This window comes from Rhodobium gokarnense, from assembly GCF_025961475.1.
GTDB lineage: Bacteria > Pseudomonadota > Alphaproteobacteria > Rhizobiales > Rhodobiaceae > Rhodobium > Rhodobium gokarnense.
The window spans coordinates 281,674-337,685 of record NZ_JAOQNS010000001.1 but is presented as its reverse complement, the minus strand read 5'-3'; the positions used below and the strand labels follow the sequence as shown (position 1 = coordinate 337,685).

General features: G+C 66.4%; 54 protein-coding genes and 1 riboswitch (2 of these 55 only partly in view). Of the genes, 32 read left to right on the top strand and 22 right to left on the bottom strand.

Annotated elements, in window-relative coordinates:
• Positions 1 to 410, bottom strand: partial view of a dipeptidase gene (locus M2319_RS01585; protein ID WP_264599676.1) — the 5' end (the start) only. 580 nt of this gene lie to the left of the window's left edge; the window shows 410 of its 990 coding nt (coding positions 1-410); its start codon is at positions 408 to 410; the stop codon falls past the left edge of the window.
• Between the two features lie 4 nt (positions 411 to 414).
• Positions 415 to 1,866 (bottom strand): aldehyde dehydrogenase family protein, encoded by a 1,452-nt coding sequence (locus M2319_RS01580; RefSeq protein ID WP_264599675.1) that lies wholly within the window; start codon positions 1,864 to 1,866, stop codon positions 415 to 417.
• Between the two features lie 99 nt (positions 1,867 to 1,965).
• Between M2319_RS01580 and M2319_RS01575 the strand changes: the two genes are divergently transcribed.
• Both M2319_RS01575 and M2319_RS01570 read left to right on the top strand, forming a co-directional pair.
• On the top strand, positions 1,966 to 2,955 hold the full coding sequence (locus M2319_RS01575) for a LysR family transcriptional regulator (protein WP_264599674.1): 990 nt from the start codon (positions 1,966 to 1,968) through the stop codon (positions 2,953 to 2,955).
• Positions 2,956 to 3,072: 117 nt separating this feature from the next.
• Positions 3,073 to 3,564: a protoglobin domain-containing protein gene (locus M2319_RS01570; RefSeq protein ID WP_264599673.1), complete on the top strand. Its 492-nt coding sequence runs from the start codon at positions 3,073 to 3,075 to the stop codon at positions 3,562 to 3,564.
• Positions 3,565 to 3,580: 16 nt separating this feature from the next.
• Here the strand turns inward: M2319_RS01570 and M2319_RS01565 are convergent, their stop codons facing one another.
• On the bottom strand, positions 3,581 to 4,540 hold the full coding sequence (locus M2319_RS01565) for a LysR family transcriptional regulator (protein WP_264599672.1): 960 nt from the start codon (positions 4,538 to 4,540) through the stop codon (positions 3,581 to 3,583).
• 118 nt (positions 4,541 to 4,658) lie between these two features.
• Between M2319_RS01565 and M2319_RS01560 the strand changes: the two genes are divergently transcribed.
• The 10 genes from M2319_RS01560 (at position 4,659) to M2319_RS01515 (ending at position 14,024) form a co-directional block, all read left to right on the top strand.
• Positions 4,659 to 5,528, top strand: a complete 870-nt coding sequence (locus M2319_RS01560; RefSeq protein ID WP_264599671.1) for an ABC transporter permease — start codon at positions 4,659 to 4,661, stop codon at positions 5,526 to 5,528.
• An 18-nt stretch (positions 5,529 to 5,546) separates the two neighbouring features.
• Positions 5,547 to 6,329, top strand: a complete 783-nt coding sequence (locus M2319_RS01555) for an ABC transporter permease (RefSeq protein ID WP_264599670.1) — start codon at positions 5,547 to 5,549, stop codon at positions 6,327 to 6,329.
• 59 nt (positions 6,330 to 6,388) lie between these two features.
• A complete protein-coding gene (locus tag M2319_RS01550) occupies positions 6,389 to 7,552 on the top strand; it encodes an ABC transporter substrate-binding protein (protein WP_264599669.1) in 1,164 nt (387 codons plus the stop codon).
• Between the two features lie 109 nt (positions 7,553 to 7,661).
• Positions 7,662 to 8,753 carry an ABC transporter ATP-binding protein gene (locus M2319_RS01545; protein WP_264599668.1) on the top strand — a complete coding sequence of 364 codons (1,092 nt, stop codon included), beginning with the start codon at positions 7,662 to 7,664 and terminating at the stop codon, positions 8,751 to 8,753.
• Positions 8,750 to 10,099, top strand: a complete 1,350-nt coding sequence (locus tag M2319_RS01540; protein WP_264599667.1) for an aminotransferase family protein — start codon at positions 8,750 to 8,752, stop codon at positions 10,097 to 10,099. Before M2319_RS01545 ends, M2319_RS01540 begins: the two co-directional genes overlap by 4 nt.
• Complete coding sequence (locus tag M2319_RS01535; protein ID WP_264599666.1) at positions 10,096 to 11,022, top strand: BKACE family enzyme; 927 nt, start codon at positions 10,096 to 10,098, stop codon at positions 11,020 to 11,022. The genes M2319_RS01540 and M2319_RS01535 overlap by 4 nt, the downstream gene beginning before the upstream one ends.
• A gap of 14 nt (positions 11,023 to 11,036) precedes the next feature.
• Positions 11,037 to 11,525: a GNAT family N-acetyltransferase gene (locus tag M2319_RS01530; protein WP_264599665.1), complete on the top strand. Its 489-nt coding sequence runs from the start codon at positions 11,037 to 11,039 to the stop codon at positions 11,523 to 11,525.
• A complete protein-coding gene (locus M2319_RS01525) occupies positions 11,522 to 12,553 on the top strand; it encodes a histone deacetylase family protein (RefSeq protein ID WP_264599664.1) in 1,032 nt (343 codons plus the stop codon). The genes M2319_RS01530 and M2319_RS01525 overlap by 4 nt, the downstream gene beginning before the upstream one ends.
• Positions 12,550 to 13,677 (top strand): NAD(P)/FAD-dependent oxidoreductase, encoded by a 1,128-nt coding sequence (locus tag M2319_RS01520; protein ID WP_264599663.1) that lies wholly within the window; start codon positions 12,550 to 12,552, stop codon positions 13,675 to 13,677. The genes M2319_RS01525 and M2319_RS01520 overlap by 4 nt, the downstream gene beginning before the upstream one ends.
• A complete protein-coding gene (locus tag M2319_RS01515) occupies positions 13,674 to 14,024 on the top strand; it encodes a RidA family protein (RefSeq protein WP_264599662.1) in 351 nt (116 codons plus the stop codon). The genes M2319_RS01520 and M2319_RS01515 overlap by 4 nt, the downstream gene beginning before the upstream one ends.
• 683 nt (positions 14,025 to 14,707) lie before the next feature.
• Here M2319_RS01515 and M2319_RS01510 read toward each other — a convergent pair.
• From M2319_RS01510 to M2319_RS01470, 9 genes are all read right to left on the bottom strand, one after another.
• Positions 14,708 to 15,208 (bottom strand): gluconokinase, encoded by a 501-nt coding sequence (locus M2319_RS01510; protein WP_264599661.1) that lies wholly within the window; start codon positions 15,206 to 15,208, stop codon positions 14,708 to 14,710.
• Between the two features lie 23 nt (positions 15,209 to 15,231).
• Positions 15,232 to 16,641: an NADP-dependent phosphogluconate dehydrogenase gene (gene gndA / locus M2319_RS01505; RefSeq protein WP_264599660.1), complete on the bottom strand. Its 1,410-nt coding sequence runs from the start codon at positions 16,639 to 16,641 to the stop codon at positions 15,232 to 15,234.
• Complete coding sequence (locus tag M2319_RS01500; RefSeq protein ID WP_264599659.1) at positions 16,638 to 17,570, bottom strand: 2-dehydro-3-deoxygalactonokinase; 933 nt, start codon at positions 17,568 to 17,570, stop codon at positions 16,638 to 16,640. The genes gndA and M2319_RS01500 overlap by 4 nt, the downstream gene beginning before the upstream one ends.
• On the bottom strand, positions 17,567 to 18,214 hold the full coding sequence (locus tag M2319_RS01495; RefSeq protein ID WP_264599658.1) for a 2-dehydro-3-deoxy-6-phosphogalactonate aldolase: 648 nt from the start codon (positions 18,212 to 18,214) through the stop codon (positions 17,567 to 17,569). Before M2319_RS01495 ends, M2319_RS01500 begins: the two co-directional genes overlap by 4 nt.
• Positions 18,208 to 19,356: a galactonate dehydratase gene (gene dgoD / locus M2319_RS01490; RefSeq protein WP_264599657.1), complete on the bottom strand. Its 1,149-nt coding sequence runs from the start codon at positions 19,354 to 19,356 to the stop codon at positions 18,208 to 18,210. Before dgoD ends, M2319_RS01495 begins: the two co-directional genes overlap by 7 nt.
• Before the next feature lie 31 nt (positions 19,357 to 19,387).
• Positions 19,388 to 20,713: a TRAP transporter large permease gene (locus M2319_RS01485; protein WP_264599656.1), complete on the bottom strand. Its 1,326-nt coding sequence runs from the start codon at positions 20,711 to 20,713 to the stop codon at positions 19,388 to 19,390.
• Position 20,714: 1 nt separating this feature from the next.
• Positions 20,715 to 21,323, bottom strand: a complete 609-nt coding sequence (locus tag M2319_RS01480) for a TRAP transporter small permease subunit (RefSeq protein WP_264599655.1) — start codon at positions 21,321 to 21,323, stop codon at positions 20,715 to 20,717.
• A 125-nt stretch (positions 21,324 to 21,448) separates the two neighbouring features.
• Positions 21,449 to 22,480 carry a TRAP transporter substrate-binding protein gene (locus tag M2319_RS01475; protein WP_264599654.1) on the bottom strand — a complete coding sequence of 344 codons (1,032 nt, stop codon included), beginning with the start codon at positions 22,478 to 22,480 and terminating at the stop codon, positions 21,449 to 21,451.
• Positions 22,481 to 22,498: 18 nt separating this feature from the next.
• On the bottom strand, positions 22,499 to 23,356 hold the full coding sequence (locus M2319_RS01470) for a FadR/GntR family transcriptional regulator (RefSeq protein WP_264599653.1): 858 nt from the start codon (positions 23,354 to 23,356) through the stop codon (positions 22,499 to 22,501).
• A gap of 472 nt (positions 23,357 to 23,828) precedes the next feature.
• Here M2319_RS01470 and M2319_RS01465 point away from each other — a divergent pair, with 472 nt between their 5' ends.
• The 9 genes from M2319_RS01465 to M2319_RS01425 all read left to right on the top strand — a co-directional run bounded on the left by M2319_RS01465 (position 23,829) and on the right by M2319_RS01425 (position 34,385).
• Positions 23,829 to 24,740 (top strand): metal ABC transporter substrate-binding protein, encoded by a 912-nt coding sequence (locus M2319_RS01465; RefSeq protein WP_406682057.1) that lies wholly within the window; start codon positions 23,829 to 23,831, stop codon positions 24,738 to 24,740.
• Positions 24,741 to 24,802: 62 nt separating this feature from the next.
• Positions 24,803 to 25,750 carry a manganese/iron ABC transporter ATP-binding protein gene (locus M2319_RS01460; RefSeq protein ID WP_264599652.1) on the top strand — a complete coding sequence of 316 codons (948 nt, stop codon included), beginning with the start codon at positions 24,803 to 24,805 and terminating at the stop codon, positions 25,748 to 25,750.
• Positions 25,747 to 26,631, top strand: a complete 885-nt coding sequence (locus tag M2319_RS01455; protein WP_264599651.1) for a metal ABC transporter permease — start codon at positions 25,747 to 25,749, stop codon at positions 26,629 to 26,631. Before M2319_RS01460 ends, M2319_RS01455 begins: the two co-directional genes overlap by 4 nt.
• Entirely contained in the window at positions 26,631 to 27,476 is an 846-nt protein-coding gene (locus M2319_RS01450; protein ID WP_264599650.1) for a metal ABC transporter permease, read from the top strand. The genes M2319_RS01455 and M2319_RS01450 overlap by 1 nt, the downstream gene beginning before the upstream one ends.
• A gap of 284 nt (positions 27,477 to 27,760) precedes the next feature.
• Positions 27,761 to 29,761, top strand: a complete 2,001-nt coding sequence (locus M2319_RS01445) for a hypothetical protein (RefSeq protein WP_264599649.1) — start codon at positions 27,761 to 27,763, stop codon at positions 29,759 to 29,761.
• A 2-nt stretch (positions 29,762 to 29,763) separates the two neighbouring features.
• A complete protein-coding gene (locus M2319_RS01440; protein ID WP_264599648.1) occupies positions 29,764 to 30,483 on the top strand; it encodes a sulfotransferase in 720 nt (239 codons plus the stop codon).
• Between the two features lie 103 nt (positions 30,484 to 30,586).
• Positions 30,587 to 31,201 carry a cob(I)yrinic acid a,c-diamide adenosyltransferase gene (gene cobO / locus M2319_RS01435; protein ID WP_264599647.1) on the top strand — a complete coding sequence of 205 codons (615 nt, stop codon included), beginning with the start codon at positions 30,587 to 30,589 and terminating at the stop codon, positions 31,199 to 31,201.
• Positions 31,202 to 31,404: 203 nt separating this feature from the next.
• On the top strand, positions 31,405 to 32,919 hold the full coding sequence (locus M2319_RS01430; protein WP_264599929.1) for a cobyric acid synthase: 1,515 nt from the start codon (positions 31,405 to 31,407) through the stop codon (positions 32,917 to 32,919).
• Positions 32,916 to 34,385, top strand: a complete 1,470-nt coding sequence (locus M2319_RS01425) for a cobyric acid synthase (protein WP_264599646.1) — start codon at positions 32,916 to 32,918, stop codon at positions 34,383 to 34,385. Before M2319_RS01430 ends, M2319_RS01425 begins: the two co-directional genes overlap by 4 nt.
• Before the next feature lie 444 nt (positions 34,386 to 34,829).
• On the opposite strand, the gene M2319_RS01420 is transcribed toward M2319_RS01425, so the two are convergent.
• Together M2319_RS01420 and cobU are read right to left on the bottom strand one after the other, a co-directional pair.
• Positions 34,830 to 35,183 carry a cysteine-rich small domain-containing protein gene (locus tag M2319_RS01420; RefSeq protein WP_264599645.1) on the bottom strand — a complete coding sequence of 118 codons (354 nt, stop codon included), beginning with the start codon at positions 35,181 to 35,183 and terminating at the stop codon, positions 34,830 to 34,832.
• A gap of 114 nt (positions 35,184 to 35,297) precedes the next feature.
• Positions 35,298 to 35,481, bottom strand: a riboswitch (cobalamin riboswitch).
• Between the two features lie 37 nt (positions 35,482 to 35,518).
• Positions 35,519 to 36,025, bottom strand: coding sequence for a bifunctional adenosylcobinamide kinase/adenosylcobinamide-phosphate guanylyltransferase (gene cobU / locus M2319_RS01415; RefSeq protein WP_264599644.1), 507 nt, complete (start codon positions 36,023 to 36,025; stop codon positions 35,519 to 35,521).
• 148 nt (positions 36,026 to 36,173) lie between these two features.
• Here cobU and cobS point away from each other — a divergent pair, with 148 nt between their 5' ends.
• The 4 genes from cobS to cobF are packed head-to-tail and all read left to right on the top strand — an operon-like array spanning position 36,174 to position 39,649.
• Positions 36,174 to 36,986 carry an adenosylcobinamide-GDP ribazoletransferase gene (cobS, locus tag M2319_RS01410; protein ID WP_264599643.1) on the top strand — a complete coding sequence of 271 codons (813 nt, stop codon included), beginning with the start codon at positions 36,174 to 36,176 and terminating at the stop codon, positions 36,984 to 36,986.
• The gene (cobC, locus tag M2319_RS01405) at positions 36,977 to 37,510 is read left to right on the top strand and encodes an alpha-ribazole phosphatase family protein (protein ID WP_264599642.1); all 534 of its coding nucleotides are present in this window, start codon (positions 36,977 to 36,979) and stop codon (positions 37,508 to 37,510) included. The genes cobS and cobC overlap by 10 nt, the downstream gene beginning before the upstream one ends.
• 49 nt (positions 37,511 to 37,559) lie before the next feature.
• A complete protein-coding gene (locus M2319_RS01400; protein WP_406682056.1) occupies positions 37,560 to 38,885 on the top strand; it encodes a cobyrinate a,c-diamide synthase in 1,326 nt (441 codons plus the stop codon).
• The gene (cobF, locus tag M2319_RS01395) at positions 38,882 to 39,649 is read left to right on the top strand and encodes a precorrin-6A synthase (deacetylating) (protein WP_264599641.1); all 768 of its coding nucleotides are present in this window, start codon (positions 38,882 to 38,884) and stop codon (positions 39,647 to 39,649) included. The genes M2319_RS01400 and cobF overlap by 4 nt, the downstream gene beginning before the upstream one ends.
• A 457-nt stretch (positions 39,650 to 40,106) precedes the next feature.
• Here cobF and M2319_RS01390 read toward each other — a convergent pair whose 3' ends face one another.
• From M2319_RS01390 to M2319_RS01365, 6 genes are all read right to left on the bottom strand, one after another.
• On the bottom strand, positions 40,107 to 42,431 hold the full coding sequence (locus M2319_RS01390) for a DUF3604 domain-containing protein (RefSeq protein WP_264599640.1): 2,325 nt from the start codon (positions 42,429 to 42,431) through the stop codon (positions 40,107 to 40,109).
• Between the two features lie 63 nt (positions 42,432 to 42,494).
• The gene (locus M2319_RS01385) at positions 42,495 to 43,766 is read right to left on the bottom strand and encodes a TRAP transporter large permease (protein WP_264599639.1); all 1,272 of its coding nucleotides are present in this window, start codon (positions 43,764 to 43,766) and stop codon (positions 42,495 to 42,497) included.
• A gap of 310 nt (positions 43,767 to 44,076) precedes the next feature.
• Entirely contained in the window at positions 44,077 to 44,577 is a 501-nt protein-coding gene (locus M2319_RS01380) for a TRAP transporter small permease (protein WP_264599638.1), read from the bottom strand.
• A 45-nt stretch (positions 44,578 to 44,622) separates the two neighbouring features.
• Positions 44,623 to 45,651, bottom strand: coding sequence for a TRAP transporter substrate-binding protein (locus M2319_RS01375; protein WP_264599637.1), 1,029 nt, complete (start codon positions 45,649 to 45,651; stop codon positions 44,623 to 44,625).
• A 130-nt stretch (positions 45,652 to 45,781) separates the two neighbouring features.
• Complete coding sequence (locus M2319_RS01370) at positions 45,782 to 46,591, bottom strand: GntR family transcriptional regulator (protein WP_264599636.1); 810 nt, start codon at positions 46,589 to 46,591, stop codon at positions 45,782 to 45,784.
• A gap of 209 nt (positions 46,592 to 46,800) precedes the next feature.
• On the bottom strand, positions 46,801 to 47,727 hold the full coding sequence (locus M2319_RS01365) for a LysR family transcriptional regulator (protein WP_264599635.1): 927 nt from the start codon (positions 47,725 to 47,727) through the stop codon (positions 46,801 to 46,803).
• A gap of 157 nt (positions 47,728 to 47,884) precedes the next feature.
• Here M2319_RS01365 and M2319_RS01360 point away from each other — a divergent pair, with 157 nt between their 5' ends.
• From M2319_RS01360 to M2319_RS01330, 7 genes are all read left to right on the top strand, one after another.
• Complete coding sequence (locus M2319_RS01360; RefSeq protein ID WP_264599634.1) at positions 47,885 to 48,358, top strand: DUF3830 family protein; 474 nt, start codon at positions 47,885 to 47,887, stop codon at positions 48,356 to 48,358.
• A 52-nt stretch (positions 48,359 to 48,410) separates the two neighbouring features.
• Positions 48,411 to 49,451 carry an ABC transporter substrate-binding protein gene (locus tag M2319_RS01355; RefSeq protein ID WP_264599633.1) on the top strand — a complete coding sequence of 347 codons (1,041 nt, stop codon included), beginning with the start codon at positions 48,411 to 48,413 and terminating at the stop codon, positions 49,449 to 49,451.
• Between the two features lie 122 nt (positions 49,452 to 49,573).
• Positions 49,574 to 50,428, top strand: coding sequence for an ABC transporter permease (locus tag M2319_RS01350; protein WP_264599632.1), 855 nt, complete (start codon positions 49,574 to 49,576; stop codon positions 50,426 to 50,428).
• Positions 50,425 to 51,222 (top strand): ABC transporter permease, encoded by a 798-nt coding sequence (locus M2319_RS01345; RefSeq protein WP_264599631.1) that lies wholly within the window; start codon positions 50,425 to 50,427, stop codon positions 51,220 to 51,222. The genes M2319_RS01350 and M2319_RS01345 overlap by 4 nt, the downstream gene beginning before the upstream one ends.
• 17 nt (positions 51,223 to 51,239) lie before the next feature.
• Entirely contained in the window at positions 51,240 to 52,307 is a 1,068-nt protein-coding gene (locus M2319_RS01340) for an ABC transporter ATP-binding protein (RefSeq protein ID WP_264599630.1), read from the top strand.
• Between the two features lie 191 nt (positions 52,308 to 52,498).
• Positions 52,499 to 53,455, top strand: coding sequence for a TAXI family TRAP transporter solute-binding subunit (locus M2319_RS01335; RefSeq protein WP_264599629.1), 957 nt, complete (start codon positions 52,499 to 52,501; stop codon positions 53,453 to 53,455).
• A gap of 41 nt (positions 53,456 to 53,496) precedes the next feature.
• Entirely contained in the window at positions 53,497 to 55,266 is a 1,770-nt protein-coding gene (locus M2319_RS01330) for a TRAP transporter permease (RefSeq protein WP_264599628.1), read from the top strand.
• A 27-nt stretch (positions 55,267 to 55,293) separates the two neighbouring features.
• On the opposite strand, the gene M2319_RS01325 is transcribed toward M2319_RS01330, so the two are convergent.
• Together M2319_RS01325 and M2319_RS01320 are read right to left on the bottom strand one after the other, a co-directional pair.
• Entirely contained in the window at positions 55,294 to 55,488 is a 195-nt protein-coding gene (locus M2319_RS01325) for a hypothetical protein (protein WP_264599627.1), read from the bottom strand.
• 144 nt (positions 55,489 to 55,632) lie between these two features.
• Positions 55,633 to 56,012: the end of an ABC transporter substrate-binding protein gene (locus M2319_RS01320; RefSeq protein ID WP_264599626.1), read on the bottom strand. Its footprint extends 964 nt past the window's final position; 380 of the gene's 1,344 nt are visible here — the last part of the coding sequence; its start codon lies beyond the right edge, outside the window — the gene reads right to left on this strand; the stop codon is at positions 55,633 to 55,635.

The window sequence follows — 56,012 nt, the reverse complement described above, 5'->3', positions numbered from 1 at the left end:
CCCATCCGGGTGATGCCGGCATCCTCCGCTTCGTAGCAGCCGGTCGCAAGGAGGCTCTGGTTGTTGTAGGTGAGCTGCAGGAAGCGGATGCCGAGCTGGTGGCAGATTTCCACCAGATCGATGTCGTCCTCGATCGGCGAGCAGTTCTGGCAGCCGAAGACGATCGCGGTCCTGTCCGACGCCATCGCTGCGTCCACATCGGCAGCCGTGCGGCCCGCGACGATGACGTCTGAAAACGCCTGAAAGCGTCGGTTCCAGACACCGATATTGGCGACCGTCTCCTTAAAATCCTCGTGATAGCAGATCGTGACGTGGACGGCCGCCAGCCCGCCCTCGCGCATCTGCCGGAAGATCTTCTCCGACCAGTTGGCGTATTGCAGGCAATCGATGACCGGAAGACGCTCGCTCATGTCCTCACTCCGGATCGCCGGCGCGGATATAGGCCGTCTTCACCTGGGTGTAGAACTCCGCCGCCATGCGGCCCTGCTCGCGCGGCCCGAAGCTCGACGCCTTCCGCCCGCCGAAGGGGACGTGGTAGTCGGTGCCCGCGGTCGGCAGGTTCACCGTCACGCACCCCGTCTCCACGTTGCGCCGGAAATGGCTGGCGCGAGCGAGCGAGGCAGTGAAGATGCCGGCGACGAGCCCGTAATCGGTGTCGTTGGCGATCGTCAGCCCCTCTTCGTAGGAGCCGATCTTCTGGACCGCCGCGATCGGCGCGAACAGCTCCTCGCGGTTGAGCGCCATGTCGTTGCGGGTGCCGACAAGCAGCGCCGGCGTCATGTAGTAGCCCTCGGTGGCGCGGCTGACCCGCTCGCCGCCGGCGACGATATCGACGCCGCATGTCTTGGCTTCCTCGATCCAGGCAAGGTTGGCGGAAAGCTGCTCCTCGCTGACCACCGGGCCGATCTCCGTGCCCTCCGCAAGGGCGTGGTCGACCTTCATCGACGCAAGGCGATGGCCGAGCCGCTCCACGAACGCATCGTGCACCGTCTCGTGCACCAGGAGCCGCGAAGAGGCCGTGCATTTCTGGCCGGTGCCGGAATAGCCGCCGGCGGCGGCCGCGGCGACCGCAAGGTCGAGATCCGCATCGTCCATGACGAGGAGCGGGTTCTTGGAGCCGAGTTCGAGCTGGAACTTGGTGAGGTTGGACGCAGCCGCCGCAGCGACCTTCTTGCCGACGGCGTGCGAGCCCGTGAAGGTGACGGCATCGACGCCCGGATGGCCGGCAAGGCCGTTGCCGATGGTCGACCCGGACCCCATCAGAAGCTGGAACGCACCGTCCGGCAGCCCGGAGCGGGAGATGATCTCGGCGAGTGCCCAGGCGGAGGCCGGCGTCAGATTGGCCGGCTTCCAGATCACCGCATTGCCGTAGGCGAGCGCCGGCGCGATCTTCCAGCTTGCCGTCGCCGTCGGGAAGTTCCATGGCGAGATGACCGCGACGACGCCCATCGGCTCCCGGCGCACGTCGATCTCCACGCCGGGCCGCACGGAATCGGCGTTCTCGCCGATCTGGCGCAGGGCCTCCGCGGCGAAATAGGTGAAGAACTGGCCGGCCCGGTACACCTCGCCCTTGCCCTCCGCGAACGGCTTTCCCTCCTCGCGCGACAGCAGGGTTCCGAGCTCCCCGGCCCGCGCCATGAGCTCGCGTCCGATCGCCTCCAGCGCCGTCTGGCGCGCCTCCAGCCCCAGCGCCCGGCAGGCCGGAAGGGCCTCGCGCGCGGCTGCGACGGCCTGTTCCAGTTGATCGGTGCCGGCCTGTGCGTAGTATCCGATGACATCGGCGAGATCGGACGGGTTGCGGTTCTCGACCGTCGCAGCTCCCTCTCGCCAGCTTCCCGCGATCAGATTGCAGTAGGTCTTGGTCATCCGGCCCTCCTCGTCAGGGGAGCAGCTTCGGGCAATTTCCGACTTCAATCAAATCGAAACATCTGTTATTAATTTCAGAGAAACTGAAATGGATACCCCGTGATCAAGCTGGAGGCCCTGCGCGCTTTCGTGACCGTTGCCGAAGCCGGCAACATCCGCGACGCCGCCAAGAAGCTGTGCCGGACGCCATCGGCCGTCTCCATGACGCTGAAGCAGCTTGAGGAAGAGGTCGGCGGGCCGCTGTTCGAGACCGACCGCAAGAATTCGCTGACCGCGCTCGGCGCCTTCATGCTGGAAACCGGCGCCATGCAGGTCGACAGCTACGACCGCGCCATCGAGCGCGTGCACGCCTTTGCGGAGAACCGGATCGGCCGGCTGACCCTTGCCTCCGTGCCGTCCGTCGCCGCCAATCTGATCCCGCAGATCCTGCCCCGCTTCGTTGCCGACCGCAACGAGGTGGAGATCGAGATGTTCGACATCGACAGCCGCTCGGTGCGCGCGATGGTGGAAAGCGGCCAGGTCGACCTCGGCATCGCCGGCCGGCCGGCGCCGGACGCCCCGGTCTCCTTCATGCCGCTGTTCCGCGACCGCTTCCGCGTCATCTGCAGCACCGACAGCCGGCTCGCACGGATCAACCGGCCGCTGCGCTGGTCCGACCTGAGGCGCGAGAACCTGATCCTCAACGGCGCCTCGGAGCGCATCAAGGCGCCGAGCTACAAGGCGCTGTCCGACCGCGCGACGATGACCGTGCGCAACGTCACCACCCTGGTGGCGCTCGCCCGCTCCGGCTTCGGCGTGACGCTCCTGCCGGCGCTGTCCACCACCGACCTGCCGATGGGCGTCGTCGCCCGCGACCTCGCCGACACCTCCGTGGAGCGCGTCGTCGGCATCGTGGAGCGCAACGGCATCACGCTGAGCCCCGTCGCCGCCGCCTTTCGAAAGGTGCTGGCGGAGGAGTTGCCGCCACTGGTTGCAAATCTCGGCCTTGACGAGCGCGAACCGCCCGAAATGGCGCAACCCAGCGGGCGCCCGGAGACGCCGGAAACGGCCGAAATCCGCCGCTCGGACGCGGAAGACGCCGCGCTTTGATCGGCATCGCCGTCCCCCGACAACCAATGATCAAGATTTCCCTGCTAGGGTTGTCCCCGATAGGGATAGCACGGCCGGCCGGCAAGGTCAGAGCCGGCGCGGCGAGGAATAAAAACGGTGATCAACGAACGTATGCAGATCTGGACCGATCCGGCGTCAATACCGTCGGAAACGCGCGACAAGCTCTGGTTCTTCATCTCCCGGGACATCGATACGATCCTGGAGAAGTTCTACCAGCGCATCGGCAATTCCAATCTGCACCGCATCCTCGAAGGCCTCGACATCGACAAGCTCACCGAGAAGCAGAAGGCCCACTGGCGCCGCGTCCTGCTGTACCGGGTCGACGAGAACTACGATGTCCGGCTGCGCAACATGCACGCCTATCACATCAAGATCGGCCTGACCCACAGCCACTACATCGCCGCCTATTTCTTCCTGATGAACCTGTTCCAGAAGGCGATCCTGAAGCACGCATCGGGACCGAAGGAGGCCTACGACCTCATCGTCGCCCTGCAGAGCATCATCTCCGAGGACATCACCCGCGCCCTCGGCGTCGACGCCGAGACCGGCCAGGATGCCGGTCCCTCCGCCCGGACCATCGCCTTCTGAGGTCTCTCGCCGCCCGTCAGTCCGCATAGGTCCGCTCGGCCATCGGCCGGCGGGCGATTTCCGCTTTCAGGGCATCGAGGAACCGCGCCTCGGCCCGGTTGTGCCGGCGCTTGGGATTGGTGACGAGGAAGATGTCGATCGCCGGCGGGTTCTCATAGGGCGGCAGGCGCCAGAGGTCGCCGTCGCGCACATCGCGCTCCACCACATGGATCGGCAGCGGCCCGATGCCGAGGCCGCACAGGATCATCCGGCGCACCTCCTCCAGATGCGGCGACTGGCCGACGATGCGCTGCTCCAGCTCGTATTGCCGGCGTAGTTCGGCGACGGGTCGCAGCGCATCGGCGACGTCGTCGGTATCGAACGAGACCGCCGCATGGCCGCGCAGATCCTCGATCCTGAGGCCCTTGCGGCCGAACAGCTTGTGCGGCGGACCGCAGAAATAGCCGAAGAACTCCCGGTAGAAGAGATCGTAGTGAAGCTGCGGCAGCCGTTTGTTGACGAGGCAGATGCCGAGGCTCACGGACTTGTCGAGGACGCTGCGCGCGACCGCATCGCTGGACTGGATCGACAGCTTGTAGGTTACCGCCGGAAACTCGGCGTGGAACTCCGCCAGCACCCTGTCGAGCAGCGGCGTGCTGACATGGCTGGCGAGCGAGATGTGGATGTTGCCGGTGATCTCGCGCGCCGCCGAGGTCGTCACTTCGCTGAGCCGGGCGATGCTGTTGAAGATTTCAAGGCACTCGCGCTGCAGGTCGCGGCCCGCCGCCGTGAGGCGAAACGTGCCGTGGCCGCGCTCGATCAGGCGCGTGCCCATCTGCGTCTCCAGCCGCTTCAGGGCAAGGCTCACCGTCGGCTGGCGCAGGAGCAGCCGGTTCGCCGCCGCGGTGATGCCGCCCTCCTCGGTGATGACGACGAAGGTGCGCAGGAGATTCCAGTCGAGATTGGTGACGAACCGTTCCGGCCGCTCGCTGCTCATCGGGCCCATTAACTCACGCAATGTTGGATATAGTGAATATTAATTTGCGCTATCGCCGAACCGCCTGCAACACTTTGCCACGTTCCCGCGCATCCCGACCCATCACCAAGGGCTCTAGATGGCCAAGGCGACCGCATTCGATCCCAGACCCTGGTACCTGCTGTCGCCGGCCCTCCTGGCGATCGCCTTCTTGGTGATCGCGCCGATGTGCTTCATCCTGGTCTATTCGTTCTACATCAACGTCGATCTGGGCGTTGACGAGGTCGCCTTCCAGTTCGGCAACTGGCAGGACCTCCTGACCGACAGCTACTACCACCATGCCATCTGGAAGACGTTCCGCATGGCGATCATCGTCACGGTGCTGGCGGCCCTGCTCGGCTACATCCCGGCTTATTTCATCGCCCACACCAATTTCCGGCGGAAGTGGCTGCTGCTCCTGTTGCTGATCCTGCCGTTCTGGGTCTCGTTCATCATCCGCACGATGTCGTGGATCCACATCATGGGGAACCAGGGCGCCATCAACGGGGTGCTGATTTGGCTCGGCCTCACCGACGAGCCGATCTCCATGATGTACAACGAGTTCGCCGTCATCGTCGGCTTCATCCACGTCTTCCTGCCCTACATGATCCTCAACGTCTATGTCAGCCTGGAGGGGATCGACCGCAATCTGGAGCCGGCCGCCCGTACCCTCGGCTGCACGCCCTGGCAGGCCTTTCGCGAGGTCACCCTGCCGCTGTCGCTGCCCGGCCTTGCCGCCGGCAGCCTGCTGGTCTTCGTCCTGACCGCCGGCAGCTACGTCACGCCGATCATCCTCGGCGGCCCCAACGACTTCCTGTTCGGCAACCTCATCTACGACGCCGTCGTCTCGGAGCTGAACTGGCCGATGGGCGCGACGCTCTCCTTCACGCTCCTGTTCCTGCTCGGCCTCGTCGTCGTCATCTACAGCCGCTTCATGGGCCTCAACCAGCTCTACAAGGCACTGAGCTAGGAAGGACCGGAGAGACCCATGCGCGCCTGGAACCTCATCAAGATCTACACGGTCCTCGTCTACATCTTCATGTTCGCGCCGGTCGCGGTCGTCCTCCTGCTCGCCTTCAACAGCTCGCGCTTCGGCGGCTTCCCGATCGAGGGCTTCAGCCTGCGCTGGTTCGCCAAGCTGTTCGAGAACGAGGCGATCATGCGCGCCTTCGAGACGTCGCTGATCCTCGGCGTCCTGACGGCCTTCTTCGCCACCACCCTCGGCATCCTCGCCTCGCTGGCCCTCGTCCGCTTCAAAGTGCCCGGCAAGGAGTGGATCACCACGCTCTTGATCTCGCCGGTGCTGGTGCCCGAAACCGTCCTCGCCGTCGGCCTCCTCATCTTCCTGCGCTGGCTGTCGATGCCGCGCTCCTTCGCCGTCCTCCTCCTCGGCCACACCATGATCGCCCTGCCCTTCGTGGTGCTGGTCGTCCAGGCCCGCCTCGTCGGCATCCGCAAGGAATACGAGGAAGCCGCGAGGAGCCTCGGTGCCAACCCCGTTCAGACCTTCTTCCAGGTGACCCTGCCGCTCCTGATGCCGGCCGTCTTCGCCGGCGCGCTCTTTGCCTTCACCATTTCCTTCGACAACATCACGGCGACCATCTTCTGGCGTCCGGCCGGCTCGGAAACCGTGCCGACCCAGATCTTCGGCATGCTGCGCAATTCCGTCAGCCCGGAGATCAACGCCCTCGGCTTCGTCATGATCGTCATTACCGTCGGCGTCCCGCTCATGGCCGGCGGCCTCGCGCGCTATTTCTCGCGCAAACGATGAGCGGCACGACATCCAAAAAACCTGAAAAAACCACCAGAACCAGAGGACGAACAGAACCGATGAAACAGGACAGCACCAAGCGATACGAAAAGCTCCGCGAGCGCATGGGCAATGGCGACATCGATCGCCGTTCCTTCATGGGCCTCCTCGGCGCCGCCGGCCTCGTCGCCGGCGTTTCCGGCGGCATCATGACGACGCTCTCGCGCCAGGCGCTCGCCGCCGGCACCGAGCTCAACTTCGAGGGCTGGGGCGGCATCGTCTCGGAGGCCCTGCGCAAGCACGCCTTCGACCCCTATGAGAAAAAGACCGGCAACAAGGTCATCGACGCCACCTTCGGCGGCGAGGAGGAGGTGCTGACCAAGCTGAAGGCCGCCGGCAGCATCGATGGCCACAACATCATCCACTCCTCCGGCATCACCTGGTACCAGCGCTGGGTCCAGAACGGCTATGCCAGCGAGCTCAACACCAAGAACATCCCGAACATCGACAACGTCATGGAAGCGGTGCTGGCGCCGTTCCGCGCCATCACGCCCGATCACCTGGCAGCCGTGCCCTACGACTACGGCACCACGGGCATCGCCTATAACACCAAATACGTCTCGGAGGAGGAGGCCAAGAAGCTCGGCGCCGACCTCCTCCTGAAGAAGGACCTGAAGGGCAAGATCGGCGGCTGGAGCGGCGACTGGGCCAACCGCGCCTGGTACGGCGCCCTGCAGTCCGGCCAGAACCCCAACAACATCACCGACTGGGACGCCGTCTGGGACAAGGTCCGCGAGCACCGCGCCCTGATCCTGAAATACTGGAGCTCCGGCGCCGAGCTGATGGACCTCCTCGCCAAGGAGGAGATCTACGTCACCGAAGCCTGGTCGGGCCGCGTCGCCGCGCTGCAGGAGCAGGGCCACCCGATCGGCTATCTCGATCCCGAGAACGGCCTTGCCTGGATGGAGACGATGTTCGTGCTCAAGGGCTCGCCGATGGAAGAGGCCGAGGAACTCCTCAACTTCATGCTGGCGCCCGCGACCGCGATCGCCGTTGCCGAGGGCCAGAAATATCCGCCGTCCCTCGATCCGACCAAGGTCGACATGCCCGATACGGTCAAGAAGCTGCCGGCCTTCGATCCGACCGGCAAGCTCGACGGCCTCGTCTTCCGCGAGCCGGACAAGTGGAACGCCGTCGAGAAGGAGCAGAAGAAGATGTGGAACCGGGTCATGAAGGGCGCCTGACCCCCTTCTCCACCCGACATCTCCTGTCCGGGGCTTTTCCAACAGCCCCGGACCTTCCTTCCCGTGCGTGGGGGCTCAGGCCCCGGCGCACCTTCAGGGCGACAAGGCTTTGGCACAGGTTGAACTTCGCGGCGTCACCAAGTCGTTCGGCGCCTTTCTGGCCGTCAAGACGGTCGACATCGACTTCCAGGAGGGCTCCTTCATCACCCTCCTGGGGCCGTCCGGCTGCGGCAAGACGACGATCCTGCGTATGATCGCGGGGCTGGAAAAGCCGACCGGCGGCGACATCCTGATCGGCGGGCGGCGCGTCAACGACGTGCCGGTCCACAAGCGCAATCTCGGCATCGTCTTTCAGAACTACGCCCTCTTCCCGCACAAGACGATCGGCGAGAACATCGCCTTCGGCCTCAAATACCGCGGCGTCTCCAGGGCCGATGCGGGAAAGAAGGTGGCGGACGCCCTCGACATCGTCCGCCTGCCGGGCGTCCAGGATCGCTATCCGACCCAGCTCTCCGGCGGCCAGCAGCAGCGCATCGCGCTCGCACGCGCCATCGTCATCGAGCCGGACGTGCTGCTCCTCGACGAGCCGCTGTCGGCGCTCGACGCCAATCTGCGCGAGGAACTGCGCGTGGAGCTGAAGACCATCCAGCACCGCATCGGCGTCACCTCCGTCTTCGTCACCCACGACCAGTCCGAGGCGCTGGCCATGTCGGACCGGATCGTCGTCATGAGCGCCGGAAGGGTCCAGCAGCAGGGCGCGCCGGAAGAGGTCTACAACGCGCCGGCGACGGAATTCGTCGCCAGCTTCCTCGGCGCCGCCAACCTGATCGACGCCACCGTCACCGATGCCGACGGCACCGACGTGCTCGTCGAAACGCCCCATTTCGGCCGGTTCCCGGTGCCGAAAACGGCCGCCAACGGCCTCCAGCCGGGCGCCCGCGGCAAGGTCGTCGCAAGGGCGGAAAAGCTGAAGCTCTATGCGGCGGGCGCCGCGCCGGACGGTGGCGTCAGCGCCCCCGGCACCGTCGAGGCGACCGATTACCAGGGCCAGATCGTGCGCTACTTCGTGCGCGTCGGCGATATCCAGTTGCAGAGCGTCGGCATGATCGACGGCAGTCCCTTCCAGGAGGGCACCGAGATCGCCGTCGGCATCAGGCCGGAGGAGTGCGTCGTCCTTCCGGCCGAAGGACCCAGCGAATGAGCGAAAAGAGCCGCCTCTTCTACCAGACCCGCCTGCGCCGCCCGGTCCTCGACCGGGCCGAGGGCATCTATCTGTGGGACAAGAGCGGCAAGCGCTACATCGACGGCTCGTCGGGCGCCATGGTCTGCAATATCGGCCATTCCAACCCCAACGTCCTTGCCGCCATGGCCCGGCAGATGGAGAAATCCACCTTCGGCTACCGGCTGCATTTCGAGACCGAGGCCTCCGAGCAATTGGCGGCCCGTACGGCGGACCTGAGCCCGCCCGGCTTCGACCGGGTGTTCTTCGTCTCCGGCGGATCGGAGGCGACCGAAAGCGCCATCAAGCTGGCGCGCCAATATGCCCTTGCCCGCGGCGAGGCCAGCCGCTGGAAGGTGATCTCGCGCGCTCCCAGCTACCACGGCGCCACCCTCGGCGCCCTGGCGCTCACCGGCTACGGACCCCTCACGGACCCGTTCGCGCCGATGATGCGCGAGATGCCGAAGATCCCCGCCCCGCGCGCCTATCTCGACGGGCTCGACCCGGCATTGACGGAGACCGGCCACCACTATGCCGACATGCTGGAGGCGGAGATCCTCAGGCAGGGACCCGAAACCGTCCTCGGCTTCATCGTCGAGCCGGTCGGCGGCGCCTCCACCGGCGCGCTGGTGCCGCCCGCCGGCTACATGGAACGGGTGCGCGAGATCTGCGACCGCCACGGTATCCTGATGATCAATGACGAGGTGATGTGCGGCGGCGGCCGCACCGGCCGCTTCTTCGCCGGCGATCTGTGGGGCGTGGAGCCCGACATCATCGCCATTTCCAAGGGGTTCGGCGCCGGCTACGCGCCGCTGGGCGCCGTCACCGCCCATGGCCGCATCGTCGATGCGGTGCTCGATGCCGGCGGCTTCGCCCACGGCTTCACCTATGCCGGCAATCCACTGGCCTGCGCTGCCGGGGTCGCCGTCATCGACGAGATCCACCGCCTCGACCTGATGGCCAATGCCGAAAAGATGGGCGCCCTCCTGAAGTCCCGGCTCCATGGCCTCGCCGAGCGCTATCCCTTCATCGGCGACGTGCGCGGCGCCGGCCTGCTGCTCGCCTTCGAGCTCGTTGCCGACCGGGCGACGATGACGCCGCTGCCGGCCTCCCTCAACGCCTATCTCCGGCTCGTCGACATCGCCTATGAAAATGGCCTCATCCTCTATTCCAGGCGCACCCGAGAGGGCGTGGAAGGCGACCATTTCCTCGTCTGCCCGCCGATGATCGTGACCGAAAGCGACATCGACGACATCGTCAGCCTGCTCGTTTCCTCCCTCGACCGCTTCGCCGCGGAGGCCGGCCTGCCGGTGGCACGGGCCGCATGACCAAGATCATCATTTCCTGCGCCGTCACCGGCTCCATCCATACCCCGTCGATGACCCCCCACCTGCCGATCACGGCGGACGACATCGCCTCTGAGTCGGTTTCTGCAGCCGAGGCCGGCGCCGCGATCCTGCACCTCCACGCCCGCAACCCCGCGGACGGCCGCCCCTCGGCCGATCTCGACCATTTCATGGCCTTCCTGCCGCGCATCAAGCAGGGAACCGACGCCGTCCTCAACCTCACCACCGGCGGCAGCGCGACGATGACCCTGGAAGAACGCCTCCGCGCGCCGATGACGGCCGCGCCGGAGATGTGTTCCGTCAACATGGGCTCCATGAACTTCGCGCTCTATCCGGCAGCCGCCCGCATCACCGACTGGCGCCACGACTGGGAAAAGCCGTTCCTGGAAAACTCCGACGACCTCATCTTCAAGAACACGCCCCGCGACATCGCCCATGTGATTTCCGAGATGGGCGAGAAGCGCGGCGCGCGCTTTGAGTTCGAGTGCTACGACGTCGGCCACCTCTACATGCTGCGCCATTTCCTCGACCGCGGCCTCGTCGAAGCCCCGCTCTTCATCCAGTTCGTCTTCGGGGTGCTGGGCGGCATCGGCGCCGATCCGGAGAACCTCACCCACATGAAGCGGATCGCCGACAAGCTGTTCGGCGATGCTTACCAGTGGTCCGCGCTCGCCGCCGGCCGGCACCAGATCCCGATCACCACCATGGCCGCGGCCATGGGCGGCCACGTCCGCGTCGGCCTTGAGGACAGCATCTACATCGCCCGGGGAGAACTCGCCCGCTCCAACGCCGACCAGGTTGCGCTGATCCGCGAGATCGTCGAAAAACTCGGCCGGGTCGTCGCCACGCCCGACGACGCAAGACAAATGCTCGACCTCAAGGGCGCCGACCGCACTGCGTTCTGACACCAGATATATCCATGACCGACATCGCCATCCGCCTCGCCGGCGCCGAGGACGCCGAAAGGATCCAGTCCATGCTCGCCCGTCTTGCCGTCGACCTCGGCGAGACGACGGCGTTTGCCTCAAGCACCGAGATCCTCCGTCACCACGGCTTCGGCGAGGAGCCGCTGTTCCACTGCCTGATCGCGGAGCGCGACGGCACCGCCGTCGGCCTTGTCCTGTTCTTTCCGGAGTTTTCCACGCTGAGGGGCATGCCCGGCGTCTATGTCCAGGACCTTTGGGTCGACAGGGCCTTGCGCAGTTCCGGCCTCGGCAAGCGGCTGCTCGCGGCGGCAGCACGCCACGGCGCAGCAAGCTGGCAGGCCGGCTATATGAAGCTGACCGTCCACCTCGACAATCCGCGCGCCGAGCGCTTCTATCGCCGCCACGGCTTTGCCAATGGCGGCCACGACCAGACCCTTACCCTTGAGGGCCCGGACTTCGGCAAGATGAGTGATCCGACATGAAAGCCTTCTTTCACGACCTTCAGCGCCGCCACGATCCCAAGCATTTCCTGTCCAGCGGCGCGCCGCAGCCGAACCCGGAGGTGCCCGGCCGCATCGATGCGCTCCTTGCCGGCCTTGCCGAGGTGAAGATAGCGGCGGAAGAGCCTGCCGACCGCGGCCTCAGTCCGATCGCGGCCATCCACTCGCCGGAATACCTCGTCTTCCTGCAGAACATTTATGCCCGCTGGCAACGCATTCCCGGCGCCTCCGCGGAGGTCATCCCCAACATCCACCCGGACCGGCGCGACGTCGGCTACCCGAAATCCGCCGTCGGCCAGGCCGGCTTCCACATGGCCGACACCGCCTGCCCGATTTCCGAAAACACCTGGGAATCGGCCTATTGGAGCGCCCAGACCGCCATCGCCGCCGCCAATCATGTGGCGTCCGGCGCCGGCGATGCCTACGCCCTCTGCCGCCCGCCGGGGCACCACGCCTTTTCCGACCTTGCCGGCGGCTTCTGCTTCCTCAACAACACGGGGATTGCGGCCCAGCGCCTGCTCGCTGCCGGCCGCCGCCCGGCCATCGTCGACGTCGACCTCCACCACGGCAACGGCACGCAAGGCATCTTCTACGCGCGCCGCGACGTCCTCACCGTCTCCATCCACGCCGATCCCGCCCGCTACTATCCGTTCTTCTGGGGCCATGCCGACGAGCGCGGGGCGGGCGCCGGCCTCGGCGCCAATCTCAACCTGCCGATCCCCCGCGGCTCGGAGGACGAGACCTTCCTTGCCGCCCTCGACACCGGCCTTGCGCGCGTCCGCGCCTTCGGCGCCGACGCCCTCGTCGTCGCCCTGGGGCTCGATGCCTTCGAGGGCGACCCGTTCGGCGGCCTTGCCGTGACGACGGCCGGCTTTGCCCGCATCGCCGATGCGCTGGCGGGCCTGAAGCTGCCGACCGTCATCGTCCAGGAGGGCGGCTATCTCTGCCCGGAACTGGGGCAAAACCTGACGAGCTTCCTTTCCGGCTTCGGCACGGAGCGGGCATCGTGACGGAAACCGCTGACATTCTCGTCATCGGCGGCGGCATCGGCGGCATCGGCGCCGCGGCCCGGCTCGCCCCGGAGGCCAAGGTCATCGTGCTGGAGCGCGAGGACGCCATCGGCTACCACGCGACGGGCCGCTCGGCCGCCGTCTTCATCCGCAACTACGGCAATGCCACGGTCCGCGCGCTGAACGCGGCAAGCGCGCCGGTGCTGGAAAACCCCGAGGGCATTGCGGATTCCTCGCTGCTGACCCCGCGCGGCGAGATGATGGTCGCTGCCGAGGGCGAGATCGAGGCCCTGGAACACTACCTTGCCGGCAGCGACGGCCTTCAGGAGATCACGCCGGACGACGCCGTCGGCCGCATCCCGATCCTGAGGCGCGAGAGGATCGAGCGCGCCGTCTTCGAGCCGAACGCCCAGGACATCGACGTCGACCGGCTGCTGCAGGGCTTTGCCCGGCTCGCCCGCTCCGGCACGGGGCGCATCGAGCGCCGCGCGGAGGTCGCCGAGATCGTGCGCGCCCGCACCACCTGGCAGGTCCGCACGAAGGACGCCGCCTACGAGGCACCGATCGTCGTCAACGCCGCCGGCGCCTGGGCCGACGGCCTTGCCGCGATGGCCCATGTGGCACCGATCGGGCTCACCCCCATGCGCCGCTCCATCGCCGTCCTGCCGATGCCGGACGACCTGGGCGTGGAGCGCTGGCCGTTGGTCGTCTCGGGGTCCGAGACCTGGTACGCCAAGCCGGAGCGCGGCCGGCTGCTCGTCTCGCCGGCCGACGAGGACCCGGTCGACCCCCACGATGCCTGGCCCGACGACATGGTGCTCGCAGAGGGCCTCCACCGGTTCGAGCAGGCAATGACGATCAGCGTCACAAGGGTCGAGCGCTCCTGGGCGGGGCTCCGCTCCTTCGTCGCCGACCGCACGCCGGTCTGCGGCTTTGCCCCGGATGCCGACGGCTTCTTCTGGCTCGCCGGCCAGGGCGGCTACGGCGTCCAGACCTCGCCGGCGCTTGCCCGCCTTGCCGGAGACCTCGTCCTCGGCCGCACCCCCGAACTCACCCCCGACGTCGTCGCCGCCCTGTCGCCCGCCCGCGACGGCATCGGCCCCGGAACAGGAACGCTGCAATGAGCACCGTCGAACGCCTTCAGACCGGCCAGCGCATGAGCCAGGCCGTCATCCACAACGGCACCGTCTACCTCGCCGGCCAGGTCGGCGCCCCCGGCGAAAGCGTCACCGCCCAGACCGAGGCCATCCTCAAGGGCATCGAGAAGCTCCTGGCCGAGGCCGGCTCCGACCCGACCCGCATCCTGCAGGCCACTATCTGGCTGGCTGACATGGATGATTTCGCGGAAATGAACGCCGTCTGGGACGCCTGGGTCCCCGAAGGCCACGCCCCCACCCGCGCCTGCGGCGAGAGTAAGTTGGCCACGCCAGACTTCAAGGTCGAGATCATCGTCGTCGCGGCGCAGAAGTAGGCTCTCCCGCCGGACACCTCTCCTGGCGAGCGCTTCCCGCTCCGCCCTCTCCACCCACTCCGCGTCACCACCGGACTTGATCCGGTGGTCCATGAGGCATATCCATGTGTCTCATCCTAAGATATTGAAATCAAAGGCCCCATGGATTGCCGGGTCAAGCCCGGCAATGACGCTTGAGAGGACCCCAGGCGCAGAGCAAGCCCGCTGCCGCATCGCCTGCGGCCACGGTTGCCCCTGCATCCCTCTCCTTCGTCACCCCGGGCGAAGCGAAGCGGAGAGCCGGGGCCCATTGCCCCTATCGGCATCGTAGCCCATGGCGGATTTCGCCACGGCTTCAGGTCACGCCAATTCCACACGAGGACCGCCAACGACATACCGTGCTGACATGGGCAATGGATCCCGGCTCTCCGCTTCGCTCCGGCCGGGATGACGGAGAGTGTTGTTCGGGCGTGAGCGCAGAACCGAAGCCACAGGCTTCGCAAGGCCGACAGGCCGTCGGCGCTTGTGCGCCGCCCCGTCGGAGGCGCGAGCGGAGCGAGCCTGCCGCGAGACAAGAGAACGAGCCCGCAGGGCTCGCAAGGCCGACCGGCCGCCGGCGCCGTTGCGCCGCCCCCGCGGAGCCGCGAGCAAAGCGAGCCTGGCGTGAGCGCAAAAAAACTACCGTGAGCGACAAACAGAACCACTCAATCCCGCTCCCCCAACGCCCCCTCGATCCGCCCGACGATCTCCTCGGGCCGTCCCTCAATGCTGACCGAGACGACGCCGGGCTCGCCGCGTGGGTCTTCCAGGTCGGCGATCTGGCTGTCGACGAGGGCGACCGGCATGAAATGGCCCTCGCGGCCCGCCATGCGCTCACGCACGAGATCGACGGCACCTTCGAGATAGACGAAGACGACATCGGGCGCCGCAGCCCTGAGGCGATCGCGATAGGCGCGGCGGAGGGCCGAACAGCTCACCACCGCCTCCTTGCCCTCCGCCGACCATTCGCCCATCGCCGCGCCGAGGCGGTCGAGCCACGGCCAGCGGTCGGCGTCGGTCAGCGGCTCGCCCTTGGCCATCTTGGCGACGGCTTCCGGCAGGTGGTAGTCGTCGCCCTCGACGAAGGGGATGTCGCGGCGCGCGGCCAGAAGCTTGCCGAGCGTCGACTTTCCGGTGCCGCAGATCCCCATCATCACGATGATCATCGTCGCCCGCCCTCAGGTTCCGCTCAGGACACGACCGGCCATTCGTGGTGGAAGACGCCGGGCTTGTCGGTGCGCTCGAAGGTGTGGGCGCCGAACAGGTCGCGCTGGCCCTGGATCAGGTTGGCGCCGACGCGCTTGGCCCTCAGCCCGTCGAGATAGGCGATCGAATTGGCGAGCGCCGGCACCGGCACGCCGTCGGCGACCGCGGCCGCAACGACCCGGCGGAGCGGCCGTTCCGCCGTCTCCAGGATCTCTTCGGCAAGCGGCGACAGGGTGATGTCGGTCAGCTCCGGATCGGCGGTGAAGGCGTCGGCGATCGGATCGAGCATGGCAGCGCGAATGATGCAGCCGGCCCGCCAGGTGCGGGCGACGGTCGCCAGCTCCGTTCCCCAGCCATTGACCTTGGAGGCCTCGGAAATCAGCGACAGCCCCTGCGCATAGGCCGCCAGCATGACCGCCGGCAGCGCCTTGCCGAGGTCATCGGCAATAAGAGCCGCGTCGCCCGCCGGAGGCAGACGGCGGAGCGACGCGGCATGGGGCGCGCGCCGGGAGGAAAGAGCGCGCGCCAGGAATGCGGTGGCGATGCCGGGAACGGCAACGCCGTATTGCAGTCCGGCCTCAACGGTCCAGCGGCCGGTGCCCTTATGGTGGGCGGAATCCTTGATCATCTCGACCAGCGGCCGGCCGGTGTCCGTGTCGACCTCGTCGACGACGACGGCGGTGATTTCAAGCAAGTACGAAGATGCGGCGGTCTCGTCCCAGCGCCGGAACGTCTCGGCCATTGCCTCGCGCTCGAGCCCGGCCGGGCCGGAGAGCAGCAGGTAGCATTCGGCGAGCGCCTGCATCACCAGGTATTCGATGCCGTTATGGGCCATCTTGACGAAATGGCCGGCACCGCCGGGCCCGAAGGTGCCGAAACAGGGCGCCCCGTCGCCGGCCTTGGCGGCGATGGCGGCAAGCGGCGCGGAGACCGCGGCAACGGCGTCGGGATCGCCGCCGGCCATCAGCGCGGGGCCGTGGCGGGCGCCCTCCTCGCCCCCGGAAACGCCGAGCCCGACGAAGCGCACGCCGTCGGCTTCCAGCAGCGCCTGGCGCCGTTCGGTGTCGTGGTAATGGCTGTTGCCGCCGTCGATGAGAATGTCGCCGGGTTGCAGGTGCGGGCGGAACGTCTCGATCAGCGCATCGACCGGGTCGCCGGCCTTGATCATCACCAGCATGGTGCGCGGGGCTTTGAGATGCTTCAACACGTCGATCGGCGTGTCGACGACGGTGACAGTCGGCTCAAGCTCGGCCCGCGCGCTGACGACGACGTCCGGGAAGGCATCGCCGGCGACCACCTTGTAGCCGCGGTCGTTGAGGTTGAGGGCAAGGTTGCGCCCCATGACGCCGAGGCCGATGACGGCGATGTCGCAAAGGTGTTCTGTTTCGGTCATGAGACCGCCTCCGAGAAAAGTTCCGGCGCGTGAAGCCGCGCGATTGCCGTCACCCCGGCAAGCGTCGCCTCGCGGGCGGTGACATGCCGATAGGCAAGGCCCGCCCGGGAAAACGCCGCCCCGTAGGGCACCGCAAGTCTGTCGTTGCTGACCAGGAGGATCTCGCCGGCGCCGCTGGCATAAAGCGGCGTCATGGCGGCGATCTCCGAGCCGATGAGAAGGCCGGAGAGATAGCTCGCCACATCTTCGGCCCGTAAGTCTCCATGTATGCCTCGGGCACGGGCAGAAAAGAGGTGATTGAGAAGACCGCCGCGACGGACCGACTGGGAGAGGCCGGCGTCGAAGGCAACCTCCGCGAAAGGCGCGTCCCGGTCGGCGGCCAGGCCGAGCACGGAATGGGCGAGCATGACCTCATGCACCTCGCCGGTCATGCTGGTGGAAAAGCGGGTCAGAACGCCGCCTTCCACATCGGCCCATTTGCTGTGGGTGCCGGGCAGGCAGAGGACCGCATAGTCCCAATCGACGAGCGACAGCGCGCCGAAAATCTGGACCTCCTCGCCGCGCATGACGTCGGCCTTGGCGGGATCGGCGCTGGCGACCCGGACACCCGGAATGATGAAGACACCCGCCATGTCCGCAACGGCGACGACATCGCGGGCAAGGCTCTCCGGCGTTGCCGGAAGCGGCGGCTGCGGTGCCTGTTGCCAGCCCTGTGGCGCGCCGACCATGCCGGCCATATAGACCGGCGTCGCGCCATCCCGCCAGGGGCCGAGCCGCTCATGGCAATAGGCAGCGAACCCATTGCGCGACAGCGCCCGCATGCCAAGGCCGTCGCCGATTTCGGCAAGGACCGCGCCCGAGGCGGCATCGACCAGCCAGGCTCGGAAGGACGAGGTTCCCCAGTCGACGATGATCAGCCGGCCGCTCATGGGGCAATCGCCCTCCAGGCGGCGACCAGCGTTTCGGCGGCGGTGTGGACGTCCTCGGCGGAGCGGCCGGGCTTCCAAAGCTCCGAGCCGATGCCGAAGCCGGAACAGCCGGCGGCCACGAAATCGGCGAAATTGACGGCGCCGACGCCGCCGACGGCAAGCACGGGAAGGCCGGAGGGCAGCACGGCCTTCAGATCCTTAATGTAGCCGGAGCCAAGCCGGGAGGCCGGAAAGATTTTCAGCGCCGCAGCGCCTGCCTTGGCGGCGGCAAAGCACTCGCTCGGCGTGAAACAGCCGATGAGGGCGGGAAGACCTGCGTCCACGCTCGCGGCGATCACTTCCAGGTCGGTGTTGGGCGTCACGATATAGCTGCCGCCGGCCGACACCAGCCGGGAGACGTCGCCCGGATCGAGAACCGTCCCGGCCCCGATCCGCACGCCCTCGGGCGCGATATTGGCCATCGCCTCGATGCTCTCAAAAGGCTCCGGCGAGTTGAGCGGGACTTCGATGAGCGTGAAGCCGGCATCGACGAGAACGTGCAGGATCTCCGGCGCTTCGGCCGGCGTAATGCCGCGCAGGATGGCGACCAGCGGCAACCGGGAAAAGGCCGCGTCGAACGCCGCGCGGGGATCGGCCGCTACCATTCCGAAACGCTCCCGTCCTCGTGGCGCCACGCCGGATTGCGCCAGCGATGGCCCTTCTTCGCCTGCTCCTCGACGAAGGCCTCGTCGATTTCTACGCCAAGGCCCGGCTTGGTCAGCACGGGAAGATAGCCGTCTTCGATCTTCAGCGGCGCCGGGTCGGTCAGGTAGTCGAGGACGTCGTTGCCGACATTGTAGTGGATACCCATCGACTGCTCCTGGATGAAGGCATTGTGGGCGACGAAGTCGAGCTGCAGCGAGGCGGCGAGCGTCAGCGGCCCGAGCGGGCAATGGGGCGCGATGGCGACGTCGTAGGTCTCGGCCAGGGACGCGATCTTCACGGCCTCGGTGATGCCGCCGCAATGGCTGATGTCCGGCTGCAGGATGTCGACCATCCGCGCTTCCAGGATTTCCCGGAAGGCAAAACGGGTGTGCAGCCGTTCGCCGGTGGCGATCGGATAGCCGAGGCCGGAGGCGATCTGCGGCAATGCGTGCAGGTGTTCGGGAAGGACGGGTTCTTCCACGAACATCGGGTGGAAGGGTTCCAGTTCCCGCAGCAGGGCCTTGGCCATCGGCCGGTGGACCCGGCCGTGGAAGTCGATGGCGATGCCGACATCCGGGCCGACGGCTTGCCGCGCCTCCGCAACGCGCGCAACGGCGTCGTCCACCTTGGCATGGCTGTCGACGATGGCGAGTTCCGGCGTGCCGTTCATCTTGAAGGCCGTGAAGCCTTTTTCGACCACTTCCTTCGCCTGGCGGCCCACATCGGCCGGCCTGTCGCCGCCGATCCAGCAATACATCCGCATCTTGTCGCGCACCGGCCCGCCGAGCAGTTCGTGGACCGGCACGCCGAGGGCCCTGCCCTTGATGTCCCAGAGCGCCTGGTCGATGCCGGCGATCGCGGACATCAGGATCGGTCCGCCGCGATAGAAGCCGCCGCGATAGAGCTGCTGCCAGATATCCTGGACGTGGCGCGGATCGCGGCCGACTATGAGGTCGGCGAGCTCGTGGACGGCGGCCTCGACGGTCGCCGCGCGGCCCTCGATCACCGGCTCGCCCCAACCGGCAACGCCCTCGTCGGTCTCGATCTTCAGGAACAGCCAGCGCGGCGGCACCTGCCAGGTCTTCAGTTGCGTGATCTTCATCGTTGTCTTTCGTGCAGCGTCTGAGCGGACGCTAGACCAGCCACATGGCCAGGTTCGGGAAGGCGAGCATCAGGGCGAGCACCGTCAACTGCATCAGGATGAACGGCCACAGCGACTTGAAGATATCGCCGAGGCTGATCTCGGGTGGCGCGACGCCCTTGAGGTAGAAGGCCGCCGGCCCGAAGGGCGGGCTCAGGAACGAGACCTGCATGTTGACGGCAAACAGGATGCCGAACCAGATCGGATCATATCCGAGCTTGGTGATGATCGGCACGAAGATCGGCAGGGTCAGCATGGCGATGCCGATCCAGTCGAGGAACAGGCCGAGGATCAACAGGATGATCATCATGACGATGATGATCACGACGGGTGCTGCGTCGATACCGAGGATGGTGGCGGAGACGAAGCGGTTGCCGCCCATCAGGTTGTAGACGCCGACGAGGGTCGCCGCGCCGACGCCGATCCACACGATCATGCCGCAGGTGGTCAGCGTCTGCATGACGCTGTCATGGACCAGCTTGAATGTCATTTCGCGGCGAATGAGGGTCGCAACGAGGACGCCGAAGACGCCCATGGCCGCGGCCTCGGTGACGCTGGCGATGCCGGCATAGATGGTGCCGAGCACCATGAAGGCGATCGCCGCCGGCAGGATGATGGCCTTGACCGCGCGGATGCGCTCCGGCCCGCGCTGCTCCACGGGCAGCGGCGGCATCGCCGGCGCCAGCTCCGGGTTCATCACGCAGCGGATCAGCACATAGTTCATGTAAAGGCCGGCGAGCATGATGCCCGGCGTGACGGCGGCAACGAACAGGTCGGCGATGGAGACGCTGGCGATCAGGCCGTAGATGATGAGGACGATGGAGGGCGGGATCATGGTGCCGAGCGAGCCACCGCCGCAGACGACGCCGATGGCGATCTTGCGGTCGTAGCCGAGGCGCAGCATCTGCGGCAGGGCGAGGATGCCGAGGAGCACGATCTCGCCGCCGATGATGCCCGACATGGCGGCCAGGAACACGGCAACGACGAGGGTCTGGATGGCGACGCCGCCCGGAAGGCGTCCGGCCAGCACGCGCATGCCGGAAAAGAGATCGCGCGCTATGCCCGACCGGTCGAGCAGCGACGCCATGAGAACGAACATCGGCACGGCGACGAGCGAGTATTCGGTGATGAAGCCATAGACCCGGGCAATCACCAGCGGAATGGCGTTGGGGCCGAACCAGCCAACGGTGAAGACGAGCGCCACCAGGCCCGTGACGAAGGCCAGCGGCAGGCCGGAGAGAAGCAGGAGGAAGATGCTGCCGACGAGCACATAGGTGCCCCATTCGATGCCCATCGCCTGAAGACCGAGACCGCCCATCTCAATGCTCCTTCGCAGGACCGGTGCCGCGCGGATCGGCGTCCGGCGCACCGCGGATGGCGTGGACGAGATGCAGGATCGTCTGCAGCGTCATCAGGATGAGCGCAAAGAGGATGATGCCCTTGGTCAGCGCCGGGAACGGCGGGTTCCAGCTCGTGCCCGAGCGCTCCAGCTGCCATTCGCCGAACGGATTGTGCGAGGCCCGCCAGAACAGGACATAGGCCGCATAGGTCATGCCGCCGGCAAAGAGCAGCGTGATGACGGAATTGAAGATGTCGAGCCAGCGCCGGGTCTTTGCCGAGACCGCGTCGTAGATCAGCCGCACCCGGATGTGCTTGTCGCGGGCGAGCGCGGCCGGCCCGCCGATGGCGAAGATGATGGCGATGAGGAACACCGTCGTCTCGTGCACCCAGGAGGTCGGGCTGTCGAAGACGTAGCGGCTGATGACTTCGACGACGCTGATCCCCATGGCGACGAAGACCAGCCAGGCAAGGCCGCGCCCGCACCATTCGATGGCCTCATCGAGCCGGGTCCGGATATGGCCTTCGGTCCCGGCATGGCCGTCCGGTTCGGCGGGGATGGCCGTCTCGGGCTCGGGAATGTGCGACATGGCAGGGCCTTTCGACCTTTGGGAAGGAAACCCGCCCCACGCCGACGCAAGGACCGGCGGCGAGGCGGGAGGAGTGCCGCACGCCAGGGCTCGGGACCCCGGCGCGCGGCGTGCATGCTGGAAGTCTACATCAGGTTACGCGTGGTGAGGAACGCGACGACGGAGTCGTAGATCTTCTGGGTCAGCTCGTTCTTCTTGGCCCACACCGCCCATTCTTCCTTGGCGATGTTGCGGAATTTCTTGCGCTCTTCGGCCGGCATGTCGATGACCTCGATATTCGGGTCGGCACGGGCCTCCTGCACGGCGGCAAGATCCTTGGCCTTCAGCTTGAAGACGAGCTCGTAGGCGAGCGAGTCCGTCGCCACTTCCATGATCGTCTTCAAGTCGTCCGGCAGGCCGTCCCAGATCTCCTTGTTCATGGAGACCGCGACCATCGGCAGGGAATGGAAGCCCGGATAGTTCGGGAAGCGCGCGAACTGGTGCAGGCCCTGCGCGTGGTTGGTCGAAAAGACCGTGTAGTCGGCGGCGTCGATGACGCCCTTCTCAAGGCCCGTATAGACTTCCGAACCCGGCAGGTTCACCGGCGAGGCGCCGGCCTTGGCGAAGATCTCATAGACCATGCCTTCCGGCGCGCGCAGCTTCAGGCCCTTGAGGTCGGCGACCGAGCGGATCGGCTTCTTGGTGACGAAGGCCTCAAGGCCGGTGGCGGCGGCGCCGATCAGGTGCACATTGTAGGGCTCGACGAGTTCGTTGTAGAGCTCCTCGCCGCCGCCATACTGCATGTATTCCATGAACTCCAGCGGATCGCCCCAGGCGCCGACCAGGTTGCCGAGCATGGAGAAGGCCGGGTTGAGGCCGGAGAAGTAGCTCGGGTCGGTCAGGTGGCCCTGCAGGATGCCGGAGCCGACGGCGTCCAGCGTCTGGTTGTGCGGCACTACGGCGCCGGTCGGCAGGATCTCGATCTTGATGCGGCCGCCGGACATGGTGCCGATGTTCTCGGCCCAGTGCTGCTTGATCTTGAACTGTTCCTCACCGGCGGTCTCCGAGGTCTGGAACGTCCATTCATACTCTGCGGCCTTGGCCGCCTGGACGGCGACGGCCAGCCCCAGGGCGGCGCCGACGAGCGCGCCGGTGCGTGCCAGTTTCGAAACGATCATGGGAGCATCTCCTCGCTGTTATGACCCGGCCTTTTCGCCGGATGGTTCTGGACGCCGCCCGGTGGCGGTGGCGTCCGGGGTGAGCCTCGCCCTGACGCGGGCGAGGATTTCGTCATTGTCGCGCGACGTCGTCAGACCGAGGTCGTAGCCGGTCCGGTTCATGACGTGCAGGGCCGCATCGAAGGCGGCATCGGCATCGCGCATGCGGATGCATTCCATCAGGTGCCGATGGCGCGCGAGGCTGTCGCGCAGCTCGTCCGCGGTCTCATTGCTGATCCGGATGACCAGGAGGATCGACGGGCTGAGGATGTGGGCAAGCTGCGCCCAGACGAGATTGTGCGTCGCCCGGTAGATGGCCGTATGAAAGGCGATGTCGGCCTCGGTGAAGGGCGAGATCTCGGTGCCCTCGCGGGCGTGGCCGCGGTCCTGGTGCCGCGCCATCATCTCGAACGCTTCTTCCATGGCGAGCAGATCGCGGGCATTGGCCCGCCGTGCCGCGATCGCGGAAATCACCGGCTCGATGGTGATGCGGAATTCGAAGATCTCGCTGAGAAAATCGGGATTCGGCGCGGCGAAGGTCCCCATCCACTCCGTCACCGTCGGATCGAGGAAGTTCCATTCCCTGTATTCCTGGACGACGGAACCGCGACCGGCCTGGCGGGCGATGATGCCGAGGGTCGCCAGCGTCTGCAGGCCGCTGCGCACCGAGGCGCGGCTGATGCCGAACTGGGTGACGAGCTCGATTTCGGGGGGGATCTGGTCGCCGGGCTTCAACTCGCCGGCAAAGACCTGCTTTGCCAGATGGTGGGTGACGAGGTTGCCGATGTCGCTGCGGCCAGCCGTCGTCTTCCTGCCTGTCGCGGAAGCCGAATCCATCCTGTGACGTTCCATCCCGGTTTCTGTTTTGCGGGCATCCTAACAAATGTCAGACATTTCAGCAACGCTATTCCGACAATTAACAGATTATTGACGGACCGGACTGCCGCGTCGGCGACCGGTGGAAGCGGCATGGAGGGGGACACAGTGCAGACAATGGAAGGAACCGCCGTTGCCGCGCCTGGAACGCAAGTGCGGAGCCCCCCGACGCAACCGGCGGGGTCCGACACCTCCCTACCCGAGCGGCGTCGCCCTCGCCTTTGCGAAGGCCGTTTCACCCGCGACGGCCGGCGATCCCCTGCGGCGATTTGCCGGACGGCCCGACCAAAAACCGACATTGCCTCCGGTAACATGGACCGCGTTCCGTCGGGATTGATTTTGCAATTGCAAATTAATCTCAATAAAGATAGGAATGTCGTCAAACGTTAGATCAGTTCTAAATATGTTATCGGAAATCGGCAAGGAGGCCCTGATGATCCGTCCTTTATTCCGTCTTGCGACCGGCATGGCCGTTGCGGTCGGCCTTGCCGCCGGCGCCACCGCCGCGTCGGCCGCCGACAGGATGAAGGTCGTCACCACCTTCACCGTCCTTGCCGACATGGCCGCGAACGTTGCCGGCGATGCGGCGGATGTCGTCTCCATCACCAAGCCGGGCGCCGAGATCCATGGCTACGAGCCGACCCCGCGGGACATCGTGGGCGCGATCGACGCCGACCTGATCCTGTGGAACGGCCTCAATCTGGAGCGCTGGTTCGAGCAGTTCCTCTCCCATCTCGGCGACGTCCCCTCCGCCACGCTGAGCGAGGGCATCAACCCGATCCCGATCAAGTCGGGGTCGTATGAGGGCATGCCGAACCCCCATGCCTGGATGGGCCTGGAAAATTCGCTGATCTATATCGACAACATCGTTGCGGCCTTTTCCGAGCACGATCCGGACAACGCCGCGATCTATGAAAAGAACGCCGCCGCCTATAAGGAGAAGCTGAGGGCCACCCTGGAGCCCCTGCGCGCCCGGATCGCGGAAATCCCCGAGGACAAGCGCTGGCTGGTCACCTGCGAGGGCGCCTTCAGCTACCTTGCCCGCGACTTCGGCCTGAAGGAGCTGTACCTTTGGCCGATGAACGCCGACCAGGTCGGCACGCCGCAGCAGGTGCGCAAGGTCATCGACGGCGTCAGGGAGAACGACGTGCCGGTGGTGTTCTGCGAAAGCACCGTCAACACCGCGCCGGCCGAACAGGTCGCCCGCGAGACCGGCGCCAGATATGGCGGCGTGCTCTATGTGGACTCCCTGAGCGAGCCGGACGGCCCGGTCCCGACCTATATCGACCTGTTGCGGGTCACGTCGCAAACCGTTGCCGACGGCCTGACGGGCGACACCAACTGATCGGCGCTGCCAGGAAGGGGCGCTGCCAGCAAGGGCCGGTACGCCCAAGAGAACAAAAGATCATGCTCGACCAGACCAGATCGCTCGACAGTCGTGCCGCCAAGGGCGGAACCGGAAGCGGTATCCTCGCCGAGAACGTCACCGTCACCTACCGCAACGGCCACACCGCCCTCTTCAAGGCGAGCTTCGAGATCCCGCGCGGCACCGTGACGGCCCTCGTCGGCGTCAACGGCGCCGGCAAATCGACGCTGTTCAAGGCGATCATGGGCTTCCTGCCCCTGGCGACCGGCGAGATCCGTCTGCTCGGGCGCACGGTGAAGCAGGCGCTGAAGGAAAACCTCGTCGCCTATGTGCCCCAGGCCGAAGAGGTCGACTGGGCCTTTCCGGTGCTGGTCGAGGACGTCGTCATGATGGGCCGCTACGGCCATATGGGCTTCCTGCGCCGGCCGCGCGCCGCCGACCGCGAAGCCGTCGACGAGGCGCTTTCCCGCGTCAACATGCAGGACTTCCGCCACCGCCAGATCGGCGAGCTCTCCGGCGGCCAGAGGAAGCGCGTGTTCCTCGCCCGCGCCCTCGCCCAGGAAGGCCGGGTCATCCTTCTTGACGAGCCGTTCACCGGCGTCGACGTCAAGACCGAGGAGCAGATCGTCGCCCTCCTGCGCGAACTGCGCGACGAGGGCCGGGTGATGCTGGTCTCCACCCACAATCTCGGCTCGGTCTCCGAATTCTGCGACCGCACCGTGCTGGTCAAGGCGACGGTCCTCGCCTACGGGCCGACCGAGACCACCTTCACCCGTACGAACCTGGAAAAGGCCTTCGGCGGCGTGCTGCGCCACTTCACCCTTGGCGGCGCGGCGCTCCACGAGGACGCCGACGACACCCGCGAGGTCACCATCCTCACCGACGACGAGCGGCCCTTCGTCCAGTATGGCGAGCGCACCGTCCAGAGCCGGCGCGAGGAGAACGGAGGCGAGGAAGACGGGTCCCGGAAAGGCGGATCCGACCGATGATCGCCCATCTCCTTGAGCCCTTCGGCTACAGCTACATGACCAACGCCATGTGGGTCTCGGCCCTCGTCGGCGGCGTCTGCGCGTTCCTGTCGGCCTATCTGATGCTGAAGGGCTGGTCGCTGATCGGCGATGCCCTCTCCCATTCCGTCGTGCCCGGCGTTGCCGGCGCCTATATCCTCGGCCTGCCCTTTGCGCTGGGCGCCTTCGTCGCCGGGGGGCTCGCGGCCGGCGCCATGCTGTTCCTGTCGGAGAGGTCGGGCCTCAAGGTCGACGTCATCATCGGTCTCATCTTCACGTCCTTCTTCGGCCTCGGCCTCTTCCTCATCTCCGTCAATCCGATGGCGATCAGCATCGAGACCATCACCATGGGCAACATCCTGGCGATCACGCCGGAGGACACCCTGCAGCTCGCCATCATCGGCGTCGTCTCGCTGGTCGTGCTTCTGGCCAAGTGGAAGGACCTGATGGTGACCTTCTTCGACGAGAACCATGCCCGCTCCATCGGCCTGAGGCCCGGCCTCCTGAAGGCCGTCTTCTTCGTGCTCCTCTCCGCCTCCGTCGTCGCCGCCATGCAGACCGTCGGCGCCTTCCTCGTCATCGCCATGGTGGTGACGCCCGGCGCCACCGCCTACCTCCTCTGCGACCGCTTCCCGCGACTGATCCTGACGTCTGTGGCGATCGGCACGGCGACGAGCTTCCTCGGCGCCTATGCGAGCTACTTCATCGACGGCGCCACCGGCGGCATCATCGTCTGCCTGCAGACCCTCATCTTCCTTGCCGCATTCGTGCTGGCGCCAAAGCACGGGCTCATCGCCGCCCGCCGCCGCGCCGCCGCCGTCCGCCGCGAAAGCGAGCGCGCGCGCATCGAGGAGGCCGCCTGATGTCCTTCGATACCCTCCTGATGCCGTTCCAGTTCGGCTTCATGCAGAACGCCTTCTTCCTCGCGGTCCTCGTCTCAGTCCCAACGGCGCTGCTCTCGTGCTTTCTCGTTCTGAAGGGCTGGGCCCTGATGGGCGATGCGGTCAGCCATGCCGTGCTGCCCGGCGTCGTCCTGGCCTACATCCTCGGCCTGCCGCTGATCGTCGGCGCCTTTTTCGCCGGCATGACCTGCGCCCTTGCCACCGGCTACCTCGCCTACAACAGCCGGGTGAAGCAGGACACGGTGATGGGCGTCGTCTTCTCCGGCATGTTCGGCCTCGGCATCGTGCTCTACGTCTCCGTCGACACCAACGTCCATCTCAGCCACATCCTGTTCGGCAACATGCTGGGCGTGGAGGCGGGTGAGCTGTGGACCGCCGGCCTCATCTCGGCCGCCGTCTCCGCCGCCATCGCCCTGAAATGGAAGGACCTGGTGCTGCACGCCTTCGACCCGGCGCAGGCCCAGGCCTCCGGCCTGCCCGTCGCCTGGCTCCATTACGGGCTGCTGGCGGCCCTGTCCCTGACCATCGTCGCGACCCTTTCCGCCGCCGGGCTGATCCTCGCCATCGCGCTCCTGATCGCACCCGGCGCCATCGCCTTTCTCCTGGTCCGCCGCTTCGGCGCCATGCTGTTCGTCGCCATCGGCGTCTGCATGGCCTCGATGATCGCCGGCACCTATCTGAGCTTCTTCCTCGACAGCGCCCCGGCCCCGACCATCGTCCTGATGCTGACCGCCCTCTTCATCGTCGCCTTCGTCCGCCGGCTCATCCTGACCAGACGCGCCTCGATGCGGACCGTCGCCGCCTAGCCCCCTTGGAGCCCTCCGGGAAACCCCTTATGGTGGCCGGCGAATCCGACGGCGACCGAAAGGCCGCCCCGCGTCCGAAGACGCTGCCGCGCCCGGCAGCTTTTTCGATGTGGAGTTTTCCAGGCGTCCTGCAAGAATTGGCTTTAACCTTGGCGGCCCTCGGAGATACTGTGACTCGGCGAACGTCACGGGCAGACTCCGGGACCGTTTTGTGTTCGGGCGTACGTTTATCAGGATGAAATTGCCCTTCTTTTTGCGTTGTCGCGGCAGCACAGGAGATCACGATGCCGGAGCGATACGATGTTGCCAAAGTGTTTTCGTGGATCGACGCGAACTATCCGCCGAGCAGCGTGTCCTGCGAGCCGTATTCGCACGCGGACCTGGTCGCTGAGCGCGTCCTGCGCGCGGCGCTGGAAGATTTTCCCGATGAGCCGGAGGTCGCACTGCGCCTCGGCGAGCGGCTGTGGCAGCGCGGCGCCCGCGATGCGGCCCTGACTGGCTATGATGACTGGCTCGCGCGCCGGCCGGAAGACACCGCGGTCGCCGAACGAAAGCTCGAATGCCTGCTGCGGCTGGGCAGACTCGAGGCCGCGCACAAGGCCCATGCCGAGCTGCCCGCGGAGGTGCGCTCCGCGCTTGCCAACGCGGCGTCGGCGGAGCGGCTGTTGATCGCCATGATCGACGGCGGCGGATTCGACGGCGAGGATGTGGAATTCGATCAGCTCTTCTTCCTCGGACCGCTCGCCGCCGGCCCCAGATCGATCCTGGAAGCCTCCCGCCTTCTCACGGAGCGGCACCACTTTGCCGCGCTCGCGAACGCGAAGCGGTTCGTGGAGTCCTGCGGGGCCCGGCTGCTTTATGTGAGCCTCGACAATCTCTTCGATGTCCGGAACCGCACCGACGTCGAAGACGGCCTTCTGGCGGCGGCATTCTGGGAGAAGATGCACAAGCGGGTCGAATGGCTGAAATCCATGCCACCCCATCTTCCTCTGGTCTATGACGACGTGCCCGAATTTGACGAGGATTATGTCGATCAGATCTTCACCGGTCCGACCCATATCCTTCACGCGACGCGCGTGGTCCTGCCGAACTATGACAGTCGGTATGTGAGCGTCGTCGGCAACCGGCGGCGCACGGTCGGGGCGCCGGCAGGCGCAAGGCGACGCGTGCTCGTGTGCGGCGGTTCCGACGTCTACGGTTTCGGCAGCGACGATGCCCGCACCGTTCCGAGCTTCCTGCAGGCTCTGCTGAACGAAAGCGGCGGCGAGCCCCGGGCCGTTGAGAACCACGGCCTGCGTGGCAATCCCCTGCTGGTCTGCCTCAACAATCTCTACCAGACGCGCGTCGAAGAAGGCGACGTCGTGGTGCTGTTCGGGTATCCCCGGCTCTTCGAGGTTCCGGCGGAGTTGGAGGATCTGGAAGCCCTCCACGTCGATTTCTCGCGCCCGCACGAACTTGGCGAAGTGTTCTTCGACCATTCCCATGTCGGGCCGAAGGGCAACCGGATCGTCGCAGAGAAGATCCATGCCATGATCGAGGCCGGCGAGGCCAGGCATGCCAAGGCGTCGGGTGACACCATCACGGCGCATCCGTCGATCGATTTCGTCAAATACCTGATCTACCGCAACGCCGCGGACGTCGTCGAATGCGGTGCCCTCAAGGATTATGTGGAATACGTGCGCGACGTGAGCGCAGGGCGGGCCGGAAAGATCGGCAGCGTGGCCGTCAACTGCAATCCGATGACGCTCGGCCATCTCCACCTGATCGAATATGCGGCCTCGAAGGTGGATCATCTCTATCTCTTCGTGATCGAAGAGGACCTCAGCTTCTTTCCCTTCGAGGATCGCCTGCGACTGGTCACCGAAGGCACGGCGCACCTGAAGAACGTGACCGTGCTGAAAGGTGGACGCTATATTTGCACCGAGCTCACCTTCCCGGAATATTTTTCCAAGGACGACGTAAGCGAGGTGCGGGCGGATGCCTCCATGGAGGCATGGTTCTTTGCGGAATATATCGCCCCACCGATGGGGATTTCGGTGATCTTCCTCGGTTATGAGCCGACCTGCAACATCACGCGCCAATACAATGAGAAGATGGCCGAGCTCCTGCCCGAATACGGGATCAAGGTGGACATCATCCCCCGCATCAGCAAAGAAGGCACCGTGATCAGCGCTTCGACGGTACGGCGTCTCCTGAAAGCGGGCGATTTCGACGGAATCGCACGGATCGTGCCGCCGCCGACGCATCGCTATCTGGTCGAACGGTACGGGGAAAAGGTCGCCTAGGCATGGAATCGGGTTCCAGCGAGCGCGGCGGGGCGGGCGCCGCCGCGCGGACGGAAGACACGCGTGCGAACGCGTCCGGCAAGATCTTCTACATCTCGCCGCAGCGTTGCGGAACGAAGTCGTTTTCACAGTTCTTCCGCCGCAACGGATACACGGCGGCGAGCTGGAACGAAACGGCCCGCAATCAGTGGCCGCTCGCGTCGCTGGAAGGGCGTTTCAAGGATATTCTCGACAGCGAGGACTTCCGGTCCCACACCGTCTTCGAGGACGGTCCATGGTACCATCCGCCGCTGTTCAAATATCTCTACTGGACCTTTCCAGACGCACGCTTCGTCTACTTTTCAAGGCCGGTCGAGGACTGGCTGAAATCCATGAAGTCCCATTCCAAGGGGTTCGCCCCGGGCGATCCGAAGCGGCATTCCATGGTCTACGACCGGCTTTCCGACTATTATGCCCTGCTCGATGCCGGCGTGGAACCGCAATTGAGAATCGAAGGCGCGGAGGAGATCTACGTCCGTGCCTTCAACAATCATCGTCTTCAGGTCAGGGCGTTTTTCGAGGACAAGCCCGCCGACCGCTTTTTCGCCGGTGAGCTCTACGACGCCGACAAGTTCGCCAAGCTCGGCAAGGCATGGGGTCTTTCGTTCGACAGCTCGGCGGATGTCCACATCCACAAGTCCGGCGCGCCCTTTGCCCGCGATTTCGCCAACGAACGCGACTGATCGCGCTTTGGCGGCCGATCGTGACCGGCCGGCCTTTGCATTGGACCGACGAGGCAAACCCCCTACTGTGCGCGGTGTGGAATCACCCTGCCAAGGAGCGCCAATGACCGACGCCCCCTCCAATGCCCGCCACGCCGAGAAGATGGCCAAGAAGAAGGCCGCCCGCGACAAGATCATGGCGACGAAATCCGGCGAAAAGGGCCTGATCATTGTCCACACCGGCACAGGCAAGGGAAAGTCCTCCTCCGGCTTCGGCATGATCCTGCGCTGCATCGCCCACGAAATGCCGTGCGCGGTCGTCCAGTTCGTCAAGGGCGCCTGGGACACCGGCGAGCGGCGCCTTTTGACCGGCCATTTCGGCGATCTCTGTCAGTTTTATGCCATGGGCGAGGGCTTCACCTGGGAGACCCAGGACCGAGAGCGCGACATCGCCGCCGCCCGCGCCGGCTGGGAAAAAGCCAAGGAGCTGATCCGCGACGAGAGCATCCGCATGGTGCTGCTCGACGAGATCAACATCGCGCTGCGCTACGACTATCTCGATGTTCAGGAGATCCTCGACTTCCTGGAAGCCGAAAAGCCGCCGTTGACCCATGTCGTGCTGACCGGCCGCAACGCCAAGGACGCCCTCATCGAGGCTGCCGACCTCGTCACCGAGATGACCCTCGTCAAGCACCCGTTCCGCTCCGGCATCAAGGGCCAGCCCGGCGTGGAGTTCTGAGCGGCAAGGTGCCCTCGCCGCGACGCGATCCCGCCGCATCCGCGTAAAGCCCGATTGACACTGGACGCTCCGCTTGCTTGACAAGGACGGTGGCGCGTTCGCGCGCCCGACGATCCGCAAGGCATGCCCGCGACAGAATCCCAATGAACACGCGTCCCCCGTTCCCCGACGACTGCCCGCCCCTGCCCGACATTACGGTGCCGATGCTCGACCCGGCGCCGCCGCGCCGCGGCCGCTCGCTGATGATCCAGGGAACGAGCTCCGACGTCGGCAAGAGCCTCTTGGTCGCCGGCCTCTGCCGGGCCTACACCCGGCGCGGCCTGAAGGTTGCCCCCTTCAAAGCCCAGAACATGTCGAACAACGCCGCCGTCACCGTCGACAGCGACCTTGAGGATGGCCCGGACGCCCCCGCCCCGCGCGGCGAGATCGGCCGCGCCCAGGCCCTCCAGGCCCGCGCCTCCGGCCTTGCCGCCTCCATCCACATGAACCCGGTGCTGTTAAAACCCCAGGCCCTCGTCGGCTCGCAGGTCGTCCTGCGCGGCCGCGCGCTCGGCAACTGGCCGGCACGGCACTACCACAACCTCAAACCCATGCTGCTTCCGGCGATCATGGACAGCTACCGGCGCATTGCCGCCGATGCGGATCTGGTGCTGGTGGAAGGCGCCGGCAGCGGCACCGAGGTTTACTTACGCCACTGCGACATCACCAACATGAAGCTCGCTGAGGTCGCCGACCTGCCGGTGGTGCTCCTCACCGACAACGACCGGGGCGGGGCGATCGCCGCCGTCGTCGGCTCCTGGCTGCTGCACGACGATGCCGAGCGCGCCCGCATCCGCGGCTACATCGTCAACAAGTTCCGCGGCTATTTCTCGCTCTATGAGCCCGGCTGCGACGTCATGACGGAAAAGACCGGCTGGCCTCTGCTCGGCGTCGTGCGCTGGTTCGACACCGCCGATCACCTGCCGGCCGAGGACGCTCTGGCGCTCGCCCGCCCGGCCCGCAGCGAGGGCGGCAGCCTCGTCATCGCCGTGCCGCAGATCTCGCGCATGGCCAATTTCGACGACCTCGACCCGTTATCGAGTGAGCCCGGCGTCGACCTTCGCTGGGTGCGCCCCGGACGGCCGATCCCGGCCGATGCCGACGTGGTGCTCCTGCCCGGGTCCAAGACCACCCGCGCCGCCCTCGATACGATCATCGCCGAAGGCTGGGACATCGACATCCTCGCCCACCACCGGCGCGGCGGTCGCGTCGTCGGCATCTGCGCCGGTTTCCAGATGCTGGGAACGGTCGTGCGCGATCCCCACGGCATCGAGGGCCCGCCGGGCGAGACCCGCGGCCTCGGCCTCCTCGACATCGAAACGACGATCGGCGGCGACAAGCGGCTCGTGGAAATCGACGCCGACGACGCTGTCAGCGGCACGAGGGTTACCGGCTACGAAATGCATATGGGCCGCACCGAAGGCCCCGGCCTGAAAAACCCCTGGTTCCGCCTCGACGGCCGCCCCGAAGGCGCCATGTCGCCCGACGGCCGGGTCATGGGCGGCTACCTCCACGGCATCTTCGGCGCCGACGGATTCCGGCGCCACTGGATCGCCGAAGTCGGCGGCGCGGCCTCGGAACGCCGCTACCAGGCAGAGGTCGACGCGGCCCTCGATGCCCTTGCCGACCAGCTCGAACAGGACCTCGACCTCGACGCGCTGCTGGCGCTGGCAAAATGACCTCCTCCATGGGTCGCGCCCGCCGGCTGATGGTCATGGGCACCGGCTCGGACGTCGGAAAGAGCCTCGTCGTCGCCGGCCTCTGCCGCGCCTATGCAAGGCGCGGCCTCGAGGTCGCGCCCTTCAAGGCCCAGAACATGTCGAACAATGCCGCCGTCACGGCGGATGGCGGCGAGATCGGCCGCGCCCAGGCCTTGCAGGCCCGCGCCGCAAAGACGCCGCTCCTTACCGACATGAACCCCGTCCTCCTCAAGCCAGAGACTGATGTCGACGCTCAGGTGATCGTTACGGGCAAAGTCCTCGGCCGCTATTCCGCCAGCGCCTACCAGCGCCTGAAGCCGAGCCTGCGCGCGGCTGTCGTCGCGTCCCTCGACAGGCTGTCAGGGGACCGCGACCTCGTCCTGATCGAAGGCGCCGGCTGCGGCGCCGAGCGCTATCTGCGCCCCCAGGACATCTCCAATATGGGCCTTGCCGAGGCGGCGGATCTTCCCGTGCTGCTGCTCGGCGATGAGTCCCGCGGCGGCGTCACGGCCTCCGCCATCGGCGCCCACCAGCTCTGGACCGAAACCGAACGCGCCCGCGTCGCCGGCATCCTCGTCAACAAATTCCGTGGCGATCCCGCCGTCTTCGCCCCGGCGGCGAACGACATCGAAGCAGAGACCGGCTGGCCCGTCCTTGGCCTCATCAGGTGGTCCGAGGCCGTCCGCGCCCTGCCGCCGGAGGATTCCTTGGCGCTGGAAAAACGCACCAAGGGCGGCACCGGCCTCGTCGTCGCCGTGCCGCAGATTCCGCGCATCTCCAATTTCGACGACCTCGATCCCCTCGCCGCCGAACCGGGCGTGGAGGTGAGCTGGATCCGCCCCGGAACGCCGCTCCCGGCCGACGCCGACGTCGTGCTGCTGCCGGGCTCGAAAAACACCCGTGCCGCGCTCGATGCCTTGCGCAAGGAAGGCTGGGACATCGACATCCGCGCCCACCATCGCCGCGGCGGTCGCGTCGTCGGCATCTGCGCCGGCTTCCAGATGCTTGGGAATGTCGTGCGCGATCCGGACGGCATCGAAGGCCCCGCTGGCGAGACGCCGGGCCTCGGCCTCCTCGACATCGCAACCACCATCGGCCCGCAAAAGCGCCTCGTGGCGATCGACGCGTCTGAGGAGATCAGCGGCACTCGCGTCACCGGCTACGAGATGCACATGGGCACAACGGAAGGCCCCGGCCTCGTCCGCCCCTGGCTAAGGCTCGATGGCCGCCCCGAAGGCGCCGTCTCGCCCGACGGTCGCATCATGGGCGGCTACCTGCACGGCCTCTTTTCCGCAGACGCGTTCAGGAGCCACTGGATTTCGGAAATGGGCGGCGCGGCATCGAGGCACCAGTACGAAGAGGCCGTGGAAGCCGCCCTCGACGCCTTTGCCGGCGAATTGGAACAGGACCTCGACCTCGACGCGCTTTTGGGGCTCGCGCGGTAACGAGGACGCCATACTGGCGAAAGCAGATGAGGTGCGCCGGCATCGCGAGGGACCGAAGGCGACGCGTGGATCCAGAACGGCATTTGCGAACTGGATCGCTTGATCGCTGCACCCTCCGCCGTCATCCCGGGCGGAGCGAAGCGGAGACCCGGGATCCATTGCCCCTATCCGCACGGTTGCCCGCATCGGCTTTGGCGCGGCCTGCCCTCGGACCACTGCCCGTTCCAACCAACAACCGACATACCGTGTCGAGAGGGACAATGGGCCCCGGATCAAGTCCGGGGTGACGACGGAGGGTTTGGCGGGCACAGGAGCATCAGCCACCGGCGCTCGGCATGTTGGAAGCGCGGCCCTGGATTGCCGCGCTCGCTTCGCTCGTTCGCAATGACGATGGACGGAGACCATCACCCTGCGGCGCCAGCACCGGCGCAGAAAAACGTCCGTCTATTCCTCGTCCTCGTCCTCCGGCGCCCCCGGCGGTCTTGGCCGCTTCGTCGGCGGATCGGTCTGCTCCTCGCCTTTCCAGACCACCGGGTATTCGAGCCATTTCTGGATGAAATTCCATGATTGCAGATAGCCGTCATGGGGCAGCTTGCAGGCCGAGCAGTCCTTGCGCGTCAGGCCGTTCTTGTCGGTGTAAACCTCGTACGGCCCCGGGCACTCATAGGCGATCAGCGGGCAATAGCAGAACAGGCAGTTGAACTCCCGCGTCACCCCCTGATGGCAGGGCAGGAACGGGCAGGCCTCGTTGGTGAACCCCTTGAAGGCCTCGTTCTTGGTCATGTCCTTGGGCTGCATGGTCCTGCCTCGTCCACGCCGGGCCTTGCGGGCTCGGCTGTCTGAAATGCGGGTGGAGGGGAACGGTGCAACGGGCCGAAAAACGGCCGCGCGTCCCGCCGGGCCCACCGCCCGTGGTCGAAAAGCGTGCTGGCAGGTCTCCTGGCTCCGCGGGTCGTCACCTTGTTGCCCGGCCTTCCCGGTCTTGACCGGTGGCCTTTGCGGGCTTGGCTCGCCGCGTACAGTTGCGGGGGCAGCGCCGGAACGGCTTCCCTTTTCACCCCCGGTTCAAGGGGGCACCAACACATCGATGATACCTAAAGTGTTTGCCGGCAGCGTCAAGCTCTCCGAACGGCCTACTTGATCCTCAGCGCCTGGCCGCAGACGACCAGAGTCACCTCGCCGGCGACGCCCGCCACCTTCTGGTTCAGAATCCCCTGCGCGTCGCGAAAGGCGCGGCCGAGCGCGTTTTCCGGCACGATCGACATGCCGACCTCGTTGGTGACAAGGACGACCGGGCTCTGCTGGCGCTGAAGTGCCTCAAGGAGCGCGTCGACCTCGCCCTCCCACGGCTTTTCGGCCAGCATGAAATTGGCGAGCCACACCGTCAGGCAGTCGACCAGCCGTGCGCCCGCTCCGTCCGTCTCGTCGAGCGCCTTTGCCAGCGCCAGCGGCTCCTCGACCGTTTCCCAGTCGTTCCCGCGCCGATCGATATGGGCCGCGACCCGCTCGCGCATCTCGTCGTCATAGGGCTCGCATGTGGCGATATAGACCGGCCGGCCGGCAAAGCCCTTGGCCCGCTCCTCGGCAAAGACGCTCTTTCCCGAGCGTGCGCCACCCGTCACCAGAATAATCTCGCCCATGTCGCCAACTCCCGCTGCACCTCGATACCGGCGATCCATAGCCGCCGGCGCCGCGGCGTTCAATCGCCCCCGCCGATACCGCCCCGGCAATTGCAGGCGCCGCCGAAGCGTCCTAGGAAAGGCCGGCACGAACACGAAGGCCTGCAACATGGACGACCAGCCAGGAAACCCGACCGAGGAAAAGCCCGCCGGCCCGGCCGCGCGTATCGCCGACGAGGCGCTGACGGCCGTCCTCGGCCTGCAGTTCCTGACCCGGCTCGCGATCCCCATCGATACCCGCTATTCGACGGAGCGCATGGCCCGCGCCATGGGCTATCTGCCGCTCGCCGGCCTCGTCATCGGAGCGGGCATTGCCCTCGTTTATTGGCTCGCAGCATCGGTCCTGCCGCCCCTTGTCGCCGCGTTCGTGGCGCTCGGTGCCGGCGTCCGGCTGACAGGGTCCCTGCACGAGGACGGCCTTGCCGATGTCGCCGACGGCCTCGGCGGCGGCGCCACCCGCGAGCGCGCCCTGGAGATCATGCGCGACAGCCGCATCGGCAGCTACGGCGTCATCACCCTCATCATCGTCGTCGGCCTGAAGGCCGCCAGCATCGGCGCCCTCGGCCCCGCGGCCGTCGCCACGATCATCGCCGCCCACGGCCTCAGCCGGCTCTCCGTGCTGGCGATGATGGTCCGGCTCCCGTATGCGCGGAAAGAAGGCGCCGCCGCCTTCGCCGGGACCGGTCCTGGGCCGACCCGCGTCGCCATCGCGGTCCTTACCGGCGCGGCAACGTTTTTCGGCCTCGCCCTCCTCGTCTCGCCGCTTGTGGCCCTTGTCGCGGCCCTTGCCGCCGCCGCCGTCTATCTCTGGCTGGAACGCATGCTGAAGCGCCGCATCGGCGGCTATACGGGCGATGCCCTCGGCGGCCTGCAGCAGCTCACCGAGACCGCCATCCTCCTCGCCGTTCTCGCATGCCTTTGATCCTCCTGCGCCATCTGCCGCCGGACATCGATCCGGGCATCTGCTACGGCCGGCTCGACGTCCCGGTGCGGGTCGATTTCGAGGAGGAGGCGGACGCGCTGATCCCCGGCCTGCCGGAGGCAACGCGGATCGTCTCAAGCCCCCTCACCCGCTGTCGCCGCCTGGCCGAACGGATCGCCGCCGCGCGCGGCCTCGACTTGGCCATCGACGAGCGCATCGCGGAGATCGATTTCGCCCGCTGGGAGGGCGTTTCCTGGGACGACGTTCCCTTGGCCGAACTCGACGAATGGGCCGCCGACGTCCTCGGTGCCCGGCCCCATGGCGGCGAGAGCGTTGCCATGCTGGCCGCGCGCGTCAGCCGTTTCCTCGCCGACTGCGACCCGGCAGAACCGCTCCTTTGCGTCACCCATGCCGGCGTCATGCGCGCGGTCCTTGCCGCCACCGGCCATCCCCACCCCTGGCAGGCGAAATTCGCCTACGGCGCGTGGATAACGCGCGACCTCCCGCCCGTCACCGCTGCTTGACACACGACCCCCGCTGGCGCATCGGGAGAGGCAAGAACAAGGACCATCCATGACCGACCCTACTCTGCCGCCCGGCCTCGTCGTCTCCGCTCCGGCCTCCGGCCTTGGCAAGACGACCGTGACGCTGGGGCTCCTCAGGGCACTGCGCGACGAGGGGCTGACGATCCAGCCCTTCAAGAACGGCCCGGACTATATCGACCCGGCGTTCCATCGGGTCGCCGCCGGCCATGCCTCCTTCAACCTCGACGGCTGGGCGATGGACGACGCCCTCCTGGAGGCCATCGCGGCAAAGGCGACCGGTGCCGATCTCGTCGTCGCGGAAGGCTCCATGGGGCTCTATGACGGCACGGTCGCGCCCGGCGCCAGCGGACGGGGGACGAGCGCGGAGATCGCCAGCCGCTTCGGCTGGCCGGTGGTGCTGGTGCTCGATGTGGGCGGCCAGGCCCAGTCGGCGGCGGCAACGGCGCTCGGCTTCGCCCGCCACCCGGATGCCCCGAAACTTGCCGGCGTCATCCTCAACCGGGTCGCCGGCGCCCGCCACGAAATGATGATCCGTTCCGAAATGGCAAGGCTCGGCATCGCCGTCCTCGGCGCTCTGCCCCGCCGGTCGGACCTCGAAATGCCGGAGCGCCATCTCGGCCTCGTCCAGGCCGAGGAGCATGCTGACCTGGAAGCCGCCATCGAGCGCCTTGCCGCCTTCATCCGCGACCACTGCGACCTGGCTGCGATCCGCGATGCCGCCCGGGTCCGCAAGGCCGCGCCCCAGGACGGCGCCCTGCCGACCCCGCCGGCCCAGCGCATCGCCATTGCCCGCGACACCGCCTTTTCCTTCATCTACCCGCATCTCTTAGCCGGCTGGCAGGCGGCAGGCGCGGAGATCCTGCCCTTTTCGCCCCTTGCCGACGAGGCGCCGGACAAAAGCGCCGATCTCGTCTGGCTGCCGGGGGGATATCCGGAACTGCATGCCGCACGCATCGCGGCTGCATCCGATTTCCGAAAGGGGTTGGTCAGGCACGCCGAGGATAAACCGATCCATGGCGAGTGCGGCGGCTACATGGTTTTGGGTGAAGCCCTGATCGACGCCGACGGCACCCGGCATCAGATGACCGGCCTGCTCGGCCTCGTCACCAGCTACGAGCGCCGCCGACTGCATCTCGGCTACCGCCAGGCGCGGCTGAAGGCGCCGGTGCCGGGGCACGAACCGGGGATACTGCTGCGCGGCCACGAATTCCACTATTCGACCATTTTGGAGCAACCCGACGAGGACCTCGCCGAGGTGCTCGATGCCGGCGGCAATCCCGTCGCCGAGACCGGGTCCCGGCGGGGAAATGTCACCGGCAGCTTCTTCCACCTGATCACGGAGGCGTCGGCGTGAGCGAAGCCTCCTTCGACCTCGCCCTCATCGGCATCGGCACCGGCAACCCGGACCATCTGACGTTTCAGGGCGCCGCGGCGATGCGCGATGCCGACCTCATCATCATTCCCCGCAAGGGCGAGGATAAGGCCGATCTCGCCGACCTCAGGCGCGAGATCTGCGCCAGGGTGCTGGAGGGCGCCGAGACGAGGATTGCCGAATTCGACCTGCCGAAGCGCGACGCGGACGGCGACTACCTTGCCGGTGTCTCCGACTGGCACGACGCCATCGCCGCCGTCTGGACCGAAACCGTCGCAAGCGCCGACCCGGCGCCGAAAAAGGTCGCGCTCCTCATCTGGGGCGATCCTTCCCTCTACGATTCCTCGCTCAGGATCGCCGCCCGCCTCGACCCGCGGCCGTCGATCCGCGTCATCCCCGGCATAACCGCCCTGCAGGCCTTGTGCGCCGCCCACGCCATCCCCTTCAACGACGTCGGCGCACCGGTGCTGGTGACAACCGGCCGGCGCCTCCGCGAACGCGGCTTTCCGGCGGACGCCGACACGGTCGCCGTCATGCTCGACGGCGCCTGCGCCTTCCAGAGCCTCGATCCGGAAGGCCTCATGATCTGGTGGGGCGCCTATCTCGGCATGGACGGGGAAATGCTGTTTTCCGGGCCGCTCGCCGAGGTCGGCCCGAAGATCGTCGCGGCCCGCGCCGAAGCGCGGGAACAGCGCGGCTGGATCATGGATATTTATCTGATCCGGCGCACCGTGCGTGCCGCTTGATCGCAGGCGCCCGCCCCCCACTCCGTCGTCACCCCGGGCTTGACCCGGGGCCCATTGCCCCTCTCCACACGGTATGCCGACAGTAATCGCGAAAGCCGTTTCTGGATTGCTTCGCTGCGCTCGCAATGACGGATAGCTCAATAGTTTCAACGTCATTGCGAGGAGGCCGACAGGCCGACGCGGCAATCCAGCCGCTGAGATGAGACCCGCAACGGGCTACCGCATCGAGACGGGCAATGGGTCCCGGGTCTCCGCTTCGCTCCGCCCGGGATGACGCCGAGGGGAAACTCCCAGCCCTGCACGACGCCAGAGGAAGAGGCCTCGCGCAGCATGCCGGGGGAACGAGCAGCACGCAGTCGAGGGGGACGAAACCGGCCGGTAGAAGGCCGACGAGGAGAAGGCCGAAGGGCGAGCCCTAGCGACCATCCCATACCGCGCCATCCCGCCGGACCAAACCCTACCGATAAATATACATCGGGCTGGTCCAGGCGCGGGTGCCGTCTTCGGTCTCGACGCGGATATAGATGGCGTTGTCGCCGTCGTCCTTGAGCGCGATCGGGCGGGTGAAGGCGAAGGACCGGTGGGGATTATTGTCCGGCAGCCGGTAGACTTTTAGGAAGCGCGGCAGGACGCCGGAGGCATCATAGACCGTGTCGTCGAAGCCGATGTCGGCAATGCCCATCTCGAAATTGATGAGGGGCGTTGCCACCGTCAGCATGCCGGCCGTGGCGTCGGATAACATCAGGTCGGCGCCGCCGAAATTGCCGGTCGTCAGAGCTTCCCAGCTCGCGCCGGTGGAGCCGACGAGGTGGACCGTCTTGTCGCGGTTGAAGAAGTTGACGGGCGTCGCGCCGAGAACGCTGTTGCCCGAAACGGTGGCGGAACCGTCCCAGATTACCTGCCGGAACCTCCCGCGATATTCCGCCCCTTCCCAGTGCAGCCGGATGCGGGCGCCGAGATCGGCTTCCGGGTACGGCCGGACGGTCTCGACGAGGTCGAGGCCGTTGAAGATGTCGACGCGCACGATCGGCGAGTTGGAGTGGACGGAGACGGATATCCCCGCCTCCCCGCCGTCGGGCAGGTGGACGATATCCCCCATCATCGCCTCGGTCGCCGGGACCGACTCCGCCGGGCCCAGCTTCGGGTCGTCGTGGTAGAGCGCGCCCTCCTTGGTGAAGGAGGCCGTGACGTCGATCATCATCCGGCCGCCAAGGCCGCCGGTGGTGCCGTAGTGGCGGCGCTTGCGCATGCAGTCGAGCAGCGCCGGGCGCGTCAGCTCCTTCAGGTTGAAGCAGGTGAGGCCGCCGATAGCGCCGAACTTGCCGCCGCCGGGATAGCTCGCGCCCGGCCGGCCCTTGTGGCCGTCGGAATTGGCGACGACGCCGACCCGGTGACCGAGCTTCAAGGCGTCTTCCAGCAGCCACTCGAAGGTGCCCCAGGAGGAGTGGATCTCCATCGACTTTTCGAACCGGCCGTCATGGGCATAGGCGATGTCGGCATAGCGGCCGCCGCAATGGGCGTAGAGGACGACGTCGAACTCGCCATTGGCCTCGAAGGCCTCGAAGAGTTCGCGGGCCGTGTTGCAGTCGGTGTCGAGGGTGCTCTGATCCTCGATGAGGGCGTGGGACGAGCGGCGGATGGTCCGGCCCTCTTCCGGGAAATAGACGTTGCGGTCGCCGCCGAGGGCCGTGTTGCCCGACCATTCATAGCCCGGCAGCACGACGAAGGAGCCCGCCTCGTCGAATTCGGCCGAGAGCCGGTCCAGTTCGGCCCAGAATTCGTCGGTGATCTGGAAGTCGTTGCCCTGGTGGCCGCAGGCATCGACGAAGGCCCGGTCGCGGGCGAAGGCGAAGTACTCATAGGCGCTGTTGGTGCCGATGGTCTCTTCCGACTGGCCGTGCATGTCGCCCCAGAAATGGACGAGCTCCCGGTCTTCGACGACCAATGGATTGGTCCGCATGAGGAGGTTGCCGTCGCCGTCCTTGATCAGGATAGCAGCCTTGCCAGGCTCATTGACGGAAAGCCCGTCAACGCTCACGGCGAACTCACCCTTCGACAGCGTCACGGTCTCCGGCAGGCCGGCAATCGCGCCCTCCGCTTCCAGATGGAGGGTGATGTCGCACTGGTCGGACGGATTGCCCCATTTGTCTTCGCCCTTCAGCTTCAGGGAGAAGGTCTCGCCGGGGCGGCGCAGGGTCGGGATGACGCCGACATAGCGCTCCGGCGGGCCCGGCACGACGGAAATGATCGGCTGCACGGGAAGGGTCTGGAAATTGAAGGTGGCGATCGGGTCGACCAGCACCCGGAATTCCAGCGTCTCTTCGCAGAAGGTCTGAAGTCGCATGCCGGGGCTGCCGCCGTCGGTGACGCCGAAGCGGATGGTGATGGTGTCACCCTGCTGCAAAAAGCCCTGCACCACCTTGATCCACAGCGTCCGGTCCCAGGGGCGGACATTGTTCTTCGGGTCCCACTTCACCTGTAAGACGGCATTGTTCGACGCCGTCACGGTGCAGTAGTTCGGCGCCTTCGGGTCGTCGAATTGCGGCCGGCTCTGGTCGGAGGCGAAGCGGAAACAGACGCGGAGGTTGCCGGAATCGTCGATGCCGAAAAGCCCTGCGGTATAGACCAGCTCGAAGGAGGCATAGGAGCCGGCGGCGAAGCTGCCGGTCGGCCGGATCTCGGCGGTGCCGAGCTTTTCCGGAGCGATCGCCTCGCGGATCGTGCCGGCGTTCATCTCCTCCCAGGGGCGCCTTGCGCCGGCGGTGCGAGAGCTCTCAGACATTGGAAAACCTTCCGTTTCGTGCGTTTGGGGGGCACGTTTACCCCGATTTTTTGATTTGCGGCGCTAGCCGAAGATGCCGACGAGGGCGAGCGAGATCGGCGGGACATAGGTGATGATCAGGAGATCGACGATCAGCACCAGGATGAACGGCCAGATCGCCGCGACGATGCGCTCGATGGAGACCTTGGTGATCGCCGAGGCGATGAAGAGGTCTACCCCGAGCGGCGGCGTCACCGTGCCGATGCTGAGGTTCACCGAGACGATGATGCCGAAGAGGATCGGATCGATGCCGAAGCTCATCGCCGCCGGATAGAGGATCGAGGTGAAGATGACGATGGCCGCCGCCGCGTTCATCATGCAGCCGACGACCAGCAGGAACACATTGACGAGCAGCAGGTAGAGCACCGGCCCGCCGGCGACCTCGGTCAGCGACTGGGAGATGGTCTGCGGGATCTGGTTGATGGTGATGAGCCAGGCAAAGACGCCGGCCGCGTTCATGATGAACATGACGACGGCCGACGACATCACCGCCTTGAAAAAGGCCTTGTAGAGGCCGGCGAAGGTCAGCTCCCGGCAGGCGAAGCCGACGATGAGGCCGTAGAGGACGGCGACGACGGCGGCCTCGGTCGGCGTGAAGACGCCGCCATAGATGCCGGAGAGGATGATGACCGGCATCAAGAGCGGCCAGAACGCGGCCTTAAAGCTTTCCCAGATGCCCGCGGCGCCCTCGAATGGCGCCCGCTCTATGCCGAGCCGGCCTGCGAGAATGCGGTTGAGGATGAGGAGACTGATGCAGATGAGGATGCCGGGAAGGAGGCCGGCGAGGAACAGATCGGCGATCGAGACACCGGTGACGACGCCGTAGAGGATCAAAAGAATGCTCGGCGGGATGATCATGCCCGTAACGCCGGCCGCCGCGATGGTCGCCGCGGTATAGGACGGGCGGTAGCCCTTTTCGGCCATCGGCTCGTTCATGACGCCGCCGATGGCGGCAACGGTCGCCGCGTTGGAGCCGGAGAGCGCGGCAAAGAAGCTGGAGCCGAGGATGGCGACGGCGCCGAGCCCGCCGGTCAGGTGCCCGACCAGCGCCCCGGCAAAGCCGACCAGCCGCCGCGACATGCCGCCGGTCGACATGATCTCGCCGGCGAGGATGAAGAACGGGATGGCGAGCAGCGGGAACGAGTTGTTGGTGGAGAGCATCCGCTGGGCGACGATCTCCAGGCTGATGTCGCTCATGACGAGGCCGATGACGGCGGAGAGCCCGAGCGCGACGGCGATCGGCACGCGCAGCAGCATCAGAAGGACAAGGGAGCCGAAGAGCGCAAAGGTGGTCATCTCAGGCGCTCCCGGCGGCTGGCCGAATTAGGCCGTTTCTCGTCGCTCACTTCCTTGGAATGACAAACTGATGCCAGAGGATCAGCTTGTTCGGCACGCCAGCTTTGTCCTCCACCTCGCCCCCTCTCAGGCGTCATTGCCGTGCTTGACACGGCAATCCATGAGGCCTTTCGGAGCAGCGGGCTGGCGTCGTATGGACCACCGGGTCGACGCCCGGTGGTGACGCAGAGTGGGTGGGGCCCGGAGTGCGTGAACCGCGAATCCGGCAGCAGTTTCGGCCCCCGGCGGCCCGAGACGGTAAGAAAAACCATCACTGCCCCTCCGCCGTCAGATCGGCGGCCGGCGCCGTCAACTGGCGCGCAAACAGCTCGAGCGCATAGACGATGAGAAAGGCCATGCCGACGGGAATGGCGCCGTAGACCCAGGCCATGGAGACCTCCAGCGCCGGCGAGATTTGCGGCACGACGCGGATCGTCAGCTTCATCCCGGCCCAGAAGATGAGGGCGAAGAAGACGCCGCTGACGGCGGTCGCGACCAGCAGGGCGAGGCGCTTCGGCAGCGCCGGCAGATGGGCGACGACGATGCCGATGGCGGCATGCATGTTGCGCCGGAAGGCGACGGCCGAGCCGAGGAAGATCATCCACACGAACAGGTAGCGGATCAGTTCGTCGGGAAAGGCGAGCGAGCTTTCGATGATGAAGCGGAACACCACCGTCGCGATGCCAAGGACGAACATCGCGGCGAAGGAGAGGATGCAGACCGCCGCCAGGACGCGTTCCGAAGCGTCGAGCACTTTGGCAAGAAGGGACATGACCGATGTCTCCGGAGATGGGCCTGGCGGCGGAACTTTGCCGGGCTACTTGGCCGCGACGGCGGAGTCGATCAGCTCGGCGCCGATCTTGCCGCGGTATTCGTCCCAGACCGCTTCCATGGCGTCCTGGAAGGCCTTGGCCTGTTCCGGCGTCAGCCGGGTGACGGTCATGCCGCCCTGTTCCATCTCGTCGAGATACTTCTCTTCTACCGCGTTGATCTCCTTGCGCTCCCAGTCCTGGGTCTCAAGGGCGGTCTCCTTGAAAAGCGTCTTGACGTCGTCCGGCAGCTCCTTCCACATCTTGTCGTCGGCGAGGAACATGATGCCGGCCCACTGGTGGTGCGACAGGGTGATGTAGTTCTGGACCTTGTCGAAGCCGAACGCCTTGACGTTGCCGACCGGGTTGTCCTGGCCGTCGACGGTGCCCTGCTGCAGGCCGGTGAAGACCTCCGACAGCGCCATCGGCGTCGGGTTGGCGCCGAGCGCCTTGAAGGTGGCGACGTTCAGCGGATTGTTCACGACGCGGAACTTGATGCCCTCCATGTCGGACGGCTTTTCGATCTTGGTGTCGCGCGTGGTGATGGTGCGGAACCCGCTTTCATACATGGCCAGCGTGCGGATGCCGGTCTTTTCCAGCATGTCGGCATAGAGCTTCTCGCCGACCGGGCCGTCGGAGACCGCATAGGCGTGTTCCTTGTCGCGGAACAGGAACGGCAGGTAGAAGATGTCGAGCGGCGAATAGAAGCTGGCGACGTTGGTCGTCGGAACGAGGGCGAAGTCGACGACGCCGATCTGGATGCCTTCCACGAGATCGCGCGAGGAGCCGATGGTGCTGTTCGGGAACACCTGGACGGTAATCTTGCCGCCGCTCTTTTCCTTGACGATGTCGGCGAATTTCTGGGCGCCGAGGGCGAGCGGATGGGTCTCGTTGTAGGGATGGCCGAATTTCAGCGTCATTTCCGGCATGTCGGCGGCAAGCGCGCCGCCCATCGCAATGCCGGAAAGGGCGGCGGCGGCAACGAGCGCGCGGGCGTGGCGGAGGATTCCGCGGGCACGGCCTTTGGTCTCAGGCATGGTCGCATTCATGGATGTGGATCTCCTGTCTGAAGGGATGGTCTCCGGGGGCACCTCGGCCCCGCGAAAAGGCGCTCCGATGGGCTTTGGCGCCCACTCTCCTTGTTGCCGGCAGCAGGCGGCCGCCGTGTCATGTCACTTCCTTGAAGATCGGCGTCGAGGCCGTTACCGGCACGATCTCGATGACCCGGTCGCTCGGCGGCACGAAGATGCGCTGCCAGGTGATCGGGACGTCGCGGTAGCTGAGGCCGCCGATGGTCCAGACGAGCCCGAACTGGCCCGGCGGCACCTTGAGCAGCCGCGTCACCCGTGGCGGCAGCGACTGGCAGGCCATGGTCTGGCGCACGCTGAGGGTCGGCGCGTTGAAGCGCTCGGCCAGCATGTCGCGCAGGGAAACGCCGTCGAGGGTGGTCTTGCCCGTCGACCGGCTGAGGCTCTTTTCCGCCATGCTGGAAAGCTCGGCGAACCGGTCGGCCGGCAGATAGACCTCGGAAAACGCCTCGAATTCGTCGTTGATGGAGACGAGCCGCTGGATGGCGATGTACTCGCCGTCGCCCTGCTGGCCGAAGAAATGGCTCCACGGCCCGCTCTCGCGCGTCCGCTCCACCGAATGGACCCGGAAATAGGCCGGCAGGATCTGGTGTCCGCCCTCGGCCATGAAGCGGAAATGGCGGAGCTGTTCTTCCTTGGCCCGCGCCCCGGAGACGAAGGTGCCGCGGCCGTGGTGGCGCTCCACGACGCCCATCTGCTGCAGGCTGCGCAGCGCCCGCTGCACGGTGCCGAGGCTGGCGCCCATCTCCTCGGCAAGCTGGTCCTCGGCCGGCAACTGGTCCCCCGGCAGCCAGCGCCCGGCTTCGATCGCCGACAGGATCTCTTCCGATATCTGCCGGTGCTTGGCCTTGGCCGGCTCGGTGGCGCGACGCAGCGGAGCTTTTGTCATACGGACAATGTCCTTTTGAGGACTTGATGATGGAAACGCTATGGCCGCCAAAAAAACGAGTCAAGTCCTATAGAGGACTTTGAATGAATTGGCGCAGCGCTAGGCACAGAGCCGAAAAAAGCGGCGCCGTTCGAGGCGGCAATGACCGGGGATTGGGCAGAAGGTTGCAGAAGCGCGCCGGCAGTCACTGCCGTTGCCGAAGGTAGGAACTATGCCCGGTAGCTCTCGGCCATCTCCACGATCAGCGCCTTCACCGCCTTGGTGACCGGCGACAGCGGCCGCGTGCGGTGGTTGAGGAAGAAGGACACCGGCTCCATCGGCGTCTCGGTCGCAATGATCGCCAGCCGCCCGTCCTTAAGGTGCTGGGCGACGGCGACGGGCGGGATGGCGGCGATGCCGAGGCCGTTCTCGGCGAGCCAGATCATCGTCGACATGGAGTTGGTGCTGTTGTGGACGGTCCTGTCGCGATAGGCGTCGCCGAAATAGCGGTCGAGGAAATCCCCCGGCGGGCTGTTGGCGAGATAGCCGATCAGCGGCAGCCGGATCAGCTCGGCGAGCGTATGGACGTGGCCCGCATCGAAAATGCGCGGATCGGCCACCCACTCCATGCCGTAGCGGCAGATCTCCTCGTTGGAAACGTCGGAGAGCTCCGCCGGCGCCATGGAGACGCACATGGAGATGGCCGAGGATTTCAGCATCGCATGGAGCAGCGAGGTGCTCTCGGTCGTGATCTCCAGCTCGATGTTCGGATAGCGCTCCTGCAGGGCCTTGAGGAGCCCCGGCAGCCAGGTCCGCGCCACCGTCTCCACGACGCCGATGCGCACCAAGCCGGACGGGTCGCGCGAGCGGGAGAACCGCTCGGCGAGCGTGTCGGCATTGTCGAGCACGATCTCGGTGAGGCGTAGCGCCTCGTGGCCCTCCGGCGTCAGTTCCACCGACTGGTTGTCGCGGGAAAAGAGCCGGACGCCCAGCACCTCCTCCAGCGAGGAGATGCGCGAGGAGATCGCCGGCTGGGTGACGTTCAGATAGCGCGCCACCGCGTGGTAGTTGCGGTAGCGCGCGAGCCAGTAGAACGTCCTCAGATTCTTCAGCGTCAGCGCCGAGGCGACGGTCGGGTGCGGCACGGGCCGGTCCATGGCGGGCTCCGGAAGGCATATGTGATAAATTCAATCTATCACGAAATTCGTTTATTTAATTCGACGTTTTATCGACGAGGTGCAACGATTTGTCCCGCCGGCCCCGTTTCCGGCGAAAACCAGAAGCCGCAAAGCCCATCGGAGGTCCGCGAAAAGCATGCCGGGACGCCAGCTCTACATCGAATTCGTCGACAGCCGCGCCCGCGGCATCATCACCCTCTACGAGGAAAACGCGCCGACCACCTGCGAGACGCTGTGGAACGCGCTGGCAAACCCGGTCCGTATCACCGCCATCCACGCCATGTTCGCCGGCCCGGAGATCATGATGGGCCTGCCGCAAGAGGCCCAGACCTTCGATCCGACGGCGATCCCGGCGGAAAACCAGACCTGCTTCCCGGAGGCCGGCGAGTGCCTGTGGTTCTACCAGGGCAAGAACGTCATGAAAGGCCTGACCGACGAACTCTGGGAGATCGGCGTCTTCTACGATGCCGGCGCGCGCATCCACGGCCCCCTCGGCTGGACGCCCTGCAACATGTTCGGAAAGATCACGTCCGGCCTTGAGGAGTTCGCGAACGCCTGCCGGACCACCCGGACGGAAGGGATCAAGACGATCGAGATCGGCCGCCTTTAGAGCGGTCTTTTGAATGAACGCCATTGGTGCAAACGCGAAAAGGACGACAGTCATGAACAAGCAGCTCGGCATCGGCGCCGCGCTCGCCGTCGCCGCCGCGACCCTGATGGGCTCGGCGGCCCTCGCCGAGGAAACGCTGGTCATCAATTCCTTCGGCGGTTCCTACGAAAAGACCCACCGCGACCTGGTCATCACCCCGTTCGAGGAGGAATACGGCGTCAAGGTCAAGGTCATCACCGCCTATTCCAGCGACACCCTCGCCCAGCTCCGCGCCCAGAAGGACAACCCGCAGTTCGACGTGGTGCATTTCTCCGGCGGCCTGGAGACGACGGCCGCGGCCGAAGGGCTGCTGGCGCCGATCAAGCCGGAAGAACTGACCCATTACGACGAGATGTACCCCTTTGCCGTGGCGGGCCTCGATAAGGGCGTCGGCCCGATGTATTCGACCGCCGTCATCGGCCTCCTCTACAATACCGAGGCGGTGCCCGAGGCCCCCACCTCCTGGAAGGACCTCGCCGACCCGGCCTATGCCGACCACGTGCTCCTGACCGATGCGGCCGGCAACACCTACGGCATGCTCGGCATGCTGATGATCAACAAGGTCGCGGGCGGCACGCTCGACGACATCACCCCGGGCCTCGACTTCATCAAGTCGATCCTGCCGACCTCCACGATCGTCGCCAAGTCGCCCGAGATCCAGCAGAACTTCGCGCAAGGCAACGCCTGGATCGCGCCCTATGCCCAGGACTACGCCTACACGCTGACCAAGGCCGGCCTGCCGGTGAAGTTCACGCTGCCGAAGGAAGGCGGCGTCATCGCGCCGATCACGGTCAACCTGGTCGCCGGTCGCCCGAACCGGGAGCTGGCGCTGAAATTCATCGACTTCTCGATCCGCGCCGAGGCTTCCAGGGGCTGGGCCGAGGCCCTTCGCTATTCGCCGACCAACAGGACGGTCGAATTGCCCGACGACGTCGCCGCGGAAGTGACCGTCGGCGAGGAAGCCGCAGCAAAGCTCGTCACCTTCGATGCGGAGACGATTTCCAAGAACAAGCCGGAGTGGAACGAGGCCTGGACACGGGCCATCGCCAGATAACCGGTGATCGGCCCGAGGTGCGAATGTTGTCGCGTATTGCCTTAGGCCGCACTCTGGCGGGGTGCCGACACCGGCACCCCGCATTTCCGCCGTTTCGGACGCGTTAGGAGGAGAGAACTGGCATGGCGAGGGGTGGCACGGCCCAGTGGCGCGAGCCCTTCTTCCTGTTGTCGCCGGGCGTCGCCTTCCTGGTGCTCGCCTTCTTCTTTCCCGCCTTCCAGATGCTGGTTCTCAGCTTCCTCGGCAAGGGCGGCCTTGCCGACGGCCTGACGCTGGAGCACTACCGCAAGCTCGTCGCCGACGACTTCTATCTCGGCGTCGCCTGGCGCACCTTCGCGCTCTCCATCGTCATCACCGCCTCAAGCCTCGTCATCGGCTTTCCGCTCGCCGTCATCATGTCGCGGGCCGGCCCGGGCGTGCGCCGCCTCCTCATCGTCCTCATCGTGCTGCCGCTGATGACCAGCGTCGTCATCCGCACCTTCGGCTGGCTCGTCATCCTCGGCCCCGGCGGCGGGCTGAGCTGGGCGCTGAAGAGCCTCGGCCTCATCGATCGGCAGATATCGCTGATGCACACGGAGGCCGGCATCGTCGTCGCCATGGTCCAGGTGCTTCTCCCCTTCCTGGTGCTGACGACGCTCGGCAGCCTCAACAGGATCCCGCCCGACCTCGACCGCGCGGTCCGCACCATGGGCGCCGGCTTCTTCCGGGCGCTCTGGCACGTCACCCTGCCGCTGTCGGTGCCCGGCCTCGTCTCCGGCTCGCTGCTGGTCTTTGCGCTCTCCATCAGTTCCTTCATCACCCCGTCGCTGGTCGGCGGCGTCCGCCTTCCGGTGATGGCCGGCAGCATCTACCAGCAGGTCACCGGCTCCTTCGACTGGAACTTTGCCGCCGTCCTTTCCGTCACGCTCCTTGCCGCCACGCTGGCGCTCATCGTGCCCTACATGATGGCGTCGGCGCGCATGGGGGGCCGGCAATGATCGGCGCCGTTCCCGGCTGGGTCCGCCCCCTCGCCGTCCTCTTCGTGATCGCCATTGCCATCTTCATGCTGGCACCGCTGGTCGTCGTCGTCGCCAGCTCCGTCTCGGCGAGCGAGTTCCTGGTGTTCCCGCCGCGCGGGCTGTCCGGGCGCTGGTATGCCGAGGTGCTGCAGTCCGACGCCTATCTGTCGGCCGCCTGGACGAGCCTGTTGCTCGCGCTCATGACCGTCGCCCTGTCGCTCAGCCTCGGCACCGCGGCAGCCCTCGCCCTCGCCCGCTTCCGCATTCCCGGACGCGCCTTCATTTCGTCCCTCTTCCTGTCGCCGCTGATCCTGCCCTCGCTGATCTTTGCCATCGGCCTCCTGATGGTCTTCAGCATCTACGGCAACGGCCCGTCCCTCTTCGGTCTCGTCATCGGCCACACGGTGATCACGCTTCCTTACGTGATCCGCACGGTGACGGCCTCTCTCGCCGACATGGACCCGCATCTCGACGAGGCGGCGCGGATGATGGGCGCGCGCTGGTGGCAGCGCTATTTCCTCGTCATCCTGCCGCAATGCCGCACCGGCATGGCGGCCGGCGCCTTCTTTGCCTTCAACATCTCCTTCGACGACGCGGTGGTCGCCCTCTTCATGCGCGCCCCCGACGTCGAGACCCTGCCGATGCGCATCTACTCGACGCTGGAGTTCAGCCCCGACCCGTCCGTCGCGGCGGTGTCCACCATCATGATCGCCATGACCGCGGTCCTCGTGCTCCTGCTCGACCGCATCTTCGGCCTGTCGAAAATCATGTAGCCGGAGTTGCCGAGCCCATGAGCCACCTCGTCATATCCGCCGCCACCAAGACCTTCGGCGCCTTCACTGCGCTGCACGAGATCGCGCTGACGGCGGAACGGGGCGACTTCGTCGCGCTCCTCGGCCCCAGCGGCTGCGGCAAGAGCACGCTTTTGCGCATCATCGCCGGCCTTGAGACGCCCGACGCCGGGACCATCGAGATCGCCGGCCGCGACGTGACGAGGCTGGCGCCGGAAAAGCGCAACGTCGCCCTGATGTTCCAGAGCTACGCCCTGCTGCCGCACATGACAGTGACGGAAAACGTCCGCTTTCCCCTGCGCATGAAGGGTGGCCTTCCCCGCACCGACCAGGACGAAAAGGTCGAGGAGGCCCTCGGCCTCGTCCAGCTCCACGACCTCGGCGGGCGTTATCCGCGCCAGCTCTCCGGCGGCCAGCAGCAGCGGGTGGCGCTCGCCCGGGCCATTGTCGCCGAGCCGGACGTGCTCCTCCTCGACGAGCCGCTCTCCAACCTCGATGCGCGCCTGCGCGAAGACATGCAGGTCGAGCTGAAGCGCCTGCACCAGACGCTGGGCCTCACCACCGTCTTCGTCACCCACGACCAGACCGAGGCGCTCGCGCTCGCCGACACCGTCGTCTTGATGAATGCCGGCCGCATCGAGCGAAAGGACAGCCCGGAAGGCATCTACCGCAATCCCGGCACCGTCTTTGCCGCCGACTTCATCGGCGGCGCCAACATCCTGACCATCACCGTGCGCCGCAGCGAACACGGCTGGAGCGGCACCCTTGCCGACGGCACGCCGATCCCGCTCGGCGATTTTTCCGGCCTTGCCCCCGGCAGGCACCGCTTCATGCTGCGCAAGGAGCAGGTCTCGGTGAGCCCCTCCGATACCGGCCTCATCGCCATCTCCGGCACGCTTGAGGCCCGCAACTTCCTCGGCGGCGTGACGCGCTCGGCCGTGCGCGCCGGCGGCCAGCAGATCATCGCCGTCGGCGACGTCACAGAGCCGCTGGCGATCGGCGGCGAGGTCACGATCGGCTGGCGCCGCGAGGACCTCGTGCCGCTGGCCGAGACGGCCGCGCGATAACCGGCGTCCCCGCCCCGGCGAACAACAGGCAAGCCATGGGCTTGCAGCGGGTTCCAACGACAGACGAAACCAACTAGATTGCCCTGCCATCATGCCGCGGCCGGCGACGGCGCAGGCGAAAAACGCGATAACCGTCGCCGCCAGGCCGCCGAACACCGCAAGGCTCTGACACCGCAGGGAGGACCGCCCCCATGAAACTTCTGAAGCACGCCCTTGTCGCCGGCATCTGCGCCGTTGCGCTCGCCGGCACGGCAAACGCCGAGACCCGCGTCACCTACAAGTCCGCCAAGTCTTCGTCGTCCTACTACCAGATGGGCGTCCAGATCGCCGAGGCGGTCAAGGCCGGCACCAACGGCGACATCATCGTCACCGTGGAGGAGAGCCAGGGCTCGGTCCAGAACGTCATGGAAGCGGCCGTGCGCACCGGCAACTACGTCTTCACGACGCCGCCGGCGCTGGTCGAGCTCGCCCACAATGGCAAGGCGATGTTCGAGGGCAAGGCCAACCCGAAATTCGACGAGATCCGCGCCCTCTTCCCGATCCCGTCCCTGACCATGCATTTCGTCATGCGCGCCGACACCGGCGCCAAGTCCATCTCCGACCTCGCCGGCAAGAGCATCCTCCTCGGCAAGGGCTCGTTCGGCGCCCGCGAAGGCGCGAAGTATCTGAAGATCTTCGACCTTGAGGACAAGGTGGCGCTGGCCAGCGTCGAGCTCAACGCCGCCGTTGCCGCGCTGAAGAACAAGCAGATCGACGGCTTCGTCACCGCCGGCTCCTACCCGGCCCCGAACGTCATCGAGGCCGCTGCCAGCACCGGCGTCACCCTGATCTCCATGACCGACGACGAGGTCGGCCGCACCAAGCGCACCAAGCTCGTCATCCCTGCCGGCACCTATGCCGGTGTCGACACCGACACCGTCACCACCTCGCTGCCGGTGATCGCCTACACCACGACCGACATGGACGACGCCACCGCCTATGAGCTGACCAAGACCTATTGGGAAGAAAAGGCCAAGATGGGCGACGCCAATCCGTGGTGGAAGGGCGTCGACGGCGAGATGGTCGCCAACATCTACGGCAAGATCCATCCGGGCGCGTTGAAGTACTACGACGAGGCCGGCATCGCCGTGCCCGAACGCTCCCGCTGATCCGGCCGGCCGTCCGCGCCCGCCGTTAAGAGTACCCAAACGTGATCCATTCCCTGACGCTCCGGAGCCGCATTTTCTTTGCGGCCCTCGGGGCGGCATCCATTGCCTTCCATCTCGGCCTCATCTTCTACGGCCTCGCCCCGAACCTGATCGCGCGGCCCATCCACATGATGCTGGCCCTGCCCTTCGTGTTCCTGTTCGCGGCCAAGGGGATGGCAAGCCGCATCACCGGCAGCGTGTTCCTCGCCGCCGGCCTCTTCTGCTGCGCCTGGATCGTCGTCAATCAGGAAAGCCTCGGCGACCAGTACGGCTCGCTCTACGGCACCTACCAGATCGCCATCGCCTCGGTGCTGCTGCTGGTGGTGCTTGAGATGGCGCGCCGGGCCATCGGCTGGCCGCTGCCGCTGGTCGCGGCGCTTGCCCTTGCCTACGGCCTCCTCGGCCAGTATCTGCCCGGCGAATTCGGCCATCCCGGCCTTCCCGTCGCCAGCTTCCTCGGCACGCTGACCATTGCGGAGGGCGGCGTCTGGGGCAGCCTCACCGGCATCTCGGTCAACATCGTCGCCGTCTTCATCATCATGGGCGCCGTGCTGAATGCCGGCGAGGCCGGCCAGGGTTTTATGAACTTGGCCGCTGCCGCGGCCGGTCGCCTGACGGGAGGCGCCGCGAAAGTCTCGGTGCTGTCCTCCGCCCTCTTCGGCTCGATCTCCGGCTCTGCCTCGGCCAATGTCGCCTCCACAGGCGCCGTCACCCTGCCGGCCATGAAGCGCCTCGGCTATCCGCCGGCACTCGCCGGTGCGGTCGAAGCGGTCGCGTCCTCCGGCGGCCAGATCATGCCACCGCTGATGGGCGCCGGCGCCTTCGTCATGGTGGAACTCACCGGCACGCCCTATACCGGCATCATCGCCGCCGCCTTCCTGCCGGCGATCCTGTACTTCCTCGCCGTCTGGGTCGGCATCAACGCCTTCGCACAGCGCCACGAGCTGCCCGGCCTGTCGGAGGCCGACCGGCCGGCGCCGAAGACCGTGCTGATCACCACCGCGTTCTTCGCCGTCCCCTTCTTCGTCCTCCTGGAACGCATGTTCATCGGCGACTACACGCCGCAATACGCGGCAAGCGTCGCCATCCTGGCCGCCTTCGTCATGCTGTTCTTCGACGCAAGGCTGACGCTCTCGGTCCCGCGCACCGTCGCGCGGCTGGAAGAGGTCGCGCTCAACACCGGCAAGCAGGTGGCGGTCGTCGCTTCGATTATCCTGTGCGCCAGCATCGTCATCGGCGTCCTCGGCCAGACCGGCCTCGGCGTCAAGATCACGTCGCTGATCCTCTCGGCGTCCAGCGACATGCTGTGGCCGGCCCTGCTCCTGACGGCGCTCGCCTGCCTGATCCTCGGCATGGAGGTGCCGACAACGGCGGCCTACGTCATCTGCGTGTCCGTCGCCGGGCCGGCACTGCAGGAACTGGGGCTGGAGCCGCTGCAGGCGCATCTCTTCGTGTTCTGGTTCGCACTGCTGTCGACCATCACGCCGCCGGTCTGCGGCGCGGTCTTCATTGCGGCGGGAATGGTCGGGGAGGACTGGCTGAAGGTCGCCGGGCGCGCCATGCTTCTCGGCGTCGGGCTCTATCTGATCCCGCTCGGCATGATCGCCAACCCGGCGCTCATCGGCTTTGCAGCGGCGCCTTTCATGGCGATCCTCGCCGCCGTCAAGATCGGCGTCGCGCTCTCCGCCATCTCCTTCGGCATCATCGCGCCGCGGGTGTGGTGGCAGAGGGTCGGCCTCGTCGCCGTCGGCGCGGTGCTGCTTTTCATCTGAGGACTGGCGTCGGGAGACGCCCCGGGTCTAGACCCCGTTGCCCTCGGTGACCGGGGTCGTGGCGTCAGGGTTCGTCACCGCCGCTTCGTCGACGATGCTGTCCATGGAGAACATCAGTCCCGCTGCGACGATGACGGCGAGCGCCAGTCCGGCAACGAGGATGATCAGGGCGCGGTGGCCGCTGCGTCCCTGCTTGGCGTCACGTTCCTTCAATTCGGTCATTGGGCGACTCCTTGATGTCGTTCAAGACAATGGAAGTAACGCGGCGCAACGCCAATCGTTCCCCGTTTTTATTTCGAATGCCGCCGCAAGTAAAAAGGGGCGCCCGCGAACGGACGCCCCCAAGAAATGCTGGAGGATTTATTTTTATTTGATGGCGGAAGCTTCCTCATTGAGGAGATCGACGGTGGCGTCGGCATCGCGCACGCCGTCGGCATATTCGCGGACCAGCCGGTTGACGAGACCGGAGTTGATGATCTTGGAGGCGAGCGAAAGCTGGCCTTCGGCGACGCCCCAGCGGGTGCCGACCGAAAGGCCGTCGACCATCGCCTGGATCGTCTCGGCCGGATAGAGCTCACCGAGCGGGGCGCGGCGGTCGACGCCGACCTCAAGCCCGGCCCAGCCGTCCACATAGTCGGACTTGCCTTCCGCCGAGCCGGTGCGCACGGGGAAGAAGCCCTCCGGCGCGATCGACAGCATGTCCATGTAGCCGTCCGACATCATGAACTTGACGAATTCCATCGCCG

Excerpts from the sequence above, each read along its gene's own strand:
- M2319_RS01580 (WP_264599675.1), bottom strand. The coding sequence starts at position 1,866 with ATGACCAAGACCTACTGCAATCTGATCGCGGGAAGCTGGCGAGAGGGA.
- M2319_RS01565 (WP_264599672.1), bottom strand. The coding sequence starts at position 4,540 with ATGAGCAGCGAGCGGCCGGAACGGTTCGTCACCAATCTCGACTGGAAT.
- M2319_RS01560 (WP_264599671.1), top strand. The coding sequence starts at position 4,659 with ATGGCCAAGGCGACCGCATTCGATCCCAGACCCTGGTACCTGCTGTCG.
- M2319_RS01555 (WP_264599670.1), top strand. The coding sequence starts at position 5,547 with ATGCGCGCCTGGAACCTCATCAAGATCTACACGGTCCTCGTCTACATC.
- M2319_RS01550 (WP_264599669.1), top strand. The coding sequence starts at position 6,389 with ATGAAACAGGACAGCACCAAGCGATACGAAAAGCTCCGCGAGCGCATG.
- M2319_RS01540 (WP_264599667.1), top strand. The coding sequence starts at position 8,750 with ATGAGCGAAAAGAGCCGCCTCTTCTACCAGACCCGCCTGCGCCGCCCG.
- M2319_RS01535 (WP_264599666.1), top strand. The coding sequence starts at position 10,096 with ATGACCAAGATCATCATTTCCTGCGCCGTCACCGGCTCCATCCATACC.
- M2319_RS01530 (WP_264599665.1), top strand. The coding sequence starts at position 11,037 with ATGACCGACATCGCCATCCGCCTCGCCGGCGCCGAGGACGCCGAAAGG.
- M2319_RS01525 (WP_264599664.1), top strand. The coding sequence starts at position 11,522 with ATGAAAGCCTTCTTTCACGACCTTCAGCGCCGCCACGATCCCAAGCAT.
- M2319_RS01515 (WP_264599662.1), top strand. The coding sequence starts at position 13,674 with ATGAGCACCGTCGAACGCCTTCAGACCGGCCAGCGCATGAGCCAGGCC.
- M2319_RS01510 (WP_264599661.1), bottom strand. The coding sequence starts at position 15,208 with ATGATCATCGTGATGATGGGGATCTGCGGCACCGGAAAGTCGACGCTC.
- gndA (WP_264599660.1), bottom strand. The coding sequence starts at position 16,641 with ATGACCGAAACAGAACACCTTTGCGACATCGCCGTCATCGGCCTCGGC.
- M2319_RS01500 (WP_264599659.1), bottom strand. The coding sequence starts at position 17,570 with ATGAGCGGCCGGCTGATCATCGTCGACTGGGGAACCTCGTCCTTCCGA.
- M2319_RS01495 (WP_264599658.1), bottom strand. The coding sequence starts at position 18,214 with ATGGTAGCGGCCGATCCCCGCGCGGCGTTCGACGCGGCCTTTTCCCGG.
- dgoD (WP_264599657.1), bottom strand. The coding sequence starts at position 19,356 with ATGAAGATCACGCAACTGAAGACCTGGCAGGTGCCGCCGCGCTGGCTG.
- M2319_RS01485 (WP_264599656.1), bottom strand. The coding sequence starts at position 20,713 with ATGGGCGGTCTCGGTCTTCAGGCGATGGGCATCGAATGGGGCACCTAT.
- M2319_RS01480 (WP_264599655.1), bottom strand. The coding sequence starts at position 21,323 with ATGTCGCACATTCCCGAGCCCGAGACGGCCATCCCCGCCGAACCGGAC.
- M2319_RS01475 (WP_264599654.1), bottom strand. The coding sequence starts at position 22,480 with ATGATCGTTTCGAAACTGGCACGCACCGGCGCGCTCGTCGGCGCCGCC.
- M2319_RS01470 (WP_264599653.1), bottom strand. The coding sequence starts at position 23,356 with ATGGATTCGGCTTCCGCGACAGGCAGGAAGACGACGGCTGGCCGCAGC.
- M2319_RS01465 (WP_406682057.1), top strand. The coding sequence starts at position 23,829 with ATGATCCGTCCTTTATTCCGTCTTGCGACCGGCATGGCCGTTGCGGTC.
- M2319_RS01460 (WP_264599652.1), top strand. The coding sequence starts at position 24,803 with ATGCTCGACCAGACCAGATCGCTCGACAGTCGTGCCGCCAAGGGCGGA.
- M2319_RS01455 (WP_264599651.1), top strand. The coding sequence starts at position 25,747 with ATGATCGCCCATCTCCTTGAGCCCTTCGGCTACAGCTACATGACCAAC.
- M2319_RS01450 (WP_264599650.1), top strand. The coding sequence starts at position 26,631 with ATGTCCTTCGATACCCTCCTGATGCCGTTCCAGTTCGGCTTCATGCAG.
- M2319_RS01445 (WP_264599649.1), top strand. The coding sequence starts at position 27,761 with ATGCCGGAGCGATACGATGTTGCCAAAGTGTTTTCGTGGATCGACGCG.
- M2319_RS01440 (WP_264599648.1), top strand. The coding sequence starts at position 29,764 with ATGGAATCGGGTTCCAGCGAGCGCGGCGGGGCGGGCGCCGCCGCGCGG.
- cobO (WP_264599647.1), top strand. The coding sequence starts at position 30,587 with ATGACCGACGCCCCCTCCAATGCCCGCCACGCCGAGAAGATGGCCAAG.
- M2319_RS01430 (WP_264599929.1), top strand. The coding sequence starts at position 31,405 with ATGCTCGACCCGGCGCCGCCGCGCCGCGGCCGCTCGCTGATGATCCAG.
- M2319_RS01425 (WP_264599646.1), top strand. The coding sequence starts at position 32,916 with ATGACCTCCTCCATGGGTCGCGCCCGCCGGCTGATGGTCATGGGCACC.
- M2319_RS01420 (WP_264599645.1), bottom strand. The coding sequence starts at position 35,183 with ATGCAGCCCAAGGACATGACCAAGAACGAGGCCTTCAAGGGGTTCACC.
- cobU (WP_264599644.1), bottom strand. The coding sequence starts at position 36,025 with ATGGGCGAGATTATTCTGGTGACGGGTGGCGCACGCTCGGGAAAGAGC.
- cobS (WP_264599643.1), top strand. The coding sequence starts at position 36,174 with ATGGACGACCAGCCAGGAAACCCGACCGAGGAAAAGCCCGCCGGCCCG.
- cobC (WP_264599642.1), top strand. The coding sequence starts at position 36,977 with ATGCCTTTGATCCTCCTGCGCCATCTGCCGCCGGACATCGATCCGGGC.
- M2319_RS01400 (WP_406682056.1), top strand. The coding sequence starts at position 37,560 with ATGACCGACCCTACTCTGCCGCCCGGCCTCGTCGTCTCCGCTCCGGCC.
- M2319_RS01390 (WP_264599640.1), bottom strand. The coding sequence starts at position 42,431 with ATGTCTGAGAGCTCTCGCACCGCCGGCGCAAGGCGCCCCTGGGAGGAG.
- M2319_RS01385 (WP_264599639.1), bottom strand. The coding sequence starts at position 43,766 with ATGACCACCTTTGCGCTCTTCGGCTCCCTTGTCCTTCTGATGCTGCTG.
- M2319_RS01380 (WP_264599638.1), bottom strand. The coding sequence starts at position 44,577 with ATGTCCCTTCTTGCCAAAGTGCTCGACGCTTCGGAACGCGTCCTGGCG.
- M2319_RS01375 (WP_264599637.1), bottom strand. The coding sequence starts at position 45,651 with ATGCCTGAGACCAAAGGCCGTGCCCGCGGAATCCTCCGCCACGCCCGC.
- M2319_RS01370 (WP_264599636.1), bottom strand. The coding sequence starts at position 46,591 with ATGACAAAAGCTCCGCTGCGTCGCGCCACCGAGCCGGCCAAGGCCAAG.
- M2319_RS01365 (WP_264599635.1), bottom strand. The coding sequence starts at position 47,727 with ATGGACCGGCCCGTGCCGCACCCGACCGTCGCCTCGGCGCTGACGCTG.
- M2319_RS01360 (WP_264599634.1), top strand. The coding sequence starts at position 47,885 with ATGCCGGGACGCCAGCTCTACATCGAATTCGTCGACAGCCGCGCCCGC.
- M2319_RS01355 (WP_264599633.1), top strand. The coding sequence starts at position 48,411 with ATGAACAAGCAGCTCGGCATCGGCGCCGCGCTCGCCGTCGCCGCCGCG.
- M2319_RS01350 (WP_264599632.1), top strand. The coding sequence starts at position 49,574 with ATGGCGAGGGGTGGCACGGCCCAGTGGCGCGAGCCCTTCTTCCTGTTG.
- M2319_RS01345 (WP_264599631.1), top strand. The coding sequence starts at position 50,425 with ATGATCGGCGCCGTTCCCGGCTGGGTCCGCCCCCTCGCCGTCCTCTTC.
- M2319_RS01340 (WP_264599630.1), top strand. The coding sequence starts at position 51,240 with ATGAGCCACCTCGTCATATCCGCCGCCACCAAGACCTTCGGCGCCTTC.
- M2319_RS01335 (WP_264599629.1), top strand. The coding sequence starts at position 52,499 with ATGAAACTTCTGAAGCACGCCCTTGTCGCCGGCATCTGCGCCGTTGCG.
- M2319_RS01325 (WP_264599627.1), bottom strand. The coding sequence starts at position 55,488 with ATGACCGAATTGAAGGAACGTGACGCCAAGCAGGGACGCAGCGGCCAC.